The organism is Candidatus Villigracilis vicinus, from assembly GCF_016702885.1.
Taxonomy (GTDB): Bacteria; Chloroflexota; Anaerolineae; order Anaerolineales; family Villigracilaceae; genus Villigracilis; species Villigracilis vicinus.
Genome location: NZ_JADJDD010000027.1, coordinates 1 through 57,267 on the forward strand (window position 1 = coordinate 1; position 57,267 = coordinate 57,267).

Here is a 57,267-nt window from a genome sequence, read left to right on the forward strand (position 1 = left end):
TTACGCCTTATCATTTTTCTGGTTGGACGGCTTCGCCGTCCCCGCCCCAGCGCAGGTAACGCAAACCGTTAGACCCCTTCTTTGCAAAACTAAGTTTCAAAACCTGTCTGTTATTGGTGTAAAATAAATTCAGGCAATCCGCTTTTAACGAATAATGGAGTAAAAAGCCATGACACTTGACGAGAAAATCCAACGATACGCGCAGAAACTTCCGTACTCATTTCAGGAAGAATTGTTCGACTTTGTTCAGTATTTACTTGTGAAGGCTGAACAACAAGAAAAGAATGATTGGGCTTCTTTATCATTATCATCAGCAATGCGAGATATGGAAGATGAACCCATTTTGTATAGCATTTCAGATATTCGGGTGAGCTTTGCATGAAAAAATCAGGGCAGGTTGTTGTCTTTCGATTTCCTCAAACTGACCTTGAAGAAGGCAAATTACGCCCTGCTCTTTTATTGGGAAAGTTACCTGGCGAGTATGATGATTGGTTAATTTGCATGATTTCTTCGCAAACTCGCCAATATATTTCGGGGTTTGATGAAGTTATTGAAGATAGTTCTAAAGATTTCAAACAAAGCGGGTTAAAAGTTACAAGCGTAATTCGAGTTGGACGTTTAGCGGTTGTGTCGGGCGATATTCTTCTTGGCGCAATTGGTGAAATTTCAAGCGAACGCTTAAATCGTGTCAAGAATAATCTATCCAATTGGTTATCTGAAAAATAAAACGGGGTCTAACAAAGCGTGCACCTGACGCTGGGGATTCTGCGCACATCCCAAGCAGTTTTCAACGCCTTAGCATTTTTTCTGGCTGGACGGCTTCGCCGTCCCCGCCCCAGCGCAGGTAACGCAAACCGTTAGCCCGCCTTCGCATTATCAATAATTAATTCACCAATATAGGATAATGAACTGATGACCTCAAAGTTACACATCAAAGCCGTATTGCAAGCGTTGTTTGTAACTTTTTTATGGTCAACATCGTGGGTGCTTGTCAAGATTGGATTAAAAGCCAGTCTACCCGCAATTACTTTCGCAGGTTTGCGTTATTTCATTGCTTTCCTTTGCTTGATTCCATTTATTCTAATCAACCCGACTCACCGAAAAACATTACGCACCTTTTCTCGTGCCACATGGGGACAACTTGCTGTACTTGGAGTTGTGTTTTACACACTGACACAAGGAGCGCAGTTTGTGAGTCTTGCTTTTTTACCTGCGGCTACTTTGAGTTTACTGCTTAATTTTTCACCAATTTTTGTCGCATTGTCGAGCGGTTTTCTAAAAGACGAATCACCTTCAATAATTCAATGGATCGGTATCATCTTATCGGTAGTAGGTGCAATTGTTTATTTTTTTCCATTGAATATACCCACAGGGCAAGTTCTTGGTTTAACGATTGCGCTTATCGGCGTTTTGGCAAATTCAGGAGCATCCATATTGGGAAGACGAGTCAATCATCAAAGTGGCTTATCGCCCATTCTTGTTACGGCTACAAGTATGGGCATTGGTGGTTTACTGCTATTGATTATCGGAGCAACGACTCAAGGTTTTGGTAATCTTAACCTTATGCAGTGGCTAATCATAGGCTGGCTTGCGGTTGTCAATACGGCAGTTGCATTTACATTGTGGAACAGCACCTTGAAAACACTTACCGCTGTTGAGTCGAGCATCATAAATAGTACGATGTTGCCGCAGATTGCGATACTAGCGTGGCTGTTCTTAGATGAGCCTCTAAACCCAAGACAAATTCTTGGTATAGTTCTTGTCGGAGTTGGCACATTAATTGTTCAACTATGGCGGCATTTGCCAAGTGTTGTAAAATCTATGGCAGTCAAGCCTGAATAGAGCGGCGGGCTAACAAAGCGTGCACCTGACGCTGGGGAGTCTGCGCACATCTCAAGCATTTTCACACGCCTTATCATTTTTCTGGCTGGACGGCTTCGCTGTCCCCGCCCCAGCGCAGGTAACGCAAACCGTTAGCCTGCAAATCCAGGAGATACATGTCATCTTTTAAATTATTAAACGACTTGGCTGTGGACGAAGAAAAAAACTCTAGGACAGATGGGTTGGGTTTTCAAACCTACGCTCGTGTTCTTGGCAATGCCGCACTTGGGACAGAAGGACCCTTTACTATTGGTATTTTTGGAGAATGGGGTACTGGCAAAACAAGTCTTATGCACTTAATGCAATCCTACCTAAACACCGACAAGAATGTTATTACAGTCTGGTTTAATGCTTGGAGATATGAAAAAGAAGAACATCCAATTGTCCCGTTGTTGGCAACCATAATCAGGGAACTTCAACTAAATCGCACCTTTACACAAAGTCTAAACAATCAAGGGCGGGAATTTCTCAATGCATTAAGAGCAGTTGCTTATGGGTTTTCCGCAAAGTCTACGATTAAAGTTCCTGGACTTGCAGAAATTGAAGCATCTTTTGTTGCAAAAGAAATGGTTGAGAGAGCAGAAAGTTTGTCGAATGACCCTTTATTAGGAAGAAGTCTATATTATGAAGCGTTTGAACGCCTTTCTGCAATAAATATCGGGGGCAAGAAGAAGATTGTAGTATTTGTTGATGACCTTGACAGATGTTTTCCAGATTTAGCAATAAAACTTCTTGAAAGCATAAAACTTGTTTTATCTCAAGCAGGGTTTGTTTTTGTCATAGGTGTAGCCCGAACAGTGATCGAAGGATATTTACAGCATCGGTATCAAAAAGAGTACGGTCTCGAAAATTTTGAAGGAGAATTTTATCTCGACAAAATAGTTCAATTACCTTTCCATATTCCACCTCACCATGAAAGAGTAAATCAGTTTTGCGATAGTCTTCTGAAACAACTTGACCCCGCTGACACCAATGTGTTCGCATCTATCTTGCCTACAATTGCAAATACGACAGGTGGAAACCCAAGAGCAACAATTAGGTTTGTAAATAATTTATTGATAGACCGAGCGATTAACCATTCATTGGCAGAGACAGACGAAATGGAGTCAATACCAATTGAATATTTCGCCGTCACAAGAATTCTCCAACAGCAATGGTTTAACATATTTTCAATTATCATCACTTCGCCTGAAATTGCCCAAGAAGTATCAAGTTGGAGCAAGGAACAACTCTCTCAATATTCCCAATCAGAAAACAAAGACCGCTCTTTCTTGGCAACAAGATTACTATCAGACAGACTATTATCAGATTTGCTTTTGTCCACATACGGACAATCTTGGTTAAAGGACGAAAATATTCGTAACTCTACAATCGGATTCCTTAAGCACAGAACACAAGAAGCCGAAGCCTACAGAGAACACCAAGAAAGAAAATATGATATTTTTATTTCTTATCAACGCAAAGACAAAGAGCATGTTGATAAAATCGCAAGCGCATTAACTCAATCCAATATTTCAGTCTTTTACGATATGACTTCGTTGTTACCAGGCATGGATTGGGAAGTAGAAATAAAATCTGCTTTAACTAACTCAAAAGGTGTTTTATTTTGTTTCGGAAAAGACACGATGAAATTTGGTTATGTTCAAAAAGAAATAAAGGTAGCACTTGATTACGTTGAAAAATCACCTAAAGACTTCCGCTTGATCCCAATTCTCTTGCCTGGCGCAGACATTGAGACACTTCCCTTAGAGATAAAAACGTATCAATGGTTGGATATGCGAGATGGCGTTTCTTTAGAAAAGACCATGCAAATAGTTCGTGCTCTTTCAAAATGGTAACAAATGGCAAAAAGCAGGCTAACAAAGCGTGCACCTGACGCTGGGGATTCTGCGCACATCCCAAGCAGTTTTCTACGCCTTAGCATTTTTCTGGCTGGACGGCTTCGCCGTCCCCGCCCCAGCGCAGGTAACGCAAACCGTTGGGCTGTACTTGGCACAATTGGCGATTGACATTCAATCAAAGCATAGTTATACTGCAAGGAACAGAAAGGTATAACCAATGGCAACTACAGTTAAAACCGCTATCTCAATTCAAAAGTCTTTATTCGAGCAGGCTGAAAGTCTGGCGCAAGAATTAAATGTTTCCAGAAGCGAGTTGTTTGGGCTTGCTATTGAATCATTTGTCAAAAACCGTCAAAATCAGATGTTGTTGCAGGAAATCAATAAAGCATATTCTGATGAGCCAGATACCAACGATAAAGTTCGTCTCTCTAAAATGCGTAAACATCATCGCAAAGTTGTGAGGGATAAATGGTAATTAATCAAGGTGATATTTACTGGATAGAATTAGATGAACCAAAAGGTTCAGAGCCAGGATATAGTCATCCTCACGTTGTCGTTCAAAATAATGTTTTCAATGCCAGCAAAATTAATACCGTGATTGTTTGCGCATTATCTTCAGTTCTAAAACGGGCGGAAGCCCCTGGAAATGTACTCCTTGAAAAAGGTGAAGGAAATCTTTCAAAACAAAGCGTAGTTTTAGTTTCCCAAATTTTCACAGTAGATAAGACACAATTGGGAGAATATATTGGAACGATATCAGAGCGTCGAATAAAACAAATCATTAAGGGGATTTACTTGATGACAGAAATTCGTAATCTTGATTGAGCAGTTTTAGATAGGCAGGGAACCTTATAAAACAAAAACAGCCCAACAAAGCGTGCACCTGACGCTGGGGATTCTGCGGCAATCTCAAGCAGTTTCCTACGCCTTATCATTTTTCTGGCTGGACGGCTTCGCCGTCCCCGCCCCAGCGCAGGTAACGCAAACCGTTAGCCCACTGAATATATAAAATCATTATGCCGTTTGTTGAAGTGCTAAAAGAAGTTGACGCCACACTCTATCCCGACATTGTAGAAGCGGGCAGTATAAATGCCGCAATTTCAAAATGCTTATCTGATATTGGTAGCCGTCTTGTTGCAGGCGAATCGCCAGTAAATAAATTTATGCCATATGTAAGGGTTGTAGAAGGCTCACGTTCTTCACAAACACAGTTGAGTAGTGGACAACGATTATTCCTGACTAATTTTTGGTCAGAAGGGGTAATGTTTGGGAATGCCTCTTCAGACAACCTTGCGGATATTGCTAGCGCTATTCACGCCTGGATAGCGGAAAAATCGTCAATTGAAAAAATGTCTGTGCTATTCAAATTCTTTTCGCCCACTGAAGGCGGAAAAGCACATGAAGCAGGCAATTATGTGGAACTTCATTGGAAAAGCCTTCTCGAAACTTGGAAAATTAGCCAAAATCCTTTCAAAATTAGAAGCATCAAAGGATTGCATTCTTTTCTTTCCATGAATTTACTCCACAAAACACGGTTTATAAATGGATATTTCACTTACTTATTTCATGGCAACTATAAATTTTCGCCCATTCCACTTATCAAAGCGGCGATGAAAAGACCAGAGTTAAGGCAATTATTTCCATTCACAAGTTTGAATACTCTTTGTTTTAGCCGAACTACTGGTTACCCATTTACTATGGACTGTCCAAGCGTCGCATCACAGGGAAATGGCAAATACTGTGTGTTCGCCCCTTCTTCACGTGAAGTAATTGGAGAAGGTACAATTGATGAAGTTATAGAAATCGTTATTAAAAATTTACCACCAAACTGTGGCGCAGCAGTAAGTGGAACCGCTGATGATTTTGTGTCTTAAAATAAGCAAAGTATGTTTGCAAAACACGTGGGCTAACAAAGCGTGCACCTGACGCTGGGGATTCTGCGCAAATCTCAAGCAGTTTCCTACGCCTTTTCATTTTTCTGGTTGGACGGCTTCGCCGTCCCCGCCCCAGCGCAGGTAACGCAAACCGTTAGCCCGCTTCGAACAATCAAAACTGACTTTGATATAAAATGGTTTGACAAATCCAACCAATCAACCCGTGGATTTGCGAGGGAGACCTATGAATAACATTCTCGTCCCAAAAGCATTAGACGCCAACCGCAAAGGGCGGTTGACCTTTCTCCAAGCGGTCGGATTAATGGGCTGGGTATTGTTCGGCACGTTCCCTTTTTTAGCTGGAGTCGCTATGTTCGGCGCGTTCATTTACAGCCTGATTACCCATAAATTCAATGATATTGGAAGTATTATTTTGGGGGCTATTTTCAACGTTGGCTTCGCTGCAGGGCTTATGTGGATGGGATACCTAATTGGCGGAAGACTACTAATCGACATGCTTTTCGGTCAAGTACGCCAAATCGAAGGTGTTGGTATGAAATACAGCGGTTCGGGCGGCAGCGGCAGGGGAAAAGTGTATTATTATTCTGTTGGTCAAATGAACTTTCAAATCCCGTCCTACGGAACTTATAAATCTTTACACAATGCGAATGTTGTTCTCGCTTATTATCTTCCGCTTAGCAAAACACTGGTCAATCTTGAATCCACCTATTCAATTACTTCTTATGGCTCGCGTGGGTTTCAAAAGCTTGAAGAAGCAGAAAGAAATGCAAAAAAGAAATAAAACGATTGATCTGGCAATTGCTTCCGCTTTCAAAGCCAGCAAGCATAATTGGTTCTGTTCTGAAGCAAGCAAAGTTGCTAAAATAAAAAGCGGGCTAACAAAGCGTGCAGCAACTGTCTTGAAAGTCAAGAGCAAAACCCTCCTTTAAGGGAAAACCCAGTCCGCCTCAGGCGATGTCCGTCTGCCTGAACGGGGCTTTGTCTCGCATCATTGCATTCAAGATCGTTAGGAACTTCCGCATACACGCGGTCAACGCCACCTTCTTTACCTTCCCCCTCCTCAACAATTCCTGATACTGCGCCTGGATCAATGGATTGAAGCGCGTCGCCACCAGGGTCGACATATACAGTACGTTGCGCACTTCCACACGCCCTCCCTTGGTCTTGCGATAGCCACGTTTCTTGCCACTGTCCGCATTCATGGGTGCCAAGCCCACCAAGGCGGCGATCTTCTTGCGGTCCAGCTTTCCAAGCTCTGGTAGCTCAGCCAACAAGGTTGTTGCGGTAATCCGCCCGACTCCCTTGGCACTCGTCAGGATCTGCTCCTGTGCCTGCCACTCTTCATTCTCTTTCATGAACTGATCCAAGTCCTTTTCCAGCCGCTTGATCTCTTCCTTTAGGGTCTCGATCATCCGCTCCACCGAGCCGCGCATCTTGGGCGGAACTGTCCGCAGGCGGCTTTTTTCTGCTTTTAGCATCTCTTCCAGCTGTCGTCTCCTCACCAAAAGTGCGGATATATCTCGTCCCGCCTCACTTTTCGCCTCAAACCGCCTCGGTTTCATCTGCTTCCCGAACTCTGCCAGGTTGAACGCATCCAGCTTGTCAGTCTTGGCAAGGAGTCCGCTGGCGCGGGCGTATTGTCTCACTCGCGTTGGATTCACCACGGCGACAGGTAGCCCGGCTTCGTACAATCCCAGCACCACTGCCCGCTGATAGCCGCCGGTCGCTTCCACCACGATCAGCTCCGGGTTCAAGGCTTGTAACTTCTTGATCAGTTTCCCAATTCCTCCTTCATCATTCCCCACTTGACTAGCTTTCTTCTCCCCCAGCACTGCAACATCCAACTTGTCCTTGGCGACATCGATCCCGACGAACTTTCCGCTACTAGTTGTCATTCCGACCTCCGCTTTGTATAATGGAGTGGAGCCCACGCTAGTATTCGGTCTTTATGACCTTGCAACTGTTCGGGCTCCTGACGTACTGGACACGGCGATCCTGCTGCACGACGGTCTTACCTGACGACCTACCTGACATCGATCTGCCGTGTCCACCCTTAAAGATACTACCTGACGCTGGGGATTCTGCGCAAATCCCAAGCAGTTTTCTACGCCTTAGCATTTTTCTGGCTGGACGGCTTCGCCGTCCCCGCCCCAGCGCAGGTAACGCAAACCGTTGGGCAGTTCCTTACTCAAAAAATGGAGAAAAATTATGTCGGAAGAAAAAAATATCAAAATTGATTTCGGTGCAGAAATAAAAAAGTATTTTGACAATACTTCAATTCCTACAAATGGTTCACCTGAATTTGTGTTGCTCTGCGGCGCTGTCTGTAATGGTAAAACCACAATGCGTAAGCAACAATATTCCAAAGGCTATGTCCTTATTGACGCAGCCGAAATATTCTTAAGCCTTAGCAACGGCAAATATTATGATTTTGGAACAACTTTTGAAGTGCCGCTCAAATTAATAGGAAATCTCATTACTCGACAAGCCATAAGAGAAAGACGAAATATTGTCACAGAAATAATTGGCGCAACAAAGGAAGTAATGTTTCCAATTATTGACGCCATGAAATCTATCGGCTACAAAATTAATATGATTTATGTTGAATGTGAAATGGAAGAAGCTTGGAGAAGGAATGTTGAAAGAAGCAACGACAATATTTCTGCCTACTATACAGAATCGTATCACCAAAGCTGGATTTTAGAAGCAGTTCAAAAAGAAGGGCTTTAAAGCGTTCTTGCAAAACATGCCCAACAAAGCATGCACTGGACGCTAGGGATTTCTGTGACGTTTTCAAGCATTTTTCTACGCCTCAGCATTTTTCTGGCTAGACGGCTTCGCCGTCCCCGCCCCAGCGCAGGTACCCACAGGGCAAGCCGCAAACCGTTGGGCGCTTCGCGAAAACATATAAGGAAAATTATTTTGAGTAGATTTGGTTCTGACCCACTTACTTTTTTTAATTCTGTGTACCAGAATATTGCACCCTGGGATATTGGAGTACCTCAACCAGCAATGGCTGCTCTTATTGAAAAATACTCTCCCGCAAATCCAATTTTAGACCTTGGCTGCGGCTCTGGCGACCTTGCGATTTATTTAGCAAAATTGGGGCACCAAGTTGTTGGGGTCGATTTTGTTGAATCCGCTATCAAAAACGCACAAGACAAAGTTTCATCCCTTCCCAATGAGACAGCCCAATTATTAAGTTTTCAAGTGGCAGACGCCCTAAAGCCATCTTTACTTCAAGAAAATTTTGGAGCGGTTTTTGATTCTGGCTTTTATCATTTATTTAATCTCGAGCAATGCCAGCAATTAATTGATGAAGTTGCCTCAATCTTGAAGCCACATGGCTGTTATTATTTGCATGAGTTTGCAATCGAGTTCCCAATACCTAACGTACCTCGCCAAATTTCAATTAATGAATTACAAACACATTTTACGGTTGAAAAAGGATGGCGTATTAAAGAAATTCAAACGGTAGAATTCTTAAGTCGAGTCGCTCCTCCTGTGCCAGCAACCTGTGCTTGCATAGAGCGTCTTCCAATCTAAAACGGCCCAACAAAGCGTGCAACAACTGTCTTAAAAGTCAAGAGCAAAACCACCTTTATTTAAAGGAAAACCCAATCCGTCTTAGGTAGAAAGCGTCTGCCTGAACGGAGTTTTGTCTCGCATCATCGCGTTCAATATCGTTAGAAAATTGCGCATACACGCGGTCAGAGCCATCTTCTTCACCTTCCCCCTTCTGAACAATTCCTGATACTGTTGACTGGATCAACGGGCTATACCTCGTTTCCACCAAGGTAGACATGTATAACACGTTCCGCACTTCGACACGTCCACTCTGACGTATCTCACTTTTTGCCTCAAACCGCCTCGGTTGCACTTTCAAATAGGATAAAATTACTCCTAATGAAATCCCGCATTCTGGCACTTCTCAATATCCGTCCCGGCGAAGAGCGAAATGTCTTCCTTATGCTTACCCAGTATTTCTTCATGGGTGCAGCTATGCTCTTCGTTCAATCCGCTTCGTTGGCGCTATTCTTCACCGAATGGGATGCTACCGCGATGCCATATATTTACCTTGGCATCGCGGTCATTGTTTCCTCCATCACAGCCATATTCCTAAAGATCTCTGAACGCACCTCTCTGGCACGCTTTTTAATTCTGAGCGTGCTTTTTGTTTTACTTGGCAGCCTTGCCTTGCGCATTGGTCTGGCAGTAACGGCATCCAAGTGGCTGCTGTTGGCACTACCCATCTGGTCGCAGACGCTGGTCAATATCACTGTTACGGCGTTCTGGACACTGGCAGGGAATATTTTCGATATACGCCAAGGGAAACGCATCTTTGGTCTGATGAATGCCGGTTCATGGCTGGCCTATGTGGTCATGGGTCCCTTCACCACACCACTGGTAAATGCGCTCGGCACCGAAAATCTTTATCTTGTCATCGCCGGATGTTTACTGATTGCATTCTTACTACAACAGGTGGTCATCCGTGCCAACCCAGGCACCCAAACACTGCCTGAGGCTGCCGAAGGGCAAACACAGCAAAATTCCATTTTACAACTCTTCCGGGTGCGTTATATTGCCCTTATCTTTGCGCTCATTACCTTATGGCGTTTGTCGTATTTCATCCTTGATAATATCTTCTACGACCGTGCCACCTTGCAATACCCATCTGCAGATGCGATGGCAGGATTCATCGGCGGATTCTTCGGACTCGTTGGACTGCTTGGCTTCATCACCGATATTTTCCTGACGGGACGCATCATTTCACGCTTTGGTCTGCGTGCTGGTCTTCTGGCTACTCCTGTACTGACCATGCTCTGCATGGCGGCGATGGCTGCTACAGGCACGCTCGCACCCAATATGATCTCCCTATTATTCTGGCTGGCAGTTGCAGGGAAATTCACCAACGAAGGCTTGGGCTTCTCCCTCGACCAAACCGCTTCGAACGTTCTATACCAACCCATCCACGAACGAATCCGCACCCGCGCTCAGACCGTCACCGAGGGCATCATCCAGCCGCTTGCCATTGGGCTTGCAGGCGGATTACTCCTGTTATTCAACACCATCCTGAAATTCAACGCCATCCAACTTAGTTACATCTACCTTGTCGCTGCCGCCATCTGGATCATTATTTGCATCGCTCTGATTCGTGCCTACCCCAAGGCATTGACCGAAGCCCTGCACAAACGCAGATTCGGCGATAAAGGCATCCTGCTCACAGACAGCGCCAGTATTCAGATCGTTCGTAATGCATTAAAAAGCAATCACCTTACCGAAGTTCTGTATGGGCTCGACCTGCTGGAAAAAGGCGAAAGCGACACACTGCCCGACGACTTCACCGAGTTGGTACACTCTGCTTTTCCCGAAGTACGTGAGGACGTTATCAAACGCATTGAACGGCTCAATCTCACATCACTGCTGCCTGTCATTCAAATGCAATTAAAGGCTGAAACCAACCCAGCCGTCCGCGAAACTGCTGCCTGTACCATGATCGTGCTCGGCGCAGACTCCAACACTGCCTTAAATTTGCTCTCCCAGAAGGACGAAGCCACAAAACGCGGTGCAATGATCGGCTCACTACGCATCTTTACTACAGGCAAAAGATCAAACACCTATCAATATCTTAAAACGTTGGCTTCATCATCTGAAAACACAGACCGCATCGAAGCCTGTGAATTGGTTGCGATCGCTGCTAACTCCGCCTTATGGGAAATTCTCCTGCCGCTTCTACGTGATGAAGACCTATCTGTTCGAAAGTCAGCTTTGCGGGCTGCTGCAAAGATCCATAACCCTGCTTTGTATTATGCGGTTATTCCTGCATTAGGGTCGCCGCAAACGCGTAGCCTGGCATTTAATGCATTGACCACCAGCGGCAATGACGCCCTGCCTTCCATAATTGAAGCGCTCAAAAATGATGGATTGCACCGCCGTGTACACTTACGCTTGATCCGTGCTTGCTCGCATATCAAGAGTGATGAGGCGCTCCATGTCCTTGAAGAACTGATCCAACACCCGAACACCAGCATCCGTTCTCGAACCCTGCTGGCTTTGCATGATTGCCGGTACAAGCCCCGGGGAGAGTCTGATTCGCTGGTTAATGATCAGATCAAGGCGGAGTTTAGACGCGCAGCCTGGTTGCAGGCAACACTCCATGATCTGGAAAAATCATCGCAAACGGATGTTATTCAACGTGCCGTGCGTCATGATCTTGATGAAACGGTTGAGCGTCTATTCCTTTTGTTCGGGTTGATCTATGAAACGAATGCCGTCCAACGTGCTCAGAATGCTGTTCGAAGGCGCGACTCAAATAAAAGATCGTATGCCCTCGAAGTCCTCGATACGACCCTGGAAAAGACACACAAGATCCCATTCATTGCGTTGCTGGAGGAGTATCCGCCGAAAACGAAGTTGGAGAAAATGGGCAGCGATTTCAAACAGATTTTCCTACCGCCTGCGGGTCGAATACTTGATATCCTCGGAAACCCATTGGCACAACAAAACCCATGGCTGGTGGCAACCGCCATTGAATTCTCCGGCATCATGGGCATCACAGCCGAGAATGCGACCATGCAGTCACTGACCGAGTCAAGCGAGTCATTGGTAACACGGATGATCCGTCAGAAAAGAAAGGGAACAACTATGTTAAGCACTGTGGAAAGAGTGATCATATTAAAGTCGTTGAGTATGTTCGCAGAAACACCCGATGAAGCCCTGGCGGAATTGGCAGACCTGCTGCAAGAGGTTGTAACGCAGCCCGGTGAAGTGATCGTGCGCGAAGGAGAGACTGGCGACAGTTTGTACATTATCGTGGATGGAAAGGTGGAAGTCGTTGACGATAACCGCGTATTAAACCAGCTTGGTGCACGGGCAGTTTTCGGAGAACTCTCGCTTCTGGATTCATCGCCGCGCACCGCCACCATCCGTGCACTGGAAGAGACCTCACTCCTGCGTCTGGATCAAGCCCCATTCTACGAGATCATGAGCGACTATGTTGAAGTGGCAATGGGAACGATCCAAATGCTCACCCGTAACCTGCGCGCCCGCACCGGCGACGTACTGGAGTTAAGCAGAATGCTGGGGCAATAACCCTGACCGAGATCTGCATAATTTACCGGAACATTTTTTCAACACTTGTACGAATAGGATAAAACATGGAAAACAAACCCGCACTAGATCTAAAACTTGTAGAAGAATTTGTGGGCGTTGCTCACGGAAATTTCGCCCGCGTAAAAGAACTGCTTGAGCAGGAACCTGCCCTCGTCAATGCGACCTGGGATTGGGGCGGCGGGGATTTCGAGACCGCCCTCGGCGCAGCAGCCCACATGGGCAACAAGCCCATCGCCAACTTTCTGCTCGAACATGGTGCCCGGCTGGATATTTTTGCCGCCGCCATGCTTGGCAAATTGGCTGTGGTCAAAGCCGCACTGGAAGCTTACCCCGACGCGGTTAATACACCTGGTCCACACGGCATTCCTTTGTACGTCCACGCCGAAGCTGGCGGCGCTGATGCAAAAGCCGTTGTAGAATACCTTGATTCTTTATAGTACCAAAGGGTTCTTTTCAGGTTCAAATGCTTAGCTATAATCCGGGCATTCGTTTACCATCAGGAGAAAAAATGAAAAAGAGAAATCAAGCTACCATTGGAATGATTGCAGCAATTGTCTTGCTGGCATGTGCCTGCCCCGTTACGGGTTTGCCCGCCCTTGGCGGAGACGCAACCCCGACCCCAGACTTTTCTTTTGTTCCGCCCGCCACAGAAGAAGTGCCGACCCAAGCCGTTCAGGTTCCGTCTAACGTTCTTTATAGTGACGACTTCAGCGCACCAAGCGCTGAAATGGAAACCTACAGCGGAGAAGACGGCACTGCTGGCGTGGAAAATGGAACCTATGTCATCCGTTCCACAGGCGACCTCTGGCAATGGGGTAAATCCACTTCTCAATTCGCAGACACCGTTGTCGATGTGGATGTGACTATGACCGTCGGTCCGACCAACGACAACGCCGGTTTTGGTGTGGTTTGCCGTCTGACCGAGCGTGAAGATACCTCAGTTGATGGTTATATGATCGCGATCAGCGGCGATGGATATTACAGCATTCGTGATATCACCGCCAGCAACATGACCGCGCTGGTAGATTGGCAGTTCTCGGATGTGATCAATCAGGGTGCTAATGCTACCAATCACTTGAAAGTCACCTGCAGTGGCAACAACCTTTCCCTTGAAGTGAACGGCGAAGTAATCGCCACTGCCAGCGCCACCCCTGGCGACGATCTATCTGGTTCGATCGCATTCTCGGCGATCTCCTTTGAAACAGATCAACCGGTTGCCGAAGCGCACTTCGACAATCTGGTTATCAGCCAACCGTAAAGTCTTTGCACTAACAAAAAAGCGGACGCTTCAGCAGCGTCCGCTTTTTTGTTGTCACGAAGAGCGCATTTTCTGTCGCAAAAACGCCGCCTCAAAAATGCGGTCAAAAAAGCCCTTATATCCGGCTGCGTCGTACAAGATCATATAGTCCGCAGGACCATACTCTTTGGGAGGCAGCATAATGGCAGGGTTTGGATTGATCTCCAGAATAAATAACTCGCCTTGCTCGTTCATGCGGATATCGCAACGCCCATAACCGGAGATACCCATTGCCACGAACATACGTCGCCCTTCATCCTGAAGCCGTGCCCGCAAACCGGGTTCGGTCACTTCCTTAAAATCAAAGGGGATGTTGTAATCCCATTTGATATCCGTATGCCAGAATTCTTCGCCTTCCGGAAAGATCAACTCAGCAGGCGGGTAAACAAATGGCTGACTTAAATCTTTGGGATTATCCACCACCAACACGTTGAACTCCTTGCCGACGATAAATTCTTCCATACGTGCCGCGCCGAACTCATTGCAGACTCGTTTTACCTGAGTCAATACCTGCTCGAGAGTATCAGCCCTTGAATCCTTAAACATCCCCATGCTGCCATAGCTCTGGGGGTGTTTCACCATAATGGGAAAACGCAAGTTCTTAACAAGCTGTTCAGCTTCCTCCACACTATGCACACGATAACCCTTTGCAAAACCGACCCCATGCGCATCAGCAAGCGCCTGCATTTCTTCACGAGTGGGGTCAAAACAGCGCGAGTCTGCGCCAGTAAAAGATAAATTGAGCGCTTCCAAGGCTTCTACAACTTCATTGGCTTCATATCCAAGCTCTTCATCTTCTTCATCTTCAAATTCGTAACCTTCGCAAATATTTAAATAGACATCAAATTCCCCAGCCTCGGCAAGAGCACGGATCTTCTCTTCAACCGGCGCAGTCAAGGTAACCATCTTCCAATCGTAATCTTTTAAATAAGGAGCAGGATTAAATTCCTCGATAAATTCATCAGATAAAACACAGACGCGCATAAGGTCTCCAGATTTTTGAAGGATACGCAAACGACAGCCGCTTACAGCAGCTGTCTAATTGCATTTGCGATTATCCACCCATTTCCGATTCAGCAATTGATTTTTTAAGAAAAATAGAGCAGATTGCTCTGCTCTATTTGGTCTCCGTCACCTTGCGGATGCTGCGCGGCTGCTCTGTGTTGTACCCCTTGGCAAGGGTCAAATGATAAGCGAACAGTTGTGCTGGCAAAATGCTCACCAATGGAGAAAGCCATTCTGGTGTGTCAGCCGGGATCTGCAGTGGAACCTGCGCCAATGACAGCGCCTTTTTATCGTTCGAGATCACCACCAACTCTGCGGCAATATCAGAACGCAGACGCCTGAGCATCTCCAGCATCGAGTCCAAGACTTTGCCTTTCGCCGCCACTGCCAAAACAGGATATCCGCTCTCGACCATGGCAATCGGACCGTGCGCAAAATCAGCAGAGGAATATGGCTCGGCGATGATATAGGTCAACTCTTTCAATTTTAGTGCCCACTCGAACGCTGTTGCATAATTGAATCCGCGCCCCAACACAACGGTTTGGTCAATATAACGATAACGTTGTACGGCTTGGGCGACAACATCATTTTGTTTGAGCGTTTCGCGCATCCATGCTGAGACTTTACCGAGGTCATCCCACATTTTTTTGTTTCCACTCAGTGCTGCCGAAAGCATCGCAATGGACATCAACTCAGTGGTATAGGTCTTTGTAGCGGCAACCGCTTTCTCTGCTCCGGCTTGAAGCTCCAGTACAAAATCAGAATTCTGTGCCAACGGCGAATTCGGCTCATTCGTGATCGAGAGCGTCATGCAGCCTTGCCGCCGCCCTTCCTCCAGCACACTCACAATATCCGGTGACTTGCCTGATTGCGAAACACCGATCACCAAAGCATTCTTCAACGTCGGCGGCTTTTTGTAATAAGTGAACAAAGAAGGTGTCGCCAACGCAAGCGGAAGCCCGTTCATGGCGCCTAGCAAATAATTGGCATAGCGCCCAGCGTTATCTGATGTTCCACGAGCGGCAAGGAAAACATAATCAACACGGTGTCGCTGAATCTCTGCAGCGATTTTTTCTATATGCTTTCGTTGCGAAGATAACAAGCTTCTGATGCGCTCCGGTTGTTCATTGATCTCAGAGAACAAAGTCATGATGAAAAGACTCCGCGCTTCATTCCAAGCCGGGAATGGATACCGGCAAACGACCGGTCATTTCGCTGTGACCGAATACGGCTTTAGCCACTGCCCGCATGGACGGCTCCAAAATGCCGTATGTACACACATAGGTAGAAGACTGTGGAAACACCGCAAGGTCATACGGAAGGCGCATGGCAATAATGATGACAGGTTTCCGCATCTGTAACAACTGGCGGACGAACTCCGCCTGCTTTTCTTCAGCATAGGCATTGATCGTGCCCATTATGAGCACATCATACTCACGAACTTGTTCCAATACCTTGGAAGTGTCCTGTTCGCTCGGCGCATACGGCATCTTGAATTCATCCGTCTGTGCGTGATACGCGCGAATAGACTCAGCAAGTTTGGGTTGGATATATGAGGATGTATCTGCCGGGGTCAAGTCTTTTGGAACAGGGATAATGACGGCGATCCGTTTTTCAGCTTCGAGCCGGATGGGTAGATATTTCTTCTCATCGCGAACCAGTGTAATGGACTTCTCCGCGATCTCATTCGCTATTGCCATGTGTTCAGCACATTGAATGACGCTTAAGTCTGGCGAAGTGGCATTTTCAGTCAGCCAACCCTTCAGTTGCATAATCCGGTCTATTGAGGCTCGCAGATTCTCTTGTGAAAGTTCCCCATTTTGTGCGCCCTGCAAAAGCGACTCATAAGCTCGCATATGGTCTTGCGGATCAGTGGTCATGAGCAAAATATCTGCGCCTGCTTGGGCAGCACGCAGGGAGTCTTCACGCAGTAACTCTCCCTGACGGATGGCATGCATATCCATCGCATCGGTGATGACCACGCCGGTATAACCGAGGTCTTGGCGCAAAAGTCCGTTGATGATATTGGGAGAAAGGGTGGCAGGCGGCGCAGACTCGCCGTCGATGGAAAGAATGCCGAGGTGGGCTGTCATCACCAGTTTGGCATCTGCTTGCAGCGCAGAGCGGAACGGAGTCAACTCCACAGAGTGGAGTCGCTCACGCGAGTGCGGCACAGTTCCAAGTCCATGATGTGAATCGCTGGCGGTGTCACCATGACCAGGAAAATGCTTGACCGTCGCCGCCACTCCTTGAGATTGAATCCCTTCGATCATGGCAGCCGCCAGTTCACCCACCAGCTTTGGGTCTTCGCCAAACGAACGCACGCCCACAACGGGGTTGTTCGGGTTGATGTTAACATCGGCACAGGGCGCGTAATTGACATTGACACCGATCGCCGCCAACTCACGTCCAAGCACTTCGCCTGCTTTCCTTGCGAGTTCGAAGGAACGCGTTGCACCGAGCGCCATATTGCCGGGCAGGGGGGTGCCATCACCGAACGCCATGAGTTGACCACCTTCTTGGTCGGTTCCGATGAGCAAAAGCGGCAGACCCAATTCACGCGCGAGGTCTTGCAAAGATTGATTTAGTTTTTTGATCTGCGCAGGCGACTCTATATTAAATGGGCGAAAAAGCGTGACGCCGCTGGGATGATAGCTTTGAAATGCCTGAACGATCTCAGGGGAAAGACTTTCTTTGCCGCGAAACGCCAATAAAAGTTTTTGACCGATCTGATGTGCGAGATCCACATTAACCTTTCAAGCCAGAGACCACAACGCTTTCGAGAATGAAACGTTGGGCAAAGAAGAAGACGACGATGAGCGGAGCGGTGGTCAGCACGGCGGCGGTCATGATAGTGGGCCAGGGCTGAACCGTTTGATTGATGTTATACAGCGTGGACACATAGACCGGCAATGTGTAAAGGTCAACGGTCTGCAAATACATAAGCGGTGTGAGCAGGCTGTTCCACAGACCGACGAAGAGAAAAGTAGCAACGGTTGCCAATGGCGCTTTGACCAACGGGAGGATGATCTCCCACCAGATCTGAATGTGATTGGCACCATCTACGAAAGCAGATTCGTCCAACTCTTTTGGAATTTGAGACATGGACTGCCGCAGCAAAAAGATCATCGCGGCACCGCCCGCAAAATAGCCGGGAACGACCAGCGGATTGAACGTCCCAATCCAATTAAGTTTATTGAAGAAAACGTACTGGGGAACAATGAGAGCCTGCGAAGGGATCATCATGGTGGATAGCATCAGAAAGAACACGATGTTCTTTCCGGGCCAATCCACTCGGCTGAAGGCATACGCAACGGCAGCAATGGAAATCAAGGTCCCGACCAGCGCCAATGTGACATAAAAGACCGAGTTGAAGTATGAGCGCAAAAAATCTTGATTCTGGAAGATGGCGGTATAGGCTTCGATGGTCGGGCTGTCGGGGATCCACACCAGACCGGGCGAGTTGGTCTCTTCGACGGTTTTGAGTGAGGAGGAGATCATCCAAAACAGAGGAAAACTCATTAAGACCGTCGCCCCGGTCAGGAGGGCGTAGAGTGCAACACTTTTGAAAATGGGAAAATATTTTTTCATTGCACTCATCCTAATAAATATCGTAGGTCACCCAGCGGTCCTGCAAGTGGAACTGGAGCACCGTAACGATGAGAATAATGACAAGTACCACCCATGAAATAGCGGAGCCATATCCGATCTCAAAATGGCTGAAACTCTTCTGCCAGAGATAATAGACCATGGAGATCGTGGATGAAACGATGGGTTGGTTATCGCGATAAAGAACAAATATAGGCTCAAAGATCTGCAGGGAGCTGATCATGCCCACAACAAGATTATAAAAAATATAGGGGGTCAGGAGCGGAAAGGATATTTTCCAGAATCGCTGCCAGGGGGTAGCTCCGTCCACCTGGGCGGCTTCGTGCAATTCCTTTGGGATGTTGTTTAAACCCGCGAGAAAGATCAACATCATGGCGCCACAACCCCATACCATCAGCAAAATGACGGACATCTTCGTCCACAGAGGACTCTGTACCCAAAGCGGGACCCGGTTCTCAGCTGGGAAACCCGCTTCGATGACCTTCATCATCAGGTTATATTTCCCGGTATTCAAACCAAGAAAGAACGCAGCCGTTACTTCTTGAATATAAATCACACCGCGGTTGATGTAGTTGAACGGCGGGAACGCTGTGGAGATCATGCGAATAAGCTGATTAATAATGCCTGTACCTGTATTCAACATTAAACGCCAACATAAGAGAACAGCTGTATTGAAGCCAAGAATGACCGGCAAATAAAACGCCATGCGGAAGATGCGTTCTCCGCGCATTTTTTGGTTAAGTAACACTGCCAACAGCAGAGCCACACCGATCTGTAACGGCAGCCCGATCACTGTCAGATACAGTGTATTGAGGATGGAGGCCCGAAAGCTTTCATCTTCAAACAGAATGGTTTGGTAATTTTCCGCCCCCAGCCATTTGGTCGGCTCACCGGAGGCAATACGGTAATCAGTAAAGCTCCAATACAGGGAAAAGCCGAGGGGCACCACGACAAAAATGAGAAAACCGACGATCCATGGTGCGGCAAAAAAATAGCCCGCAAACGTACTTTCCTGAAATTTAGGAGATGCGCCGCGCGCTCTTGCAATAGCCTTGGCAAGATAGCCCAAGCCGTAACTACAAGCGATAATGAAAAAGACTGTAAACGCAGCAGTGACGAGAACATTTAGGTATGGATTTTGGGGCATGGCATCTCCCATAAGGAGCTCGGATGGGGATGTGATCCCCATCCGAGCTTATATTTCTTACGTAGTATAAATTATTGACCGAGCGCAGCGAGATATTCTTCCTGGATCTTCGCGTTGACTTCTTCAACAGTAAGCTCTTCGGTGATCAACTTGCCGAGCGCGTCCTGCATGATGGTGGAGAGCTTGGCAGCTTCCTTGATGCCGGCGAAGCCAACACCATACTGTGAAGCCAATTCCGCTTCGCGCTGGAGTTGGGCGGATTCGGTCACGTAGCCGTACTGCGAGTCGTTGCGGGCAGGGATCAGACCCATGGTCTCATTCCACTTGTTGTTGGCTTCCTTGCTGAAAGCCAGCTTGAGCCATTCGGCAGCAAGTGCCTTGTTCTGGCTGTATTCGGGTACGGCGAGCCAATCATTGAACGCGAGTACAACCGGCTTGCTGTTGGGGAAGTTCTCAGGATCGCCATAGAACGGTTCGATGGTGACATTTTCCCAGATCGGGCGGTCGAAAGCAGGAGCAGCCCAGCCGGAGTGCGCAAGACACACAGCGCCATTGCTCTTGCCGGTGGCATCGTCTACATCAATGACAGAACCCTGACCGGCGGGTAAAGCACCCACCGCATTCACAGCTTCACCGTAGGTCGCCTGACGCATATCAAGCAGGAACTGGGTGGCAGCCAAAGCTTCGGGGGAGTCGAAGTTGGGGGTGCCGTCGGCTTTGTAGAGTTCGCCGCCGAGCGAGTAATACACGAGCAGCCACCATTGCCAGTCAGCCATGGAGCCAGCGTCTACAGGGACGAGCGCCTGCTGAGACAAAGAATTGGTAGCCGGGTCGATCACAGAGGCGGTGGAGGCGAATTCCTTCCAATCCGCAAAGTTCTGCGGGGTGCCCTTGGTCCAGCCAGCGGTTTCCATCAAGTCGGTGCGGCAGAACACATAGCGCGGAGCGGTAAAGATCGGCAGACCACGGAGTGAGCCTTCATACTTGGCATTTTCGAGCGCAGGACCAAAGTTGGAGATTTCATCCCATGCGCCTTCGCCGAGGTATTCGTCCATGTTGGCAAGATTTTCGCCATACAGGGTGTTCATTTCGGAACCGAGGTTGATGATGTCGGGACCTTCGCCAGCGGCAAAGAAACCGCTGAAGGTGGTGTCCCAGCCAGACCAGGAGCCTTCGGTGATCTCAACGGTCACGCCAGGGTGTGCGGCTTCGAAAGCAGGGTTGATCTCTTCCTTCAACCAGGCAATGGTATCGGGAGTGTAATCGAGCAGGTAGATCTTGAGGGTGGTTGCTTCACCAGAAGCAGCTTCGGTGGCAGCAGGGGCTTCCGTAGCGGCGGCTTCAGTGGCAGCAGCAGGGGCTTCGGTGGCGGCAGGGGTGCCGCAGGCAGCCAGCACCATGCTAGCCAACACCAAAAGGGACAACAAAACGAACAGTTTCTTTTGCATCTTTCTTCTCCTTGTGTATTTTTGTTTCAAACAAATTTCCAGCTCAATGAAGTTGCGCGTCCATAGTTCGTGCTTCTCCATTCCGAACTAAACAGGATTTAACTCATCCTGCGAATTCGCTCGTTCACATCCTTTACAAATCGCTGCATAAACCCGCCGACAAAATCCGCAGGTGTCATACTCGCATCGTTCATCAACGGAGTCATATCGACGCCAAAAGAAATTCCCTGGGCATCATCTACGCCGTGTGATTCAAAATACGTCGCATTCGCACGGCGGCGGCCCATTGAAGCCAGGTCGTAGCGCTTACCGCCCACAATCTGTGAATCGAACACACCCAATAAAGCCGCTTGAAGGTTCTCATGTCGTGTCAGGTCCATCGTGAGCTTATCCGAGTCGACCATCCAATCCAACGCACGCCAGACTTCACAACCCACGACTCTCTCCGGGCGTTCAGCCGGGCTCAACCTTCTGAGCGCTTCGATCACCCTCAAAGCGACGCCCACGTGTGTATCGTGTTTGTCCGCAAAGTTATGGGTGTAAACCACTTTCGGCTTGGTTGCCCGTAGAATGGCAAGGAGATCTTCCACTGGCTCAGCTCGTGCAGCATCTTTTATGACCTTGCTGGGAATATCCAACATGATCTGCGCCGCAAACTCACCGACGATCGCCGCCTTACGCTGTTCCTTAAAGCGCACAAGCCGCATCTCGTCGTCGCTGTAATTCTCGTAAATACTATTACGGGGAGAACCCCGTCCGTCGGTTACAACCACGCCGGTAAACCATTTGTCCTTTTGCTGAAAGCACTCAATGATCGGCTGCGCCGCCATGATCTCAATATCGTCCTGATGTGCGGCAAGGCAAAGATGCGTTGTTCGGGCAAGCGCCTGCTCTTCGGGCTCGTTATCGGGGACATAAATTTCTGCTGTATCGAGATGAAACTTCATAAGTATTAACTCCGCTCCGTTAAGGGTTTACCCGCAACAGAACAAGGGATTTACACCACCGGCAAACTCGCCGCTGCAACAGACTGCCCCACCCGGCGGATCTTCTCGTCTGGCAGATGCAGTTCGATCTTCTTCAATAATTCAGGGAATTCGGTTTTGAATACTTTCTTTGCGCCTTCGATCAATAAGTCGCCGCCACGCCCCGAGGTGCAACGCCCCAGGATCAAAATGTGTTTGATGTCGTAAAACTCAGCATAATGAGCAATGCCATAACCAAGATAAATGCCCATGCTCTGCCAGATTTTGGTCGCGCCGTCTTCGCCGGCCTCCAACTTCTTCTGCACGAACTTCAGCTTCTCGGCATCAGTCACATCGACAGGGACTTCAATCCCCGCTTTCGGCGCCAACCGAAAAACACACTGCTGTGAAAAATACGAAGCGCCGCAACCTTTGTCGCCAGACCATTCTTCCACGGGTGCCGTGGGGCTATAGTCGATGGGCGCGAACGCCAACTCATTCAGCCAGCCCATGATGCGACCTTCCATATTTACATATCCCGCTGCTTCGCTTGAGCCAAGCGCAATACCCAAGATGCCGTTATCTTCGATCGACATCGAGCCAGCCAATGCGGTCACGTCGCCATCATTTATGACTTCCAACGGCACACCCATCTCATCACGGATGCGCATGAACATATTCTTAATGTCGCCAAATTTTTCGGCAGGAATACCACGGAACAACGAAGCCACCATCGGGCGGTTATCCACATAAATGCCTGCTGAGCTTCCGCCAATTGCGTCTACACGCGGCATTTTGCCCGCAGCAGTTCTCAGGGCTGTCATCACCTCACGATAATGGTAGTCGGGGTCGCTATTTTTACGCGGTTCCCAGATCACTTCTTCGCTATAGATCGCCTCGCCATTCACTACAGCGCTCACCTTGCGGTCTGATGCGCCCAGGTCAAAGCCAATGCGATAGCCAGCCAAATTGCGCCCAAGTAACTTCCCAGTCTCGCATGCGGCGGGCACTTCATCTGCCCCGCAGATCACAACTGAAAATTCCTTCTCGTATACCTGCGTGCCCATAAAATGAAAGTCGAATTTCTGCGCACCGTTCGCAGAGAACACACTTCGAACATGTTCACCCACCGCCTTCGGCGCACCGACATAAACAGTATGCCCGCCGCGCTGCCAGAGCAAAAATTTCACAATGCGCTCAATATACGAAAAATTGGATGCGAAATCAGGATGCCCTTCAGGATAAACCACGGTCTCGAAGCGCGAGATATCGCCCGCGCCTCTTTCCAAACCGAGTACTGCTCGCACCCCAACCAGCTGGGTGTTTAACTGAAAATTCTTGTCTGCCAATACCGCCGGACGAAAGTCTGCATCCAAGGGCGGCACGACTTTAGGTTCGATCAATTGCATAAATTAATTTTCCTGTGAAAATAAAAGGGAATAATCATCCAACAACAGAAACGCCGAAGCTCCGAGAATACAGGCGCGATAATCGAGCGTACCGAATTCGAGTTGCGTGCTTTCAGAAAGGCGCGCCAATGCCGCATTGCGCATGGATGTGTTCACTTCATCCATCCAGGCAGAGCCAAAACGGGTCATATCGCCGGTTAGAACGATCTTTTGAATATTAAGTGTGCCTATCAAATTTGCGAGCGAAACGCCAAGATATCGAGCTGCCTTCAAGACAGTCGCCTGCGCCTTTACATCCCCATTTTCAAAAGCAGATTGAGCCTGCTCCAATGTTTTCAATTTCAAACTACCGAGTACTGCACGCGCGCTGGAAATCGTTTCAAGACAGCCATATTTTCCACAGCGGCACAATTCGCCGCCCTCCTGCACCACCACATGACCGATCTCACCTGCGCCGCCGCCATCCCCTTGAAATAGCCGTCCGTTCACAAAGATGCCTGCACCAATACCATGCTTAACATTAACCACGATCAGGTTATCGTCGCTTGAATGATCACCACCGTACACATACTCTCCAATTGCAGTTGCCTGACTATCGTTCAACACAGAAACAGGCACTTTGTATTTTTTTTCCAATAATTGCCCGAGCGGCAGGTTTTGCCATTCCAAATTGACGGCATTCACCACCACCCCTTCGCGAGTGTTGACCAAGCCAGGCGTCCCCACCCCAATTCCAACAATGGGTGTGATCTTTTTCTTCATCAATTGATCAATGATCTGATAGACAAGGTCGAGAGCGGTCTTACCGTCGTCACCTGAGACGGGTACTTCCAACATCTCTTTGATCTCCCCGCGTAAATTCAAAATAGCACCAATAAATTTATCCTGCGCAAGGTTTAACCCGATCAAATATCGTGCATCCGCCACAACGCTCAACAAGATCGGCGTTTTCCCGCCGATCGATTCGCCTCTGCCAACTTCCTGCACCAAACCTTCTTCCAACAAACCATTAACCACATCTGAAACGGTCGTACGGGTCAGGTTGGTAACGCGCGCAACCTCTGCGCGGCTGATAGACTCGTTTGCAAAGATGGTATGCAAAACGAGGTCGCGATTATGCTGTTTGGTTTGCTGATGAGTAGCTTTTTTCATGGTATGAACCTAAATTGTCTACACGCAAAGCACGAAGGTCAACTGCACAACTTTGTAAATTCACTGTACTAACAAAGTCAGTATACAGATTTCACTACCAAGAGTCAAGCCCGAATCTCTTGACATTTTTTAGGGCATAATATAAAATAATTTAGGCATGACTAAATTTTACAAGGCAAGCTTCGTATGGATTTGATCCCTCTTAATCTTATTGGTATTCTGGCATTCACTGGCGCGGGGATATACGCAATTGGCGATGTGCTTTTACTCGCTGCAAAAGTTTCTTTAGGCGATTACCCAAAGCTCAAACCTTTTGCGCAATTACTTTCAGGCTCAGAGAAGATGCTCGTACTCTCCCCCATCCGCTTGATGTGGGGCGCATTGATCGGAGTCTTTATGACGCCATTGATCCTGCTCGGGTTCTGGCAAACATACCAGGGTTTGAGCAATGTAAATGTCTGGGTTGCACTGGCAGTTTTTGGTTTATTCGGGTGCGCCACAATCATCGGAACGTTCGTTCATGGTTCATTCTACTATTTGGGTGAATATATCCATGCCCTGAACGACGTCCACGAAGATTCGCAGGCGATCATTGCAGGGATGATCGAACGCCATAAAAAAGTTTTGATCGCTACGTATGCCCCCTTATTGAGCTTTATTGTCATCGCCTCTATTCTTTTTTCGATCCTGGTTGCATCGGGAAAGACCGCCTTCCCGGTCTGGATGACAGGCGTTACTCCACTAACGATGACATTCGTCTGGTTACTCGTCAAACGCATCCTTCCGAAATTCGTCCGCGAACGGACGGAAGGGGCAGGTTTCAATATCGCATACATGGCTTTCTTCGCCTGCACCACCCTCTCTCTTTGGAAATAACACATTGATGAAACAATCCACCTCTACTCAAGATTATCTCAAACGCATTTATGAATTGACCGAGTGCGGCAAACTCGCCAGCACCAATGACCTGGCACGCGAACTCAACATCAAACCAGCTTCCGTGACAGGCATGATCCAAAAACTGGCAGCCGAAAAGCCGGCTCTTGTCGAATACCAGAAGCATCAAGGTGTGACCCTTACAGCAGCGGGAAAACGAGCCGCACTCGAAGTCATTCGTCATCACCGCCTGCTTGAAACCTGGCTCGTACAAACTCTTGGGTATTCCTGGGACGAAGTCCACGAGGAGGCAGAGCGATTGGAACACTTCATTTCAGAAGATTTCGAACGACGCATTGCTGCCGCGCTCGGCAATCCGCTACGCGACCCGCATGGCGAATTGATCCCAACTGAAGATTTAAAGATGCCTGTGGACGAATCCACTTCCCTGTCATCGCTGCGACCCAATCACATCGCAACCATCCTGCGTGTCGCTTCGCAAGACCCGAAGCTGCTTCGTCATCTCGACAGCCTCGGGCTCACTCCAGGCACTCAACTTGAGGTCATAGACTACTCCACATTCGACAATAACCTGACCATAAAAATCGGCAAGCGATCCAATGTACTCGGGCTGAACATTACGACCAAGATATTTGTGGAGATCAACAAATAAGTCTGATTTTATAAATAGAAAGGTAATTCAAATGAAAGAAATGATCTTTAGAATTCTGGCTGCTCTGATCTTTTTTACCGGTGTAGGTATTTCAATTTATTTTCGCCGGAAAGCGGATCGCGAAACTGGGGAAACGCTCTCTCGCAAAGAGGATGGCATCCCTACAATGACCATCATTCGCATTAGCGGACTGGCTCTGTGGGTAAGCCCACTGGTTTTTCTCATCAACCCTCAATGGATGATATGGTCCAAAGCGTATATCCCTGATTGGATGCGGTGGTTTGGTGTCGGCATTGGCATCCTCGTGGTGTGTGGGATTTACTGGCTATTCACAAGCATAGGCAACGGCATCACCCCTGTCAGCACAACCAGAAAACAGCATAAACTCGTTACGAACGGAATTTACCGCTGGGTGCGGCATCCGCTATATACCATTGGGTCATCCTTATTTATCGCTTTTGGGATGATGGCTGACAACTGGTTCATTGCACTACTGGGCATTCTGGCATTCGTCGGAATGGCAATTCGTACCCCGAAAGAGGAAGCGAATCTCATCGAAAAATTTGGCGATGAATATCGCGAATACATGAAACGCACCGGAAAATTCTTACCCAAATTAGGGAACCGATAAGTTATGAATTCAAGCACATATTGGCTAATCGCACTTACCATCCTGATCATTACCATCTTTCTTCCACGGATCGGGTTGATCGCGATCTACCGCACATGGCGTGCCTCACAAGAACGCGAACAGGTAGAAGATGCGCTCAAACATCTTTTAGACCGCGAGAATCAAGGCAGACACGCAACACCTGAATCCATCGGCGGGACATTGGACCTGCCTCGCGACAAAGTGACCCGCCTTGTCGAACACATGGAAGCGCAAGGTTTACTCGAATCGCAAGGCAACGAACTGCATCTTACCGCCCAAGGTGAACGCTGGGCGTTGCATATCGTCCGCGCCCACCGTTTGTGGGAACGTTATCTCGCTGATGAAGCCCGCATGCCGCTCAGCAAGATCCATAGCGAAGCACAGAAGCGTGAACATACTCTAACCGAAGCACAGCTCAACGAGCTCGACGCCGCACTGGGTCACCCCACCCGCGACCCGCACGGAGACCCCATCCCCACCCGGGAGGGAAAACTAAATCGAGCAGAGGGCATGTCCATCACCGCATGGCGTGAAGATCATCCAGCCCGGATCGTTCATTTGGAGGATGAACCCGCCCTGGCGTATCAACAAATTTTGGCTACCGGGTTACGCCTCGGACAGGATATCCGCATCATCGAGCGAAATCAGAACCGCTATATTTTGAGCGATGGTGAAAGTGAATACCGTCTTGCACCCGCAGTGGCATCCAACATCTTCGTTTCAGCATTACCTGAAAGTGAAATGCTGAAACGCGAAGCCATCCCTCTGGCGGAACTGGCACATGATCAACGCGCTCAGATCGTCACCCTCGACGACTCGGTGCAAGGCTTCACGCGCCGCCGCTTTCTAGACTTGGGGCTGACTCCCGGCACGACGATCTACCCAGAGCTGACAAATTTCTTCGGAGAACCGCGCGCCTACCGCGTGCGTGGAACCATGATTGCCCTACGGAATGATCAGGCTTCCCAAATATGGGTGAAACCGATCTAATTGTTATTGTGAGAAAGGCTTTAGCCCGACGAAACAATGACAGAAATTGAGAGAAAAAAATGACAAATACAAAAATAAACCTTCCCACAGAACATTGTGAAACCTGCCCTGCCTTTACTCAGCTTGAACAAATGGGCATCAAAGTCGGTGATTTTGAGCGCGTCGTTGCATTGGCTGGCAACCCGAACACGGGTAAATCCACATTATTCAACGCCTTAACCGGGCTCAAACAACACACAGGCAACTGGCCCGGCAAGACCGTCACCCGTGCCGAAGGTGGATATCAGTTCAATAACATCAAATACAAACTAGTGGACCTGCCCGGAACCTACTCGCTTTTATCTGCCAGCCAGGATGAGGAAGTAGCGCGCGATTTCATTCTCTTTGGTCAACCCAGTTGCACCATTGTAGTGACCGATGCCACCGCACTCGAACGTAACTTAAACCTGGTCATGCAGGTCATGGAAATCACAGACAAAGTAGTTGTCGCTGTCAACTTAATGGATGAAGCCCACCGCAAAGGAATTGAAGTGGATACTCGCAGCCTGGCCCGCGATCTTGGCGTTCCTGCCATTCCCATCACAGCCCGCACGGGAGATGGCGTAGCAACATTGCTTTCCACCATTTCTGATGTGATCGAGGGCAATATCCTTGTAAAGCCACGCCGGGTGGAGGGTACGCTTGAATTTCAAAAAGCAGTCAACGAACTTGTACCCATGATCGAAAGCATGGCACCGGGCATCCCGAACGCCCGCTGGCTGGCGATCCGTTTGCTGGACGGCGACGCCCGCGTGCAAAACGCAATCACCAGCGGCGAGCTCGGAGATATTGTCTCCCGCCAAAGCCGCGCCGATGTTCAATTCAGCAAAAAGATGTCTGTGGAAGGGAGGCAATAAAGCATGGAAAACAATGTTACTCCCTACGACATCATCAACAAGGCAGAAGCCCTGCGCAACAATCTGTCCACCGGGTTCCGCGATGAGATCGTCAAATCCATTTACAGCGAAGCAGAGACCATTGCACAGCGTGCTGTAAAAACCGCCACCAATAAAAAATATGACCTCGACCAAAAAATAGACCGGCTCGTCACCTCACCTTGGACGGGCCTGCCTATCATGGTCATGCTGCTCGGCATCATCATCTGGCTGACCGTCTCCGGCGCGAACGTGGTTTCAGAAGCGATCGCCACCGTACTTTTTGGTCTGGGCGATATTGGAAGGAATTTCTTCAACTCGCTTGGGTTCATCCCTTGGTGGGTTACCGGCTTCATTTGGGATGGCGTCTATCTGGGTCTTGCCTGGGTCATCAGTGTCATGCTCCCACCGATGATGATCTTCTTCCCCGCATTCACCTTCCTTGAAGACCTCGGCTACCTGCCACGTGTTGCCTTTAACCTCGACTGGCTTTTCAAAAAGACCGGCGCCCACGGCAAACAATCGTTGACCATGGCAATGGGTTTCGGCTGCAATGCGGCTGGCGTGGTTGCGACTCGCGTGATCGACTCGCCGCGAGAGCGGCTGATCGCCATCCTGACCAATAACTTCGTTCCCTGCAACGGGCGCTTCCCGACCTTAATTATGCTTGCCACGGTCTTCGTAGCCTCATCCTTCCCCGCAGCGTTGACTTCCTTCGTCGCCGCTGGAACAGTTGTCGGCGTGGTTTTGATCGGCGTTGGGTTCACATTTCTGATGTCGTGGTTGCTATCGCGCACGGTGCTCAAAGGCGAAGCATCCGCATTTACGCTTGAATTACCGCCTTATCGAAAACCCAACGTTGGACGGATCCTTTATACATCCATTATTGACCGCACGATCTTTGTCCTTTGGCGTGCCATGCAGACCGCAGCACCTGCCGGTGCCATCATCTGGATACTGGCAAACATCCCGTATGGAGATGTCAACCTGGCCCGCGCCATAGCAGATTGGCTCAACCCGTTCGGCTTGCTGCTCGGACTCGATGGCGTGATCCTGCTGGCATATATCATCGCAATCCCAGCCAATGAGATCGTCGTCCCAACCATGATGATGGTTTACATGGGCGCAGGCATGATGATCAACGGACCTTCCTCAAACAGCGCGATCTTCGACCTGCTCGTTAATGGCAACGGCTGGACCATGTTAACTGCCATCAATCTAATGCTGTTTGCGCTGCTTCATAATCCGTGTGCAACGACCGTTATTACGATCTACAAAGAAACCAAATCATGGAAGTGGGCGACTGTAAGTGTGGTAATCACGCTCGGCACGGCATTTCTGGTGACCTTTCTCACCGCAAGCTTTGCAAGATTAATGGGCTGGGTGTGATCGGTGTAAACTAAAAAGAAAGTCATCTAAAGTAGTCAGTTAAAAAATAATTAAAATTCCGTCATTGTGAGTCGCGCCTTTTGCGGCAATGCGATCTCATGACTTGAGGGCAAGATTGCATTGCCGGGAAGTGCGCTCCCCTTGCAATGACGATGTTCTTTTTTAAATTTATTTCGATCGGCTACTTAGAAGAAAGTTTTTATCCCCTCTTTGTCTTATTGCGTCTTCACCGATAAAAAGCTAAAGTAATACTACAAGGAGAACACAATATGAAGCAACTGATTTGGACCGGTTTATTAATATTCGTAATAGGTACATGCATCATTGGGTGCGGACCGGCAACAATGGCGTCTTCCAGCTTTGCTGGTACATGGACAACAAATCTCGGGACGGTCAACTTTATTCAAAATGGAGATAAACTCACCGGGAACATAGCAGGGTATGGCGGCTTTTGGAATGAGACCTTTAGCGGGTCGATCAACGAAAACGGTGAAGCTTTTTTCGAAACGGAAGTATTGGGCAGTTTCACTCTCGTCGCTGAAGGCGAGAATAACTTTAAATCCACCTCAACTGAATTATCATTCTGCGGTGTTCGAGGCGAAAACATGGAACTCCCGGCAGGTTGCGGCTTTAGCGGAAAATGGAACTCCCGCTCTGAACTACGTGAAGATGAAGGCTACCTGCTCCTCACTCAAACCGGCGAAACTGTAACCGGCGACCTGTACAATATTATGGGCGAGAAATACGAAACCTTCACCGGCACTGTGGAATGGGGCAAGGGCTGGCGCGCGAATGGAACCACCAAGCAGCGCGGAAACCTCTCACTTTGGATCAATAGCTCCGAAACCGGCTTTGAACTTATGTATGGCGATAGCGGCAACCCACAGAAACTCTGCGCCGTTCGTGATGGGCTTGCCAGCGCATATCTTTTCAGCTACACCTGCGAATCGTAACGTACTAGACCCTGTCAAAGCTCATATTGACAGGGTCTTTTTTGAGGAGTAATATATGAACACTTGCTCATATATTCAACCATGAAACTCACCGAACTCAAAGCCATCAAACTTGCAGAACTTTTTAGCGCGCTCAGCGACGCCAGCCGCATCCGCATCATTGCCCAACTCATGGACGGGGAAATGAACGTCCGCGCACTTGCCGACGGACTTGGCATGACCGAATCCGCTGTCTCCCATCAACTGCGTGGATTGCGCCAGATGCACCTCGTCCGTGCTAGAAAATCGGGCAGGCAGGTCTTCTACTCCATCGACGACGACCATGTCTCACGCTTGTTCACGCTGGGCTACGATCACGTTCAACACGGATGACCATGCATACTCATTCTCATACACATTCCCATATTGGTGATCTCACCACACAAACGACCAAACGACTTACCCTCTCATTAATCCTCACCGCCGCTTTCGTAATTATTGAAGTAACTGCCGGTATCTTCGGCAACAGTCTCGCCCTACTGACAGATGCTGCGCACAACTTCACCGATGTCATCGCACTGGGATTAAGTTGGTATGCGCTGCGCATTGCCTTGAAACCCGCCCATGCCGGTAAGACTTTTGGCTATCATCGCGTAGGAATTCTCGTCGCCCTCGTCAACTCTACGACCTTGATCCTGATCGCATTCGGCATCTTCTTCGAAGCCTACCACCGCTTCATCACCCCACCCGAGGTTGATTCAGCCCTTCTGATCGGAGTGGGTACAGTGGCATTTATCATCAACCTTGTCACAGCGTTGATGGTCAAAGAAGGCAGCGAACACGACCTAAACATGCGCAGCGCATTCCTTCACCTGATGGGAGATGTCGTATCCACACTTGGAGCGGTCATTGCAGGCATCATCATCGCCTTCACAAATTGGAACTGGCTTGACCCGTTCGTCAGTGTGCTCATCGGCGCGTTCATTCTATATAACGCCTGGGGCATCCTCCGGCAGACTATCCACATCCTGCTCGAAAGCACTCCTGAAAACATCAACATGGATAGCATGGTTACAGACCTTTGCAATGTAAACGGTGTTTTAGGTGTTCACGACCTGCACGTCTGGAGCATCAGCGAAAATTTACGCATGCTTTCCGCCCATGTGGTTATTAATAATATTTCCATCGGTGAAGGTGTAACCATTCAACACAATATCAATGAACTACTTGCCCATCACTACAACATCCAGCATGCCACTTTACAAATGGAGTGTGAAGACTGCGACAAAGGATTACTCTACTGCGAGATCCGCGAGCATCAGCACGTTTAGGAATTTAAATGGACCAACTACAGACCGTCGAGATCCCGATCACCGGCATGGATTGCACAGAGTGCACTCAACATGTCCAAAAAGCCATTTCTGGCGTAAGCGGCGTGCAAAAAGTGGACGTTTTTCTGTCATCTGAAAAAGCCATCGTACAGTTGAACCCGTCCGTCACAAAAATGGATGAAATTCGTACTGCTGTAAAAAATGCCGGGTATTCTATCGCTTCAAAGGACGAAGAGGCAAAAACACCCAATGCCGCACTCACAGACTTTTCTCGGCGCATGTTCACGGCATTCGGGCTTGCCTTTGGTGCGGTCATCATTGTCGTTGTCCTCGGTGAATGGCTGGGGCTGCTGGAAGGGCTGACAAGACTCGTCCCCTTCCCTGTTGGAGTTACGCTCGTGTTACTTGGCGGCGCACCGATCTTTCTAAACGTCATTCGCGCCGCGTTCAATAGACAGATCATTGCACATACCCTCATGAGCATTGGCGCAGTCGCTGCGCTCCTTGTCGGTGAATGGACCACAGCGATGGTCGTCATCTTCTTTATGCACATCGGCGGCTACACCGAACGTCTCACTGCCGAAGGGGCGCGCCGCGCAGTGAAAGATTTAACAGCGCTGGCTCCGCAAACCGCACGCGTTGAAAAAGATAATGAAGAGAAAGAAATCCCCGTCTCAGAAGTTCAACTGAATGATATCGTCATCATCCGCCCAGGCGAAAAGATCCCTGTGGATGGAGAGGTCATCGCCGGTCACGCAGCAGTGGACCAATCATCAGTGACAGGAGAGTCAATGCCGGTGGAAGCAGGCATCGGGTCGCAGGTACGAGGCGCGACCATAGTAAAGCAGGGTACGCTCAAAGTACGTACCCAAGCCGTGGGAGCACAGTCCATGTTCGGGCGTGTCATCAAAATGGTCGAAGAAGCCGAAGCGCACCGTGCCGACGTGCAGCAGTTCGCCGACAAATTCAGCGCATATTACCTGCCGGTTGTGGCAGGCATCGCCGCACTCACGTTTTTATTCACACACGATCCGCTCGCCACCGCAGCGGTGTTGCTTGTTGCATGTTCATGCACTATTGCGCTTGCCACACCTATTGCCATGCTTGCCACCATTGGTTCCAACGCAAAGCGCGGCGTACTCATCAAAGGCGGCAAGTATCTCGAAATCCTCGCACGCGCCGATATTTTATTGATCGACAAGACCGGGACGTTGACACTGGGCAAGCCGGTCGTGACGGATATCATTGTATTGAATGCCATGGACGAACGAACGCTTCTTTCCTACGCCGCCTCTGCTGACCGTTACTCTGAGCATCTCTTTGCTGATGCCCTGCGCCGGGCTGCGAATGAACGCGATGTGAAATTAAGTGAAGTGACCAACTTCGAATCGATCACCGGCATGGGAGTGCGTGCGACAATTGACGGAATACGAGTCGCCGTTGGTCGCCCGATACTCACGGATGCATCTATGCCGCCGCAAGCAAAAGAACTTGAGGCACAAGGCAAAACAGTTCTGTTCGTTTCACTAAATAACACACTCGCAGGGCTCATCGCCGCCTCAGACACACTGCGAAGCGAAGTGCCAGAGGCATTGCAGGACGTAAAACGCCTAGGCATTAAAAAGATAGAATTATTGACCGGTGATAATGAACACACGGCGTCTTCTCTCGCGAATTCGTTAAACATTTCTTATCGCGCCAACCTGCTTCCCGAAGATAAGATCCGCATCGTCAAGGAATATCAGTCTTTGGGACATATCGTGGTTATGGCTGGCGATGGTATCAACGACGCGCCCGCGCTTGCCCAGGCTGATATTGGCATTGCCATGAAAGCAGGTTCCGACATCGCCATTGAAGCGGCACATATCACCCTGTTGCGCGAAGATTGGATGCTAATTCCGCAGGTCATTACCGCCGCCAAACGGACCATGCGGGTGGTGAAAGGCAACCTTGGCTTCACCGCCGCATATAACATCATCGGTTTACTGCTGGCTGCATTTGGTTTTCTCCCACCCATGCTTGCTGCTGCATTACAATCCATCCCAGATCTGGGAATTCTCGGCAACTCTGCGCGGTTGTTGAAAAACGAAAAATAAACTCGCCACGAAGAACACAGCGTCACAAAGAAGAACTGCGTGCTCTCTGTGGATAATTCTACTTATAGGACAATGCCCATGTCTCAAGCTGCTAAAGCACAAGAACTTTTATCTCTGCACAACAACGGCAAACTACTCATCCTTCCCAATGTCTGGAATCCAATCGGTGCGCGGATGTTGGAGAGAAAAGGATTCAGTGCAGTCGCCACTGCCAGTGCTGCCATCGCTGAATCCCTGGGGTACAGTGATGGAGAGCAGATCAAGCTGGAAACAATGCTGGAAATGATCACAAGGATCGTCCGCAGTGTGAACATCCCCGTCACCGCAGATTTTGAGGCGGGATATTCAGACTCGATCGAAGGTTTACAGGAAAATATTTCACGCCTGCTTGACACGGGTGCAGTCGGCTTGAATTTTGAAGATAGCTGGGATGATAGCGCTCACCTACGCACGATCCCTGAACAAGTGGAGCGCATCAAAGCCGTCCGTGAAGCAGCAGATCGAAAGGGTGTTCACCTTGTGATCAATGCCCGAGCCGATAGTTTCTTCGCGGAGGGCTTCTCCTCAGATGAAGAGCGCCTCGAAGATGTCATCACCCGCCTCAATGCTTATACAGCCGCAGGCGCTGATTCTGTCTACCCGGTTGGGCGCGGCGACAAAGAGACACTCACTATCCTGCGCAAACGGCTCTCTGCGCCCATCAATGTGCTTGCCACAGCGAAGACCGCCAGCTTGAAGCAACTTCAAGAACTTGGCATCAACCGCGTGAGTTTCGGTCCGTATATCTTCCGCTCGTTGCTGGCAAAAATGTCCGCAATGCAAGATGAGATAATGAACATGGGTGGTTACGAAATCGTCATGGACGGGATCTGGTCAGGCGGCGATGTGAAAAAATATTTGAAAGAAGGAAAAGAATAACAAAAAAGAGACGGCAAATGCCGTCTCTTTTTTGTTGCTATTGATTACGGGTTGGTCTGCTGATTCTGCCAGCGTCCACCCATCATACCGCCGCCACCATTCATCATCCCATGGCTGCCCGTCTGTCCCTGCGGACCGGCACCGGTGCAATCACCTGTACCCATGCCGCCCTGACCACTTCCATGAGACAACATCCGGTCTGCCTGCTCCTGCGTGATGACATTTGCCGTCACAGCTGCATTCACAGCTGCCGAACGGACTTCCGTCATAACTGCAGGAAATTCCTCAGCGGTTACACCAGCAGAGAGAGCGATATCATACATGGTCTCGCCAGCTGCGAGGCGGGTATTTATGTCATTCACGTTCATTTCAAGCTTTTTAGCGAACTCGATCACCATAAAGGTATGCATGGGACCTTCCCCATTGCGCATGGGACCTTGTCCATTATAAGGCGGCGTTACGTCCTGGGCGAACACTACACCCGCTCCAATACCCATGACTGCCACGGCTGCCAAAACTAATGCTACGATCAAAATTGTCTTTTTCATGACTAACTCCTTTTCTCTTTCGAACTTACAAACATTAGTTTACAACCCGCATATAAAGGATCTGTAAAGAAAAGGTAGAGGTCAGATGAAGAATTCCGCTCATCACAGAATAAAAAAGCCTGCCATGAAGGGATTTTTTCATGGCAGGCATGGGTTTCTTTCAAATTCCGGCGTTACTTAGGATGGTGGAAACCTCTGAAAGTAAGGTGGTGAGCGTTGGATGTTCCACCTCGAACTGTTCCACCGCGTCTTGCATTCGCTCAAGGATGGATGGGGTTTCGACTTCCGCTTTCTTCAGCAGGGACTGCACATCCTGCTCCAGATCTTGCAAAAGCTTGAGGCTGTCGGCATCCACTTTGTCCACTTTTTGGAGCTCGGCATGGACTTGTTCCAGAAGTACGTCGAGTTTGTCGGTCATGGGGTTGGCTCCTTTCGAGGGCTGGTTACACTTTCATTGTACATCCAAATTCCCTCACGCCTCCAGTGAAGAACGTCACCGAGTTGCGATTAAGAAAGGATTTCCTTCTCAGCCTGTTCGACCTCGGTGTAGATCCTCTTGACTTCCTCTTTCATTTCAAGGGAAACACCCGCGGTCTGCGGGATGAATTTGACCATATCCTTTGCCTGCCGCATCAGGTCGCGGATATCGGCAATGTAGGAGAAATCGTTCTTGCCGAGTCCCTCCGTCGGGACGGGCAGGGCTCGGGCTTGCTGGAGCAATTTACGGGCGCGGATGATGCGCTCTGCGGCAGGGATGAGTTTTGCCATGTTGTTTATTCTCTATTCTTTTTTGAAAAAGGTATTATTTTTCGATGCTAAAGCCATGCATCAAGACCGAGTTGACCACGCCCCAACGCCCCTGAATGGGCTTGAAGTCCTTATCGAATTGATACGTGATAATAGAGTTTTCAAGAGGGACAAAAGTGCGCAAGGCAAAATCAGGCGGATTATCATCTTCTGAAAAGATAGTGCCTTCAATTGTGAAAGCCCCTGCGTACAAGAGGGATTTGAAAGGCGTGACATAATTCACCCAGGCTTCTGCCATGATATCTTCAGTAATAGGGTCGTCGGATAGGATGGCGATGACCTTCACAAAAGAAGGTAAACGCCACTGTGTGAACGTGCGCGCCGGGGTGTTGATCTTCCCAAGTGGTTTGACGTATGCATCTTTGAGAATGAGAGCTCCGCCGGTGGGGTCATCCACTTCAGAGTCATATGCGGCGTAAAAGATGGATAATTCCGGGTCGTCCCAGGCTTCGATGAGATATTCATCAGTGACAATCGTAATGCGAATCGGGTTTCGCGGAGTTTCTGGCTCTTTTTTTCCAAAAAACATTTTGCCTCCTGTTTGGTTGAATAGGACAATTATAGCCCTGTGGGCAGGTTCCCCAATCGCCTAAATGGGGGATGTCTGCCGGGATGTACCAACAACCTTCCCCGCTATAATCATTGAAATTCATTTTATAAAGGAAAACATCATGGGACTCTTTGGGTTTGGCAAGAAAGCAAATAAGAATGTGCCAGTGCTTACAACAGACGAAGTGCGGGCAAGACTCTTGGGCTTGAACCGCGAGACGGCTCCGTACCAGATCATTGATGGTGCTGCCGAAAACGTGGATTTGATCGCCGAGTGGAAGATCGTGGACGCAAAATGGTTTCAACTGTTCGGGAAGGCGAACATCACCAAGGTCTTCCGCATTTTTATGAAGTTCGATGCGGAAAAGAACGAAGTGCGTGCCAAAGACGAGGAATATGAGGTCGAATGGCACTCTGGTGTGCCACGCCTTTCGATCTCGGTCTCGAAGTTCCAGGGGCAGATGACTTCCGTGGAGTTCGGCGCAGCATATGCCTTTACTGAGGAGTTGAAGCCGGGCGTGGTCTATAACTATCGCTTCAGCACGAATGAGATCAAGAAACCCATTCAAGAAGCAGTAGCTGCCAGCGGTTGGAATTACAAAGGTGTGGCATTCGGCAAGTTGTAAGAATTAATTTTATAGATCAAAGTAATTTAAGTTACAGTCACCTCACACGTGACTGTAACTTTTTTTTACATCATCAGTGTGGATAAAATCTTCTTCTGATACCAGACCCTGCCAGATAAAGTTTCGAAAAAGCCGTTGTGCCCGCCGTGAGGGTGGACGATGAGTTCGGTGGTGGGACTGAGTTTGAGGTCGTAGAAATCTTCGACGGGGATGATGGGGTCGTCTTGGGCGGTGATGAGAGTGGTCGGGACGTTGAGAGTTGTGAGCGCATCACCAAGGAGGGTGTACTGGCGGAAATAGTCACGCATGACCGGGTACTCGCTGTAATGCTGAAGCATCCATTCGGTCATGGCGGTGATAGTTTCTAATTTGAAGCCTTCATCGAAATCGTAAAGATGCGGGTAGAGACTTTGCTTTTTGAGCAGGGAACGAGACCAGCCGCGACGAAAGTGCTTTTGCAGCATGGGATGTTGATCGATGGCATACGTGGATTTTTCAGGGTCGAGGACGGGACTGATGCTGAAGATGTGCTTGAGGTTGGGAATGGGGTGTACCGCGCATTTGCGTGCGACCCGCAAGGCGAAGTTGCCGCCCATCGAAAAGCCGAGGAGGTGGAAAGGCTTACTGGTTTCGTACCCTGCCACGGCTTGGACGGAGGCGAAGACTTCATCCAATAAGATGGCGTAGAACAGACCGGTGTTGAGGTGATGCGTGTCGCCGTGGTCGCGGTAGTTGAGTCGAAAGACGGAGTAGCCGTGTTCGTAGAGGAATTTGCCGGTGCGCAAGACATACGCGGAGTTGACACTGCCCTCCCAGCCGTGCAAGAGCATGACCACGCCTTTTGCCTGCGCGTGTGGGGAGTAGAAGCCTTGCAAGGTGACGTTGGGAATGGGGTTGAGCAGCACTTCGCGCGCGGCGTTGAGCATGGGGTTGTTACGCTTGGTGCCGAGTTTATTGCTGGCAAGCATGGTTTGGACGAAAGCGTTGCGTAGATAGAAGGGCGGGTTGAAAGCTTGACTCATAAGGCGGGGATTCTATCGCTCTGCGGGCGGGGTTGTCAATTAGATAAAAAGAGGTGACAGGTCTGCGGGTATAATCGCAAAAAGTGATTTTATTCTTGAGTACTATAAGAATCATTCGCCAACCTAAATGGCAATCTAGCCCCCTCCGCCCCTAGCGGGGCACCTACCCTAAAGGGCACGCGTCCCCCGTCCAAAGAGCATGGACAGGGGAGGACAGAACTTTATGATTTTTAGAAAACTCAAAGTTATGTTCCAACTTAGAATTATGTCCTCCCCCAATTGTGCTCTCCAATTGGGGGAGGTGTCCGAAGGACGGAGGGGCAAAATGTCCTACACATCCACATCCAAGATCCGCAAGAATGCCAAAGAGTTGCGCAAGAATCTAACACCCGCCGAAGAAAAACTTTGGGTACATCTGCGCGGGCATCGCAACTTGTCCCGATGTTTTTCGGGATGGGCGATGTCCATTTTAGAAAGCAGCACGCCATCAGCAACTATATCGTCGATTTCTGCGCTCCAAGCCAGAAGCTGATCATTGAACTGGATGGTACTTCCTACGGTCGCAACATTTGGAAAAGGATGAATACGACAAAGAATGCACCGCCTTCTTGAACTCAAAAGGCTATAAAGTTTTGAGGTTTTGGAATAACGATGTAATGAACAATATAGAACGGGTCCTCACCGTAATTTGGGACGTTCTAAAACCAGCAGATGAATAACAAAAAAACCTCCTGTTTTAGTAAGGAGGTCTTTCTCTTTTTTCACTTACACACTTTCTCTAACACACCTGCCCCTTCGACCTCGCGGTCGCCTTCAACATACTTTCCACCACGGCAAAGTCTACGCGCTCGGGCTTCGAGTAGCGGATGCAGCCCTTGCCGTGCGAGATGCCCGTCCCTTTCAGTTGGTCGGCGTGGGCGTTCATCACGTCCGTGCGCAGGATGTAGAGGGCGATGAAATTCTTTTGGCTGGCAAAGCCCACTTCCGCAACGTTGTCCCTGCGGTAATTGGGCATGCCGTACTCCATGGTTTCTTTGAAGCCTTTGAGATGCTTGCGGCACAAGGCGCGAAGTTTCTTGAGGACGGCAAGGCGTTCTTGCGGCACTTCAAGCAGATACTCGGTCACGGTCTTGGCATCACTTTGCATGGATTTCCTCTATAACATAGGGGCGGACCCCCACCCAGCCTCCCCAAATACGACGGTACTTCTGTCGTATTTGGGGGAGGTACCGTTAGGCGGAGGGGGCTAACACTCACTATAGCCGCAGGCATAGCACTTGCGGCAGCCTTCTTCATTGATGACGGCAGCTTCACCGCATTCGGGGCAAATGTCACCGATCTTCATTTTAGGAGTGCTTTCAGCAGGCGCGTGGCTTCCGCCGTTCGATTTGACTTCCTCAACAGCAATCCCTTCTTTGGCGTTCAGGTAGCCTTCAAGCACCTGACCAATGCCGTCGGGCAGGGAGCGCACACGGTTAATACCAAAGCCCAATGAACGTCCGCCGCCGATGCCGATCAGCTGAACCACGACTTCGCGCAGTCTGTCCACGGGGGCGATGGGCGACGCCATGCGCAGAATGTACGAGATCAAACGTCCGATCGCCTCAGAGACAGCGGCAATTTCAGAGCCCGCCTTGGCAGTGTTAATGAACGCCTCAAAGGGCTGGTCGCCGCCATTTTCGTTGATGGTAATGAACGCCTTGCCTACGGGAGTGTCAATGCTGTGCGTGCGTCCAGTCAACGCCTTGGGGCGCGGCTTCTTGGTGCCGTGCCAAATGGTCGGCGCGGCAGAGGCTTGGGCGGCGGCAACAGGCGCAGGTGCAGCAAGAGCCGGTGCTTCCTTCTTTTCGGCAGTGGCTTTCGTCTCCAACACCACCTTGTCGCGTGAGCCGGTCACATAGACGGTGATGCCCTTGCAGCCAAGTTCCCAGGCAAGCTGATACGCGATCGCCACGTCACCTTCGGTGGCGCCTTCAGAAAAGTTGACGGTCTTCGAAAGTGAATTGTCCACAAAGGCTTGCAGCGCGCCTTGCATGCGTACATGCTCCTCGGCGGTCACATCACCCGAGACCACAAAGGTATCGCGGATGCGCTGAGGCAGTTCGGGGATATGCTGGCAGGTTCCCTGGCTCATCACTTGCTCCACGATCTCCTGACGCTTCTCTTCACCCAAACCAAGTTTCTTAAGCGCTTCATCGAAGCGCGGGCTGGCGTACGTTAATTTCAAGTCCTTGCCGTTATCGTTCACGTGGCGGATATATGCCAACGCGAAGACGGGTTCGCAGCCATAGCCTTCGCAGCCAGCCACAGTGGCGATGGTGCCGGTCGGCGCAACAGTGGTCTGCGCGGCATTGCGAATGCCATGCTCTTTGATGTTCTTGACCACCGCATCCCACTTAACCTCGGGTCTGCCCCAGTTATGCTCGTAGCTGACCAGTGATTTGGGCGCTTCCCATTTCATATCATCCATATCGTAAATGGAGCCCTGAATGGCAGGGAACGGTCCACGCTCCTGGGCAAGCTCAATGCTCGTCACCATGGAGTGATAGCGCACGAACTCCATTACCTGCGCACCGAATTCCTGACCCTCCTTCGAGCCGTAACGCACGCCCACATGGTACATCAGGTCGGCAAGCCCCATAATGCCAAGCCCGATACGGCGGGCGCGATGTGCGGCTTCTTTCAATTGCGGCACTGCAGGCACATATGCATTGGCTTCCACCACATCATCGAGGAAACGCGTAGCAGTCACAACCGATTTGCGCAGGGTTTCCCAATCCACGCTGCCATCGAGTCCACAATGCTCGTTGAGGTTCACCGAACCCAAACAGCAGTTCTCATACGGTCCAAGCCATTGCTCACCACATTGGTGTGCCACAACACCATTGGCGATCACGCTATGTGTCTGCATTTCAGTCAGGTCATACACATTGGCGAAGCCCGCATCTTCGATTGAAGCAATGGTGGTTTGGAAGTTCTCTGAATTTGAATTACGAGATTTTCCGCTGATGAATTCTTCAACCTTGCTTTGTTTGGAAGCATCGAGGAATCCAATCATTTCAGTAAACGCATCACGGTTCACCTTATCCAGCAGCAATTCGTAATCTGCATGGGTAAAGTATTCCTTCGATCCACCTTTTCCATCAGGCAAAGCACGGAAACCATCTGAACGGCGCTTGTGAATTCGGCTGACAATACCGAAGTTCTGAAGCAGCATTTGGACGTCCTGCAACAATTCAAGAGACGCGCTAGCCAGACGGATCGAACAGGATTTCTTGAAGGAAGAAACATTTACTGTCCCATCTGCAGTGAATAAACCCTGCAGGAAGCCGATCACCACTTCACGGGGAGCGCTCCAAATGGAAGCAGGCACACGTTTTTCATGAGCACGTGCATGTAAAACACCCAGCGACTCGAAGAACATATAAGGCAGCCTGCCATAGGTCAACTGGCGCACAGAGCCGTGTTCATGCAAATGCCCTGCTCCAAAATACGCCTGCATGGTTTCATGAACAACATTTAGCAATTCATCGCTTTCGTAGTTGAAGACCATACCCACCGGAGAATTGCTCGTTGGGCTAAGCCATCCATCCCCTACCAATGTGCCGAGAACAACACCCAACTCATGAGACCATTGGTTTGGTAATTTGGAGTACTGCTCTGTAAAATCTGAACGTGTGGTTGTATGACCGGAAGCATGGTCGCCGCCGTGTGCCATGACCGACATTTTTTGACGCATCACTTCCACATTGGGAAGTTCGTAATCTCGGCTCCAAACTCCTTCACCAGATTGCAAGAACAACTCATCGCCTTCTTTGAGATCACCCAATTCCACATACCCACGATCTGCTGTCAGGAATTTATGATCAGGTGTAGCAGTAACTGAATAGCCGTGTTTGGTAGTCATCCTCAAGACACGAGAATTTTCTCTTGTCATCCAGGCAGGTGAAGAAACGCGATAGGCAACGCCCAAATCCTCCCCAGCGTTGCCATGCCCACCCAGCGGCGCACGCAAATCAGTAGCCACCATAAAATTTGCGCCAGACTCGGCAAGTTCTTGAATGGTGAGCAAGCCCAGGTCGGTAGCCACACGAGTCGAGCCAATAAAACACGGGTTCGTCGCTTCAAGCGGATACAAATGCGGCACAGGGTTATGTCGGTTCGCCGCATCGAGGAACAACACACCCGGCTCGCCATTGTGATGCGCCTGTTTGACGATCTTATTGAACAACTCGCGCGCATTGACCTTCTTGTACACGTTGATCTTAATGCCCGCGGCTTCGGCTTGCTCGAGCGTGCCATTGAAGCCTTTCTGCTTCATTTCAACGATATCAGGGAAGCGCAGTTCCCATTCCTTGTCTTCCTTTACAGCCTGCATGAAGGCATCGGTAATGCCTACAGAAATATTGAAGTTGGTAATTGAGTTCTCGTTGATCTTACAGGTAATAAACTCTTCCACATCCGGGTGATCCACACGCAGCACCGCCATGTTCGCACCGCGGCGGGTTCCGCCCTGAGCGATCTCGCCAAAGGCGTGGTCATACACGCGCAAAAAGCCAACCGGACCGGTCGCCTGCCCGGCAGAGGTCAAGACCATGGTGCCATGCGGGCGCAAACGTGAGAAGGAGAATCCATTGCCGCCGCCTGTCTGCTGGATCAGGGCAGCGTCACGCAAAGTTTGAAAAATACCCGCGCTGTGCCGTCCCATATCGTCGGTAATGGGCAGGACGAAACACGCAGCGAGCTGCCCCAACGGCGTGCCAGCACCGGTAAAAGTTGGGGAGTTCGGAAAGAATTTCTTGCTCGAAAGCAGGTGGTAATACTCAACGGTGCGGGCTTGCACATCCGCGCCCCATTGTTCTTCGACCTTGGCAACATGATGCGCCACACGCCAGAACATCTCTTCCACGTTCTCGGCAGGCTTGCCATCGTCGCCGCGGCGCACATAGCGCTTCATCAACACCTGGCGGGCGTTATCCGTCAGGGTTGCACCGGGCAATCCCTTTTTCATGGGCGGCGTGGGCAGCAAACCGTTCTTGACTATTTTTGTTTCAGCAGATTTTGTTACCATATTGGATACTCCTGTAAAGTTTATTCATTATCGCGGGTCTTGCACCGCGTGATTCACTATTTATGTCATCCTGAGGGAGCGTGCTCTTCGCAACCGACACATGCACCGCGCTGCGGATGCAGTGCTGGTGAGGATCTCTACTCCCGCAAGAAATCTTGCTGGTCTAGGTAGAGATGCTTCGCTATCGCTCAGCATGACAGTAATCACAGATACAAAAAGACAAAGACACTCCCCCCTTGAGGGTCTTTGCCTAATTAATCTTCTAAAAGCTGGTCGATCTCTGTACGAATAGACTGGAGGTCGTCCAATCCCAGGTACACGATCGCATAGCGGACGTATGCGATCTGGTCCACTTCCTTCAGGGTTTCCATCACCAAGTCTCCCACCACACGTGAAGAGATCTCAGCTTTACCCAGTTTTTGTAATTTCACTTCCACCTGCCCGATCATGCGCTCAATATCTGCAGCCGAAACAGGTCGCTTCGCACAAGAAATACGGATGCCCCGCGCCATCTTTTCACGGTCAAATTCCTCGCGGTTGCCGTCCTGCTTGATGATGAGCGGGGTGGCAAGGATCGGGCGCTCGTAACTACTGAAGCGCTGGCGGCATTTCAGACACTCCCGCCGACGGCGAATCCCACCGTGGCTGTCGTGAGAGGTGTCCAGCACCTTCGAGTCATGATGTTTACAATACGGACAACGCATCCGAAATAGGCTCCATTATTAGAACAGATGACCTAGCCATATATGGGCGTAAAAGCTCTGCATCCCCGTATATATGCCTAATGTGTTCGGCATTTTAGCACCTAGCCGGATGATTGACAAGTGGCACTTTGGTTTTTGCAATCTTAAAATATTGACTCGATTCCCCATTAGACGATAGACAACAGACCATTGACCATGGATAAAAGCCCCGCTTCATCCATAATGTTGAGTTGTTTCTATACTCTCTAAACCAATAACAATGCTGAAAACTTTTCTTAAACAATGACCCCGAAGGGGTGTCATAATCTAAAACGATCTATAACACCCTTCGGGGTTTGAAATTCTATCCTCAAAATTTCTATAATCCTGTCATCCCTTCGGGATTATTCCATCCATGGTCTACCGTCCATCGTCAGATCTTGCTCAAGAACTCCATCACATGCGGGTTGAAATCTGCCGGGTGACATTGATGCGGCACATGTCCACAGATCGGAAAATGATGGGTCTTCACCAGGTTGGGCAGCATACCCGCCAGTTTCGGAAAAGAAGCAGGCGCAAGCGTTTGGTCGCGCCCGCCCCACAACAGCAAAGTCGGTTGGGTAATGCGTGAAGGGTCCATGTCCAGATGATGAAGCGTGCGCGGAATGTTGTAAATACCGGAAGAGGCGCGTTTGTAATCCAACGCCGTCTGGTAACGGATATGCTCGGGCAATACGTGCGTCTCACGATTACCAATATATCCACTGAAGCTGGTCACATCTACGAACAGGCGAAAGAGCCGGTAAGGTGTGCGCTCGATCAGTGTGGTATTGATCAATTGATGGCGGAACATCTTTTGCAAAATGGGCGGCAACTGCCCCATCGAATAGAACGGGTTGACGATCACCAGTGCTTTCACCCGGTCTGGGTTACGACGCGCATACAACATCGAAAGTCCGCCACCCAGGGAATGCCCCACCAACACCATCGGTGCTTTGATATGCAGAGAATCGATCCAAGCCGCGAAATCAGCATACGCATTTTCAACGGAATACTCATGCGCGCGCTCGGGCTTCTCACTCTCGCCATGTCCGAGCAGATCCAACGCATACCCGGCATAGCCAGCTGCCGCCACTTCAGGCATCAGGTCGTCCCAGTCATGCAGGGAAGCAGCCAGTCCATGAACCATCACGACCGGCAGTCCCACGCCCTGGTGTACATAATTCACTCTGCGTCCGTTTGGAAGCGTGATGCTGCGATATTCGATCTTATTCTTTGTTCTAACTTCCATTCTTATCTCACAAAGACGCCGCATGTATGGAGCGCGGCGCCTTAAAGTAATCATATTGTATTCAAATTAATGGCAGGTGAAATCTGAAACAATAATTTTGTAAGGACAGGTTCTTTACTCGCTGGCGATCTGCTTGCCGTAACGTTTTGCCAGCTCGCGCCTCAACACCTTGCCAATGAACGTGCGCGGGAATTCGTCCATAAAGATCACAAAACGCGGCACAAGGTGCGGCGGCAGGCGGCGTTTGCAATACCCGATCACAGATTCGGCACTGGGTTTTTCCCTGCCTGCGATCACAAAGGCAAAGGGACTGCCCGCCACAGCCACAACCGCCACTTCTTTCACCTGTGGGATCTCGTAAATGACCTCTTCCACATCGCGCGGGAAGGCAGGTTCCTTGCCGCCTTTTTCTGGATACCACATGTCGGCTTTGCGGGAAATGATTCGACAGAAACCGTCTTCGTCCATTTGGGCAACATCCCCGGTAAGCAGCCAGCCATCTTCGGTGATAACTTCTTTTGTTGCGGCATCGTTCTTCCAATACCCCAACATTACCTGCGGACCGCGAATGGCAAGCTCGCCGATCTGCCCATGTTCCATTTCTTTGCGCCCGGTCATCAGATCCACGATCACAGCTTCGGTGGATGGCAACGGGACTCCAATTGTTCCAAGGCGGCGGTTCTTGCCCAAGGGGTTGGCATGGGTGATCGGTGACGCCTCGGTCAGACCATAGCCTTCCACCAACTTACCCTTGGTGAGTTTTTCAAACGCTTCCTGCACTTCCACTGGCAAAGGCGCAGACCCGCTGATGCAGGCTTTTATCGTTCGAATGCCATACTTGCGCACACCAGGGAAGTTGTTAATGGCAACATACATGCTTGGCGATCCAGGAAAGATCGTCGGTTTATGCTTCTTGATGGATTTCAAAACGTCCAATGTCTTAAACTGTGGTTTGAGGATCAATGCCGCCCCAAGTGAAACAGGCACATTCAAGGCAGCGGTCATTCCATAGCTATGGAAGAAAGGCACAACGCACAAGAAACGTTCCTTGCCTTCATGGGCGCTCGGCAGCCAATGGCGCGTCTGCAATGTGTTGGCAACCAGATTGCGGTGCGAAAGCATAACCCCTTTGGAAAGCCCCGTGGTGCCGCCTGTGTAAATGATAGCCGCCATATCATCCGAGTGAACATCCACCCCCGGAGATTTTGTATCCTGTTGGGAAAGCCAGCGATTCCAATGCAAAGCATTACGGAAGTCCAAACCACGGTTACGCCAGCGTGAGATCAGATATTTCGGCAGGGACAGATATTGCCCAGGGTCGGTTAGAACTACATGCGGCACCCCTGCCCCATCTTGAATTTGCTTCGCCAACCCTGCCCACGTAGACATGGTCACCAGTACGCTGGCATCTGCCTCTTTGATCTGACGGATCAATTCCTCCGGCTCGGTCATCGGCGGGATCAACACCGCTGCACCGCCCGCTTTCAAAGTGCCATAGAACCCGATCACCATTTGTGGAATGTTCGGTAAAAGTAAAACCACGCGCGCACCCTTGCCAATTCCCTGCGCCAGAAGCGCATTGGCAAACCGGTTCACCTCATGATTCAAGGCACGATAGGTCATCTTTGAACCTTCAAAGAAGATCGCCGGTCTATCCGGGAAGCGCCGCACCGCCGAACGCAGGAGATGATGCGCAGGAATGCGCGGCACATCCACAGTATACGGCACGCCTTCTTCATAATGATTGAGCCAGGTACGTTCGCGCTTCAGGTCGTCGCGCTGGGCCTTTTGGATGACAAAGGCTTTGTCACGCCAGGTCTTTTTGGATTCGCCTTTTAGGAAATTCGCAATGGCACGGTCCACCGTCTCGCGCCTCTCGAGCATGACCATGTGACCGGATACGCCAATATCAATATCCTCTGCGCCGGGAATGGAGCCTGCTACCTTTTCGAACAGCGGGCGGTCAAAGACAATATCGCGATGCCCGCGAATAACGAGTGTAGGCACCACGAGCTGTGAGAATTTCTCCCAGCCACGCCAGATCGCCATATTGCGGTGATAGTACTCGCGCAGGGCATGTGGCGGAGCGTGCAGCCATCTCCGTGTAAGCGGACCAACGAGTCGCAGCACAGAAGCAGGCAGGTTCAGTCCCAGTCTGAAGAGCGGACTAAGTTTGAACTCTCCAGCAGTGGCAATGATGATAAGTTTTTCGATATGGTCAGGGTGGTTGAGGGCATAGTCGGTCACAACCGCGCCGCCGAAGGAATGTCCCACTAAAACAAAAGGCGGAGATACTTTCAACTGGGTCAGAGCAGTTTCGAGGTCCAGTTGGATGCGCGGCATGTCGTAGCCAGTAGAAGGCTTATCGGAAAGTCCATGCCCGCGCATATCCAATGCAATGACGCGATTATCCATCGCGAATTTTTGCATTTGGTAATGCCACTGTTCTGCCTTGCCGCCAAAACCATGAATGAAGACAATGGTACGCTGCGGGCTTGCCGGGGAAACATCAATGGCGGAAAGCCGCACGAGCGGGTCGGAAGAAATGCGTACTTCGTACCGGTAGAGATCGAAGTCTATGTCCATTTAAGAAGTTTACAGGAGACGGGGAAGATTGTCAATTTTTATTGTGAAATTAGGTATATAATGCCAAATTATGGGTTTTGAAAAAATTGTAGAAGCCATCATCAAGGAAGCGCAGGAGCGCGGCGATTTCGATAACCTGAAAGGCAAGGGGCAGCCCCTCGACTTGACGGCATATTTCGAAACGCCTGAAGATATGCGCATGGCTTATTCGGCATTAAAAAATGCGGGCATTGTCTCACCGGAAGTGGAGCTATTGCAGGAAATCGCTGCTCTTAAGGAACGGCTCACTGGCACTTATGAAGATGCCCAGCGCAGCCGTATCAAAAAGATGATCCGCGATAAAGAATTGCAGTTCAACCTGATGCTTGAGCGTCAAAAGCGGCAACGCCGTACGTAGTACCTTCGCTAAAACCTTCTTTGACAAATCTCCCCTGCCCTGCTATACTCTTTATCAGTTAAGTTGACTTTTCCTGCCAAATTCGGCAGTTTGTTTGAGAACAATCGTGTTTTACCGGCACCGATCTTCGCGAGCAAGTCAGCGAAGGTCTTTTTGTTTGTTTGAGGGAAAAGACTTTTGACATTTCAAAGTTTAGATCTGCAGGTTCTACTTGCAAAAAACCCCATAACACTTTCCTTGACTTTTACCGCATAGGCGGTTTACACCCAATTTGGGTACAAGTAAAAATTTGAAATTTGTGAGGTACACAGAAAAACTATATGAGTAGAAAAAATAAATTAAGAATTATCCCGCTCGGGGGCCTGGGCGAAGTGGGAAAAAACATGATGGCGTACGAGTACGGCAACGACATCATCGTGGTAGACGCTGGCATCATGTTCCCCAAAAATGACATGCTGGGCGTGGATTACATCATCCCAGACTATGAATATTTAAAGAAGCGCGCAAACCGCGTCCTGGGCTTATTCATCACCCACGGGCATGAAGACCATATCGGCGCGATCCAACACTTTATTGAAGATATCCCCGTGCCCGTCTACGCGACCCCGCTCACCCGCGGGCTGATCGAAGCCAAACTGCACCGCAACGGCGCACAGCACAAAGCCCAAATGAAGACCATCCAGGCAGGCGAGTCGACCAAGGTCGGTCCCTTCCTGCTTGAATACTTCCACGTCAACCACTCCATCCCAGATGGGGTTGGCATCGGCATCACCACCCCGGCAGGTCTCGTCGTTCACATGAGCGACTTCAAGTTCGACCAAACCCCGGTAGACGGCTGGCCCACCGATTTCGCCAAGCTCTCCGAATTCTCAAACCGCGGCGTGGACTTGCTCCTCTCCGACTCGACCAACGCCGAACGCCCCGGCTGGACTCCGTCCGAGTCTGTCATTGGTCCGGCATTCGATAAAGTTTTTAGTGAAGCCAACGGACGAATCATCATCGCCACCTTCGCCTCGCTGATCTCGCGAGTGCAACAGGTCGCTGACGCCGCCGCCAAGACCGGACGCAAGATGGCATTGGCTGGTCCGAGTATGGTAGACAATGTCAAGATCGCGCGCAAGATGAAATATCTTGAGATCCCCGATGACCTCATCGTGTCCATCGAACAGGCGCTGCAAATGCAGAACCACAAGGTGGTCATCATGTGTACCGGTTCGCAAGGTGAGCCTTCATCCATCGTTGGGCGTCTATCGGCTGGCACAAACCGTCAGTTCGACCTCAAAGACGGCGACACCATCGTCCTCTCCTCGCACCCGATTCCCGGCAATGAAGAGAGCATCAGCAAGACCATCAACCGTCTATTAAGAAGAGGCGCGAAAGTCATTCACGACGGCATCGCTCCCATTCACGTTTCGGGTCACGCCGCACAAGAAGAGCAAAAACTGCTCATCAACCTCGTACGCCCCAAGCACTTCATGCCCATTCACGGGGAACTGCGTCAGCTCATGCGGCACGCCGAACTGGCTCAACAACTCGGCATTGAACAAGAAAACATCATCGTCACCGAGAACGGTCAGGTGGTGGAACTGGTCGGCAAAAAGCTCATGCGCGGCGAACGCATCCCCGGCGATTACGTCTTCGTCACCGGCGAATCCATCGGCGACATCGACCACGATGTGATGAAGGAACGCAGTCAACTTGCCCGCAACGGCATCCTGCTGATCGACATCAGCATCGACAAGAAAACCGGTCGTTTGCTGCACGAGCCCGAAGTCATCACCCGCGGCTTCGTCTCACCAGAAGAAGCCACATCACTCATTCCAGAGGTCCGCAAACTCATCCTGCGCATGGTCCACAACGATGGCTTCGACGACGAAAAAGACATCATCAACGCGGTAAAGAGTTACCTGCATCAGCAAACCAAACGCAGACCGATGGTCTTCGTGACACTTAGTAAATCATAAACAAAAATGACCGTCGCAAGGCGGTCATTTTATTTGGCGGGCGATCTGCCGATCTACCTTGCCCATCGGGTACTCTTCCAACTCGCTCAACTTCACCCACTTCAAATTTTTATTTTTGGGGATTGAAACCTTTTCGCATTTGAATGGATGTACTGTCACCTTAAAATGACTATACGCATGTTCGACAACTTGCAACGCCTCTTTTTTCTTAACCTGAATCTGGGTTGCAGCTTTCAAAGCTTTGACCATCGCCTTAGCCGGGTCGCCATCTATTCTCGCGTTCGGGAACTCCCACATGCCCCCAGCAATCCCTCCGCCGGGCGTTGACTGAGCAGCACGCGCCCACGCTCCACGATCACCGCTGCCGCATGGACATAAGACGGCACCGCTTTCTTCGGCTTCAAGACCGGGCGCAATTCCTGTGTGCCGTTCTCACGGGATTTACACAAACTCATCAGCGGACACAGCAAACAACGCGGATTCTTCGGCAAGCAAATGGTCGCGCCCAGATCCATGAGTGCCTGGTTGTAATCGCCAGCCTGCCCTTTGGGCAAATTCTTTGCAGCCAGATCCCAGAGTATTTTTTCGCCTAGAGGCGAATCGGCAAATTCATCTACATCAAAGAGGCGGGAAAATACCCGCCGCAAATTCCCATCCAACGTGGCTTCATCCATGCCGAACGCCATCGAAGCGATCGCCCCGACGGTGTAGCGTCCAATTCCCGGCAGGCTGCGCAGGTCTTCCAGATCACGCGGCAATTCTCCGTTGAATTTCTCGGCAACCACCTTGGCAGCTTTGTGCAAATTTCTTGCACGGCTGTAATAGCCCAGCCCTTCCCAAGCGTTGAGAACATCCTGCTCATGTGCTGAAGCAAGTGCTTTGACGGTTGGAAATAACTGCATCCATTTTTCAAAATAGGGAATAACCGTATCCACCCGCGTTTGCTGAAGCATGATCTCCGAAACCCACACGGCGTACGGGTCGGGGTGGTCGCGCCAGGGGAGAATCCGCTTTTGGGTGTGGTACCAAGCCAGGAGCTGAGATGAGAGGCGGTTCATGGTCACCAATAAAAAGTTAGCAGGATCATTCAATCCGAACAAGGTTCTGCAAGAGGACGCTTTGGTACGACGCTTCACCAAATGAGATCACGCGTACATGCAGAAGGTCATTGTTGCCAGCACAAGCGAGGACTATGCTGTCTGCACCTTGGGGAAAATCCAGTAATTCCCGGGTTGGGAAGATCAGGTCCTGATGACCAGAGTTTATCAATACGAAACCAATTCGCGGAAAATCCTGAACAGCATAAGCTTGCCAAGGGTTTGCAGAAGAAAGCCCTTCGCCTCTCCAGTACATGCGCGGGAAAAGGATTCTGCCTTCCGAAAGGACTGCTTTGGGATGCTGCAGAAATACGCGAATCTCGTTTCCATCATATCCATCTGCTTCAAGTTTTGTGATCAGGTCATCCTGAGAAGCTGTATAACGCGGCGCAGCCAGTCCCTTTGCCAGCCAGGGTAGTGACCCAACAAATACAAATGCCAGGACAGGCAATAGATAATGCACGCGGAAATCGGCAAACTGAAGAGGACTGGCTTCCACAGTTTCAATTTGAGAAATGGGGTTCTTGTTTTTTGCGCCAAACAATAAGCTAACCGCGCCAAACAACTCAACGACACCTACCCCAAAGTAAAGATAAAAGACCCAGTCAACCGGCAGGTTGTAACGCCAACTTGAGAAACGGGCAATTCCATTGGAAAGGGCATACCCCACATTAAAGGCTAGCGGAATCAGGGAGAGCCAGCCCATACGCCGCCACGCCACACCAAATCCCAGTGCAGTGACCAGCAGGTAAACCAGAACCAGAAGGACGTTGTACCATTCCAGGTTACCATCCCAGGTCACCCAATACAAATTGACGGGTTCCTGCAATCCATTAAATGGCTTGATGAGAGGCAAAGCAAGCAATCCGCCGATCTCAGTATTGAGAAAATGCGAAGCGATAAAGTTCGTCACATACGCAGGGTTTTCAAGTGTGAAGGAAATAATGCGTTCTCGCACGCTGTCAGTTTCCGGGTTGAATTGGCTCAAGTCAAGATTGCCGGTAAATGCATATTGGCTATAAATAACTGCCACTTGATTAGGGTCGTCAAATGAAAATTGCCCGGAAACGGTATAGTTGTGGGTCAACCACGGCAAAACCACAAGCGTCATCGAGGCGGCAAAAACAATGCCAGCCTTGAGCCACTCACCCCATTTGAAGTTCATTACCAGCAATACCAGTACGAACAACACCGGTAAAGTCAGCATGGATTGGGTGCGAAACAAAAGGAAAACACCAAATGAGCCGCCTGCGATCAAGGTCGAGCGGAGATCGCGGCGCTCCAGCCACCAGAGCACGACCAGACAGATCAAGACGATACTAAACGCAGTCGGGAAATCCGTTGTGAAAATCCTGGAATTCGCCACACGGGTATTGGAGGCGATCCACAGTCCTGTATATTCTCGAAAAATGGCAAAGAGGGCAACTGTCACACCAGCGGCGGAAGAATGCAGTCTCTTTGCAAGGAAATACAAAGCAACCGGGAATAACGCCAGCACGAGCGATTGGGCGTAAATAATGGCAGGATAGTTCTGGTCAAAGAGCAGGTGCAGAACGGTCAGAAAAACTACGTATAACGGGCGTGGCGGAATGCCGCCAAAATAACCAGTTCCGATCAGCAGGCTTTGGGCAGAGAAATCATAAAACCCGGCATCGGAGTAAGGCAGAGGCAGGTTCGTGGGAGGAGTGATGGAGACGTAAAAGCTATTCTCAAGTGTATAAAGGGGAACACTTAGCCAGAGAACAGCGGCAACAAGGTATATCACAACCGGAAGAATTAAGTCTTCATATTGACTTAGGCGTGCCGTGTAATTTGTAAAAGACAATAACAAAGTGATAAGGCCAATTAAGAGGGCAAGCAAAAAATGCCAGCCTTGTATGGCAACCCCTGGTTCGCCCCAATAGGCAGTGTCAGGCTTGACACCGATCTGGGTGGTGGCAACGAACAAAAATACCGCCAACAAAATGCAAAGAGGCAGAATTGCCGCGAGATAAATGGGTTTACGGTCTGTCAATGCCTGCGGATGAAATCCATTTTTGAGGAGAAGGAGAACTATGGTCGCTTCGGCGGCAAGGAAGAAGAACAGCCAAAGCAACGGGCTCATCCGCTCGTAATATGGCAGGAAACGCTCCGGGTTGAGATAGCGCAAGAGGAACAAGAGCAGGCTAAAGGTCAAACCGAGAAGCGCAGAAGAATAAACGACCGATGTGGCATACAACCATTCGAAGCGAGAAGGGTTTCGGCGGGAATAAATACCCAATCCAATTCCAGAAACGAAGACCCCACCCATGATGCCAAGCAATGCAAGGCGCGCAAGAGAGAGCCCTTCAGATGGAACACGAAGGAGAGCCATAACGGCAAGTAGAGACTGAAATGCCGCGGCAAAGAAGAACCACGGCAGGAAGTTGAGGGATTTAGGTTTCATTGTTTCGTCACAAATGAACGCCGGTGCGTTCAAAGGCACCTGCGTTCATTTGTGCTTGCATATCGTTAGAATTGAAAACCAGTGCGAACCGGCACGACCTTATAGGAATAGTTCTTGACGTAGTTGAACAGGCGGTCTTGCAGCATACCCCATTCAGGAGAGGCAAGCACACGCCGGGCTTCGTGCGCATCAGTGGCGAGCAAGCCAACCTGAATTTGCGGGTAGGATCCGTAAAGGGTTGCCCATGCTTCGGCAGGCTGCAAACCAAGCCGCTGCACACCGGGCACGAATTCACCGATCACAAACTCAAAATATTCCTGATCGCGTTCTGCTGCGATATCCCAGGTCATGATCACTTTTACAGCCATACTACCCTTGTTGGTAATCGAGCACAACCACCTTCGTCTCCTGCGGCAGGGACGAGCGTGTGGCTTTCAAAGAAGGCAGGGATTCGATCTTGCCCAACCCCATTTCTTTGAGGAACTTGCTCAGTGGTTCAAGTTTGATCTTGGCGGCATCCGTGGAATAGTGCATGGGGATGACGATGTTCGGCTCGATGGTGCTGACCACTTCTGCGGCTTTGGCGGCATTGAGACTGTTCCCGCCTCCCACCGGAAGTAGCAAGACGTTGACCGTTCCCAGGGCTTCCACTTCACTTTGAGTGGGAACTTCCAACAGGTCGCCGAGATGTGCAACTGTGATGCCTTCGTAATCAAACACATATAAAGTGTTGCGAGACTTGTCTTTGGTCTTTTTGCCGCCGCCAGCCGTTTGCACAGCTGTAATAAAGACGCCGCCAATTTCGAATTCGCCCGCACCGTCAATAATATGCTCCGAGCCTTTGACCGCATCCATGTTATTGTGACCGGGCGCGTCGTGACTGACGGTGACAATATCCGCCTTTAGTTTGAGCGCGTCGTACCCAACTGCCTTGTGATCGAACGGGTCGGTGACGACGGTCGCATAGTTGCGTTCTGTCAGCCTAAAACAAGAATGTCCATACCAGGTTATTTCCATGTAACTAGTGCCTCCGAAGAGGCTATTATACCCGATGGGCACAAGTACCCTGGCGAAAAACGGGCAGGGTAACCACATCAAGATGGGCACACCAACCCGAATGTAGTATGCAAATTGTTATAATCGCTGCCATGTCCAAATCCAAAGTACTCCCCTATTTCGAAGCCTTGTTCGCCGTCCTTATTTGGGGCGGCACCTTTATTGCCACCAAGATCGCTCTACGTGAAGCCTCACCGGCCACCATTGTGTGGATCCGCTTCGGCATGGGGACGGTAATCCTTGGCATTGTAGTCACCATCAGAAAGCAGTTTGCCATTCCTGATAAAAGCGAGTGGTTGTACTTTGCCATGCTCGGCTTCCTTGGGGTAACATTCCATCAGATTCTACAAGCCACGGGTCTGCAAACTGCAAAAGCCACCACCACCGCCTGGATCGTAGCAACCACACCAGTCTTCATTGCCATTCTCGGCGGAATCGCACTCAAAGAAAAACTAAATGGACTTCAGATTCTCGGCATCGTGCTGGCTGCGTTCGGGGTTTTGCTCATCGTCAGTAAAGGGAATATCTCCGCCTTATTCACCGGCGAAGAAGGAACCTTCGGCGATCTGCTTGTCCTCATCAGTTCGGTAAACTGGGCGGTGTATACCATCCTATCGCGCCGGGAACTGGCGCGTCACCCCGCCGCACGGATGATGTTTTTCGTAATGCTATTGGGCTGGATCTTTGTCAACATTTGGATCTTCGGTTTTGGTCCGGGCATCAGCGAAGTTGCCAATTTGAGTTCCTCTGGCTGGGGCGCGATTCTCATCCTTGGCATATTCGGTTCAGGGTTGGCATACATTGCATTTTATGATGCCTTGCAGGAAATTCCCGCCTCCCAACTTGGGGCGTTCTTCAATGTCGAGCCGCTTGTTACTACTGTCCTTGCCTCCTTCATGATCAACGAGAAGATCACAGCCATCACGCTCATTGGCGGCGCAATTATTATCTTTGGAATTTGGCTGGTAAACAAAAAATGATGAGCCCAGAAGGATGAATTATGAAAGCAAGAACCACCCCGAATGCAAGCATTGAGAAAACAGAAAAAGGGTATTTGATGAAGATTCCCGCCGGAGATTCATCTGCCTATCGTTTTGCACAGATCGACGATTACTTTGGTCTGCCCCGTAAAAAGTTTCCGCATCACTCACTGACTTTGAGCCTGCGTGCACGGGTCTCGAGCCTCGCCATCCCTGGAACTTGGGGGTTTGGTGTGTGGAATGACCCCTTTGGCATGTCACTTGGCTTTGGGGCAAACCGTTTTCGTCTACCGATTCTGCCAAACGCAGCCTGGTTCTTTGGAGCTTCACAGGAAAATTATTTGTCATTTAGCGACAAACCCGCACAGGGTTTCCTCGCACAAAGTTTTTGCTCGCCAAAGTTTCATCCATCATTGATTCCTGCCGGGTTGGTACTGCCTTTTTCACCAAAGACCACCCGCCATATGCTAAGCAAGGTCGTCCTCGAGGACTCGTCCGTTCTCGAGGTGGATGTCACTCAATGGCATGTCTACAAGCTGGAGTGGAGTTCGAACCGGGTGGTTTGGTACGTAGATGAAGCCCCAGTGTTCGAGTCTCCCATAAGTCCGCATCCACCCCTGGGCTTGGTTATC

At 49.8% G+C, this 57,267-nt stretch carries 58 protein-coding genes (1 of these 58 only partly in view); 33 read left to right on the forward strand and 25 right to left on the reverse strand.

All coding sequences use genetic code 11. From position 1 onward, the window contains the following. Window positions 1-169 precede the first annotated feature (169 nt). The 9 genes from IPG80_RS19520 to IPG80_RS19560 all read left to right on the forward strand — a co-directional run bounded on the left by IPG80_RS19520 (window position 170) and on the right by IPG80_RS19560 (window position 6,546). The gene (locus IPG80_RS19520) at window positions 170-382 is read left to right on the forward strand and encodes a hypothetical protein (RefSeq protein WP_345110656.1); all 213 of its coding nucleotides are present in this window, start codon (window positions 170-172) and stop codon (window positions 380-382) included. Then, complete coding sequence (locus tag IPG80_RS19525) at window positions 379-726, forward strand: type II toxin-antitoxin system PemK/MazF family toxin (protein ID WP_345110658.1); 348 nt, start codon at window positions 379-381, stop codon at window positions 724-726. The genes IPG80_RS19520 and IPG80_RS19525 overlap by 4 nt, the downstream gene beginning before the upstream one ends. Before the next feature lie 186 nt (window positions 727-912). Then, window positions 913-1,842, forward strand: coding sequence for a DMT family transporter (locus IPG80_RS19530; protein WP_345110662.1), 930 nt, complete (start codon window positions 913-915; stop codon window positions 1,840-1,842). Window positions 1,843-1,997: 155 nt separating this feature from the next. Further along, window positions 1,998-3,719, forward strand: a complete 1,722-nt coding sequence (locus tag IPG80_RS19535; protein WP_345110666.1) for a P-loop NTPase fold protein — start codon at window positions 1,998-2,000, stop codon at window positions 3,717-3,719. Between the two features lie 220 nt (window positions 3,720-3,939). Then, window positions 3,940-4,197, forward strand: coding sequence for a CopG family transcriptional regulator (locus IPG80_RS19540; RefSeq protein ID WP_345110668.1), 258 nt, complete (start codon window positions 3,940-3,942; stop codon window positions 4,195-4,197). Then, a complete protein-coding gene (locus IPG80_RS19545) occupies window positions 4,191-4,547 on the forward strand; it encodes a type II toxin-antitoxin system PemK/MazF family toxin (protein WP_345110671.1) in 357 nt (118 codons plus the stop codon). The genes IPG80_RS19540 and IPG80_RS19545 overlap by 7 nt, the downstream gene beginning before the upstream one ends. Before the next feature lie 191 nt (window positions 4,548-4,738). Next, the gene (locus IPG80_RS19550; RefSeq protein WP_345110675.1) at window positions 4,739-5,596 is read left to right on the forward strand and encodes a DUF6193 family natural product biosynthesis protein; all 858 of its coding nucleotides are present in this window, start codon (window positions 4,739-4,741) and stop codon (window positions 5,594-5,596) included. A gap of 244 nt (window positions 5,597-5,840) precedes the next feature. Beyond that, a complete protein-coding gene (locus IPG80_RS19555; protein WP_345110678.1) occupies window positions 5,841-6,398 on the forward strand; it encodes a hypothetical protein in 558 nt (185 codons plus the stop codon). Continuing rightward, on the forward strand, window positions 6,382-6,546 hold the full coding sequence (locus IPG80_RS19560) for a hypothetical protein (RefSeq protein WP_345110681.1): 165 nt from the start codon (window positions 6,382-6,384) through the stop codon (window positions 6,544-6,546). The genes IPG80_RS19555 and IPG80_RS19560 overlap by 17 nt, the downstream gene beginning before the upstream one ends. Window positions 6,547-6,564: 18 nt before the next feature. Here the strand turns inward: IPG80_RS19560 and IPG80_RS19565 are convergent, their stop codons facing one another. Continuing rightward, complete coding sequence (locus IPG80_RS19565; RefSeq protein WP_345110684.1) at window positions 6,565-7,512, reverse strand: IS110 family transposase; 948 nt, start codon at window positions 7,510-7,512, stop codon at window positions 6,565-6,567. A 313-nt stretch (window positions 7,513-7,825) separates the two neighbouring features. Between IPG80_RS19565 and IPG80_RS19570 the strand changes: the two genes are divergently transcribed. The 5 genes from IPG80_RS19570 (at window position 7,826) to IPG80_RS19590 (ending at window position 13,988) form a co-directional block, all read left to right on the forward strand. After that, window positions 7,826-8,347 carry a zeta toxin family protein gene (locus IPG80_RS19570; protein WP_345110687.1) on the forward strand — a complete coding sequence of 174 codons (522 nt, stop codon included), beginning with the start codon at window positions 7,826-7,828 and terminating at the stop codon, window positions 8,345-8,347. A 192-nt stretch (window positions 8,348-8,539) separates the two neighbouring features. Continuing rightward, a complete protein-coding gene (locus IPG80_RS19575) occupies window positions 8,540-9,163 on the forward strand; it encodes a class I SAM-dependent methyltransferase (RefSeq protein WP_345110690.1) in 624 nt (207 codons plus the stop codon). Window positions 9,164-9,523: 360 nt separating this feature from the next. Further along, entirely contained in the window at window positions 9,524-12,709 is a 3,186-nt protein-coding gene (locus IPG80_RS19580; protein ID WP_345110693.1) for an Npt1/Npt2 family nucleotide transporter, read from the forward strand. Between the two features lie 65 nt (window positions 12,710-12,774). Beyond that, window positions 12,775-13,167 (forward strand): ankyrin repeat domain-containing protein, encoded by a 393-nt coding sequence (locus IPG80_RS19585; protein WP_345110696.1) that lies wholly within the window; start codon window positions 12,775-12,777, stop codon window positions 13,165-13,167. A gap of 71 nt (window positions 13,168-13,238) precedes the next feature. After that, on the forward strand, window positions 13,239-13,988 hold the full coding sequence (locus tag IPG80_RS19590) for a hypothetical protein (protein ID WP_345110698.1): 750 nt from the start codon (window positions 13,239-13,241) through the stop codon (window positions 13,986-13,988). 54 nt (window positions 13,989-14,042) lie between these two features. Here the strand turns inward: IPG80_RS19590 and IPG80_RS19595 are convergent, their stop codons facing one another. The 9 genes from IPG80_RS19595 to IPG80_RS19635 all read right to left on the reverse strand — a co-directional run bounded on the left by IPG80_RS19595 (window position 14,043) and on the right by IPG80_RS19635 (window position 24,762). Beyond that, window positions 14,043-15,011 carry a hypothetical protein gene (locus tag IPG80_RS19595; RefSeq protein WP_345110700.1) on the reverse strand — a complete coding sequence of 323 codons (969 nt, stop codon included), beginning with the start codon at window positions 15,009-15,011 and terminating at the stop codon, window positions 14,043-14,045. 133 nt (window positions 15,012-15,144) lie between these two features. Then, window positions 15,145-16,182 carry an SIS domain-containing protein gene (locus IPG80_RS19600; protein ID WP_345110703.1) on the reverse strand — a complete coding sequence of 346 codons (1,038 nt, stop codon included), beginning with the start codon at window positions 16,180-16,182 and terminating at the stop codon, window positions 15,145-15,147. Between the two features lie 19 nt (window positions 16,183-16,201). After that, window positions 16,202-17,779, reverse strand: coding sequence for a glycoside hydrolase family 3 N-terminal domain-containing protein (locus IPG80_RS19605; protein WP_345110706.1), 1,578 nt, complete (start codon window positions 17,777-17,779; stop codon window positions 16,202-16,204). A gap of 1 nt (window position 17,780) precedes the next feature. Further along, window positions 17,781-18,623, reverse strand: coding sequence for a carbohydrate ABC transporter permease (locus tag IPG80_RS19610; RefSeq protein ID WP_345110708.1), 843 nt, complete (start codon window positions 18,621-18,623; stop codon window positions 17,781-17,783). 10 nt (window positions 18,624-18,633) lie between these two features. Next, entirely contained in the window at window positions 18,634-19,788 is a 1,155-nt protein-coding gene (locus IPG80_RS19615) for a sugar ABC transporter permease (protein ID WP_345110711.1), read from the reverse strand. Window positions 19,789-19,859: 71 nt separating this feature from the next. Beyond that, a complete protein-coding gene (locus IPG80_RS19620) occupies window positions 19,860-21,236 on the reverse strand; it encodes an extracellular solute-binding protein (protein WP_345110714.1) in 1,377 nt (458 codons plus the stop codon). Between the two features lie 98 nt (window positions 21,237-21,334). After that, entirely contained in the window at window positions 21,335-22,183 is an 849-nt protein-coding gene (locus IPG80_RS19625) for a PIG-L family deacetylase (RefSeq protein ID WP_345110717.1), read from the reverse strand. A gap of 50 nt (window positions 22,184-22,233) precedes the next feature. After that, window positions 22,234-23,610: an ROK family protein gene (locus IPG80_RS19630; RefSeq protein ID WP_345110720.1), complete on the reverse strand. Its 1,377-nt coding sequence runs from the start codon at window positions 23,608-23,610 to the stop codon at window positions 22,234-22,236. Window positions 23,611-23,613: 3 nt separating this feature from the next. Further along, window positions 23,614-24,762: an ROK family transcriptional regulator gene (locus IPG80_RS19635; RefSeq protein WP_345110723.1), complete on the reverse strand. Its 1,149-nt coding sequence runs from the start codon at window positions 24,760-24,762 to the stop codon at window positions 23,614-23,616. 186 nt (window positions 24,763-24,948) lie between these two features. Between IPG80_RS19635 and IPG80_RS19640 the strand changes: the two genes are divergently transcribed. The 11 genes from IPG80_RS19640 (at window position 24,949) to IPG80_RS19690 (ending at window position 35,533) form a co-directional block, all read left to right on the forward strand. Then, window positions 24,949-25,638: a DUF6796 family protein gene (locus tag IPG80_RS19640; protein ID WP_345110726.1), complete on the forward strand. Its 690-nt coding sequence runs from the start codon at window positions 24,949-24,951 to the stop codon at window positions 25,636-25,638. 7 nt (window positions 25,639-25,645) lie between these two features. After that, window positions 25,646-26,311 carry a metal-dependent transcriptional regulator gene (locus IPG80_RS19645; protein WP_345110729.1) on the forward strand — a complete coding sequence of 222 codons (666 nt, stop codon included), beginning with the start codon at window positions 25,646-25,648 and terminating at the stop codon, window positions 26,309-26,311. Between the two features lie 31 nt (window positions 26,312-26,342). Continuing rightward, entirely contained in the window at window positions 26,343-26,942 is a 600-nt protein-coding gene (locus IPG80_RS19650) for an isoprenylcysteine carboxylmethyltransferase family protein (RefSeq protein ID WP_345110732.1), read from the forward strand. A gap of 3 nt (window positions 26,943-26,945) precedes the next feature. Further along, entirely contained in the window at window positions 26,946-27,953 is a 1,008-nt protein-coding gene (locus IPG80_RS19655) for a FeoA domain-containing protein (RefSeq protein ID WP_345110735.1), read from the forward strand. A 59-nt stretch (window positions 27,954-28,012) separates the two neighbouring features. Next, entirely contained in the window at window positions 28,013-28,849 is an 837-nt protein-coding gene (locus IPG80_RS19660) for a FeoB small GTPase domain-containing protein (protein WP_345110738.1), read from the forward strand. Between the two features lie 3 nt (window positions 28,850-28,852). Next, window positions 28,853-30,256, forward strand: a complete 1,404-nt coding sequence (locus IPG80_RS19665) for a nucleoside recognition domain-containing protein (protein WP_345110741.1) — start codon at window positions 28,853-28,855, stop codon at window positions 30,254-30,256. A gap of 269 nt (window positions 30,257-30,525) precedes the next feature. Then, entirely contained in the window at window positions 30,526-31,209 is a 684-nt protein-coding gene (locus IPG80_RS19670) for a hypothetical protein (RefSeq protein ID WP_345110744.1), read from the forward strand. Between the two features lie 81 nt (window positions 31,210-31,290). Continuing rightward, window positions 31,291-31,581, forward strand: coding sequence for a metalloregulator ArsR/SmtB family transcription factor (locus tag IPG80_RS19675; RefSeq protein ID WP_345110746.1), 291 nt, complete (start codon window positions 31,291-31,293; stop codon window positions 31,579-31,581). Between the two features lie 2 nt (window positions 31,582-31,583). Next, window positions 31,584-32,519: a cation diffusion facilitator family transporter gene (locus IPG80_RS19680; RefSeq protein ID WP_345110749.1), complete on the forward strand. Its 936-nt coding sequence runs from the start codon at window positions 31,584-31,586 to the stop codon at window positions 32,517-32,519. A gap of 8 nt (window positions 32,520-32,527) precedes the next feature. Continuing rightward, a complete protein-coding gene (locus IPG80_RS19685; protein WP_345110751.1) occupies window positions 32,528-34,615 on the forward strand; it encodes a cation-translocating P-type ATPase in 2,088 nt (695 codons plus the stop codon). 78 nt (window positions 34,616-34,693) lie between these two features. Further along, complete coding sequence (locus tag IPG80_RS19690; protein WP_345110754.1) at window positions 34,694-35,533, forward strand: isocitrate lyase/phosphoenolpyruvate mutase family protein; 840 nt, start codon at window positions 34,694-34,696, stop codon at window positions 35,531-35,533. 44 nt (window positions 35,534-35,577) lie between these two features. On the opposite strand, the gene IPG80_RS19695 is transcribed toward IPG80_RS19690, so the two are convergent. The 4 genes from IPG80_RS19695 to IPG80_RS19710 form a co-directional block, all read right to left on the reverse strand. Continuing rightward, a complete protein-coding gene (locus tag IPG80_RS19695) occupies window positions 35,578-36,081 on the reverse strand; it encodes a hypothetical protein (RefSeq protein WP_345110757.1) in 504 nt (167 codons plus the stop codon). A gap of 160 nt (window positions 36,082-36,241) precedes the next feature. Then, window positions 36,242-36,499 carry a DUF4404 family protein gene (locus IPG80_RS19700; protein WP_345110760.1) on the reverse strand — a complete coding sequence of 86 codons (258 nt, stop codon included), beginning with the start codon at window positions 36,497-36,499 and terminating at the stop codon, window positions 36,242-36,244. Window positions 36,500-36,588: 89 nt separating this feature from the next. Next, window positions 36,589-36,849, reverse strand: coding sequence for a hypothetical protein (locus tag IPG80_RS19705; protein ID WP_345110762.1), 261 nt, complete (start codon window positions 36,847-36,849; stop codon window positions 36,589-36,591). 34 nt (window positions 36,850-36,883) lie between these two features. Next, complete coding sequence (locus IPG80_RS19710; protein ID WP_345110764.1) at window positions 36,884-37,417, reverse strand: hypothetical protein; 534 nt, start codon at window positions 37,415-37,417, stop codon at window positions 36,884-36,886. A gap of 142 nt (window positions 37,418-37,559) precedes the next feature. Between IPG80_RS19710 and IPG80_RS19715 the strand changes: the two genes are divergently transcribed. After that, window positions 37,560-38,063 carry a hypothetical protein gene (locus IPG80_RS19715; RefSeq protein ID WP_345110767.1) on the forward strand — a complete coding sequence of 168 codons (504 nt, stop codon included), beginning with the start codon at window positions 37,560-37,562 and terminating at the stop codon, window positions 38,061-38,063. 65 nt (window positions 38,064-38,128) lie between these two features. Here IPG80_RS19715 and IPG80_RS19720 read toward each other — a convergent pair whose 3' ends face one another. Beyond that, window positions 38,129-39,085 (reverse strand): alpha/beta fold hydrolase, encoded by a 957-nt coding sequence (locus tag IPG80_RS19720; RefSeq protein ID WP_345110770.1) that lies wholly within the window; start codon window positions 39,083-39,085, stop codon window positions 38,129-38,131. A gap of 325 nt (window positions 39,086-39,410) precedes the next feature. On the opposite strand from IPG80_RS19720, the gene IPG80_RS19725 reads away from it, so the two are divergent. From IPG80_RS19725 to IPG80_RS19735, 3 genes are read left to right on the forward strand one after another with little or no spacing between them, the layout of a single operon-like run. Next, complete coding sequence (locus IPG80_RS19725; RefSeq protein ID WP_345111099.1) at window positions 39,411-39,617, forward strand: DUF559 domain-containing protein; 207 nt, start codon at window positions 39,411-39,413, stop codon at window positions 39,615-39,617. After that, window positions 39,584-39,697, forward strand: a complete 114-nt coding sequence (locus IPG80_RS19730) for a hypothetical protein (RefSeq protein ID WP_345111096.1) — start codon at window positions 39,584-39,586, stop codon at window positions 39,695-39,697. Before IPG80_RS19725 ends, IPG80_RS19730 begins: the two co-directional genes overlap by 34 nt. After that, window positions 39,694-39,804, forward strand: a complete 111-nt coding sequence (locus IPG80_RS19735; protein WP_345110773.1) for a DUF559 domain-containing protein — start codon at window positions 39,694-39,696, stop codon at window positions 39,802-39,804. Before IPG80_RS19730 ends, IPG80_RS19735 begins: the two co-directional genes overlap by 4 nt. Window positions 39,805-39,863: 59 nt before the next feature. On the opposite strand, the gene IPG80_RS19740 is transcribed toward IPG80_RS19735, so the two are convergent. From IPG80_RS19740 to IPG80_RS19760, 5 genes are all read right to left on the reverse strand, one after another. Further along, window positions 39,864-40,232, reverse strand: a complete 369-nt coding sequence (locus IPG80_RS19740) for a DUF1801 domain-containing protein (RefSeq protein WP_345110776.1) — start codon at window positions 40,230-40,232, stop codon at window positions 39,864-39,866. A 99-nt stretch (window positions 40,233-40,331) separates the two neighbouring features. After that, a complete protein-coding gene (locus tag IPG80_RS19745) occupies window positions 40,332-44,156 on the reverse strand; it encodes an LAGLIDADG family homing endonuclease (RefSeq protein WP_345110779.1) in 3,825 nt (1,274 codons plus the stop codon). Window positions 44,157-44,410: 254 nt separating this feature from the next. Beyond that, window positions 44,411-44,860 (reverse strand): transcriptional regulator NrdR, encoded by a 450-nt coding sequence (gene nrdR, locus IPG80_RS19750; RefSeq protein ID WP_345110782.1) that lies wholly within the window; start codon window positions 44,858-44,860, stop codon window positions 44,411-44,413. A 412-nt stretch (window positions 44,861-45,272) separates the two neighbouring features. Further along, entirely contained in the window at window positions 45,273-46,130 is an 858-nt protein-coding gene (locus IPG80_RS19755) for an alpha/beta hydrolase (protein WP_345110785.1), read from the reverse strand. 114 nt (window positions 46,131-46,244) lie between these two features. Beyond that, window positions 46,245-48,716: an alpha/beta fold hydrolase gene (locus IPG80_RS19760; protein WP_345110788.1), complete on the reverse strand. Its 2,472-nt coding sequence runs from the start codon at window positions 48,714-48,716 to the stop codon at window positions 46,245-46,247. Between the two features lie 70 nt (window positions 48,717-48,786). Between IPG80_RS19760 and IPG80_RS19765 the strand changes: the two genes are divergently transcribed. After that, on the forward strand, window positions 48,787-49,113 hold the full coding sequence (locus IPG80_RS19765) for a DUF1992 domain-containing protein (protein ID WP_345110791.1): 327 nt from the start codon (window positions 48,787-48,789) through the stop codon (window positions 49,111-49,113). A gap of 320 nt (window positions 49,114-49,433) precedes the next feature. Continuing rightward, window positions 49,434-51,077 carry a ribonuclease J gene (locus IPG80_RS19770; protein ID WP_345110794.1) on the forward strand — a complete coding sequence of 548 codons (1,644 nt, stop codon included), beginning with the start codon at window positions 49,434-49,436 and terminating at the stop codon, window positions 51,075-51,077. Between the two features lie 24 nt (window positions 51,078-51,101). Here the strand turns inward: IPG80_RS19770 and IPG80_RS19775 are convergent, their stop codons facing one another. From IPG80_RS19775 to IPG80_RS19795, 5 genes are all read right to left on the reverse strand, one after another. Further along, window positions 51,102-51,374 carry an NUDIX domain-containing protein gene (locus IPG80_RS19775; protein ID WP_345110797.1) on the reverse strand — a complete coding sequence of 91 codons (273 nt, stop codon included), beginning with the start codon at window positions 51,372-51,374 and terminating at the stop codon, window positions 51,102-51,104. Continuing rightward, window positions 51,347-52,135 (reverse strand): A/G-specific adenine glycosylase, encoded by a 789-nt coding sequence (gene mutY, locus IPG80_RS19780; RefSeq protein ID WP_345110800.1) that lies wholly within the window; start codon window positions 52,133-52,135, stop codon window positions 51,347-51,349. Before mutY ends, IPG80_RS19775 begins: the two co-directional genes overlap by 28 nt. Window positions 52,136-52,160: 25 nt before the next feature. Then, on the reverse strand, window positions 52,161-54,599 hold the full coding sequence (locus IPG80_RS19785) for a glycosyltransferase family 39 protein (RefSeq protein ID WP_345110803.1): 2,439 nt from the start codon (window positions 54,597-54,599) through the stop codon (window positions 52,161-52,163). 65 nt (window positions 54,600-54,664) lie between these two features. Continuing rightward, entirely contained in the window at window positions 54,665-54,967 is a 303-nt protein-coding gene (locus IPG80_RS19790; RefSeq protein ID WP_345110806.1) for a hypothetical protein, read from the reverse strand. A gap of 1 nt (window position 54,968) precedes the next feature. Continuing rightward, window positions 54,969-55,616, reverse strand: coding sequence for an MBL fold metallo-hydrolase (locus tag IPG80_RS19795; protein WP_345110809.1), 648 nt, complete (start codon window positions 55,614-55,616; stop codon window positions 54,969-54,971). Between the two features lie 131 nt (window positions 55,617-55,747). Here IPG80_RS19795 and IPG80_RS19800 point away from each other — a divergent pair, with 131 nt between their 5' ends. Together IPG80_RS19800 and IPG80_RS19805 are read left to right on the forward strand one after the other, a co-directional pair. Further along, window positions 55,748-56,635 (forward strand): EamA family transporter, encoded by an 888-nt coding sequence (locus tag IPG80_RS19800; protein ID WP_345110812.1) that lies wholly within the window; start codon window positions 55,748-55,750, stop codon window positions 56,633-56,635. Window positions 56,636-56,655: 20 nt separating this feature from the next. Further along, window positions 56,656-57,267, forward strand: partial view of a family 16 glycosylhydrolase gene (locus tag IPG80_RS19805; RefSeq protein WP_345110815.1) — the 5' portion only. The gene runs 114 nt beyond the window's last position; 612 of the gene's 726 nt are visible here — the first part of the coding sequence; it begins with the start codon at window positions 56,656-56,658; its stop codon lies off the right edge, out of view.

Bases quoted from the DNA above. Each gene is read 5' to 3' on its own strand.
- nrdR (WP_345110782.1), bottom strand. From the start codon at position 44,860: ATGCGTTGTCCGTATTGTAAACATCATGACTCGAAGGTGCTGGACACC.
- IPG80_RS19755 (WP_345110785.1), bottom strand. From the start codon at position 46,130: ATGGAAGTTAGAACAAAGAATAAGATCGAATATCGCAGCATCACGCTT.
- IPG80_RS19640 (WP_345110726.1), top strand. From the start codon at position 24,949: ATGGATTTGATCCCTCTTAATCTTATTGGTATTCTGGCATTCACTGGC.
- IPG80_RS19615 (WP_345110711.1), bottom strand. From the start codon at position 19,788: ATGCCCCAAAATCCATACCTAAATGTTCTCGTCACTGCTGCGTTTACA.
- IPG80_RS19795 (WP_345110809.1), bottom strand. From the start codon at position 55,616: ATGGAAATAACCTGGTATGGACATTCTTGTTTTAGGCTGACAGAACGC.
- IPG80_RS19665 (WP_345110741.1), top strand. From the start codon at position 28,853: ATGGAAAACAATGTTACTCCCTACGACATCATCAACAAGGCAGAAGCC.
- IPG80_RS19565 (WP_345110684.1), bottom strand. From the start codon at position 7,512: ATGACAACTAGTAGCGGAAAGTTCGTCGGGATCGATGTCGCCAAGGAC.
- IPG80_RS19520 (WP_345110656.1), top strand. From the start codon at position 170: ATGACACTTGACGAGAAAATCCAACGATACGCGCAGAAACTTCCGTAC.
- IPG80_RS19580 (WP_345110693.1), top strand. From the start codon at position 9,524: ATGAAATCCCGCATTCTGGCACTTCTCAATATCCGTCCCGGCGAAGAG.
- IPG80_RS19530 (WP_345110662.1), top strand. From the start codon at position 913: ATGACCTCAAAGTTACACATCAAAGCCGTATTGCAAGCGTTGTTTGTA.
- IPG80_RS19760 (WP_345110788.1), bottom strand. From the start codon at position 48,716: ATGGACATAGACTTCGATCTCTACCGGTACGAAGTACGCATTTCTTCC.
- IPG80_RS19585 (WP_345110696.1), top strand. From the start codon at position 12,775: ATGGAAAACAAACCCGCACTAGATCTAAAACTTGTAGAAGAATTTGTG.
- IPG80_RS19745 (WP_345110779.1), bottom strand. From the start codon at position 44,156: ATGGTAACAAAATCTGCTGAAACAAAAATAGTCAAGAACGGTTTGCTG.
- IPG80_RS19630 (WP_345110720.1), bottom strand. From the start codon at position 23,610: ATGCAATTGATCGAACCTAAAGTCGTGCCGCCCTTGGATGCAGACTTT.
- IPG80_RS19720 (WP_345110770.1), bottom strand. From the start codon at position 39,085: ATGAGTCAAGCTTTCAACCCGCCCTTCTATCTACGCAACGCTTTCGTC.
- IPG80_RS19635 (WP_345110723.1), bottom strand. From the start codon at position 24,762: ATGAAAAAAGCTACTCATCAGCAAACCAAACAGCATAATCGCGACCTC.
- IPG80_RS19800 (WP_345110812.1), top strand. From the start codon at position 55,748: ATGTCCAAATCCAAAGTACTCCCCTATTTCGAAGCCTTGTTCGCCGTC.
- IPG80_RS19625 (WP_345110717.1), bottom strand. From the start codon at position 22,183: ATGAAGTTTCATCTCGATACAGCAGAAATTTATGTCCCCGATAACGAG.
- IPG80_RS19600 (WP_345110703.1), bottom strand. From the start codon at position 16,182: ATGACTTTGTTCTCTGAGATCAATGAACAACCGGAGCGCATCAGAAGC.
- IPG80_RS19710 (WP_345110764.1), bottom strand. From the start codon at position 37,417: ATGTTTTTTGGAAAAAAAGAGCCAGAAACTCCGCGAAACCCGATTCGC.
- IPG80_RS19650 (WP_345110732.1), top strand. From the start codon at position 26,343: ATGAAAGAAATGATCTTTAGAATTCTGGCTGCTCTGATCTTTTTTACC.
- IPG80_RS19675 (WP_345110746.1), top strand. From the start codon at position 31,291: ATGAAACTCACCGAACTCAAAGCCATCAAACTTGCAGAACTTTTTAGC.
- IPG80_RS19715 (WP_345110767.1), top strand. From the start codon at position 37,560: ATGGGACTCTTTGGGTTTGGCAAGAAAGCAAATAAGAATGTGCCAGTG.
- IPG80_RS19765 (WP_345110791.1), top strand. From the start codon at position 48,787: ATGGGTTTTGAAAAAATTGTAGAAGCCATCATCAAGGAAGCGCAGGAG.
- IPG80_RS19705 (WP_345110762.1), bottom strand. From the start codon at position 36,849: ATGGCAAAACTCATCCCTGCCGCAGAGCGCATCATCCGCGCCCGTAAA.
- IPG80_RS19535 (WP_345110666.1), top strand. From the start codon at position 1,998: ATGTCATCTTTTAAATTATTAAACGACTTGGCTGTGGACGAAGAAAAA.
- IPG80_RS19770 (WP_345110794.1), top strand. From the start codon at position 49,434: ATGAGTAGAAAAAATAAATTAAGAATTATCCCGCTCGGGGGCCTGGGC.
- IPG80_RS19545 (WP_345110671.1), top strand. From the start codon at position 4,191: ATGGTAATTAATCAAGGTGATATTTACTGGATAGAATTAGATGAACCA.
- IPG80_RS19645 (WP_345110729.1), top strand. From the start codon at position 25,646: ATGAAACAATCCACCTCTACTCAAGATTATCTCAAACGCATTTATGAA.
- IPG80_RS19700 (WP_345110760.1), bottom strand. From the start codon at position 36,499: ATGACCGACAAACTCGACGTACTTCTGGAACAAGTCCATGCCGAGCTC.
- IPG80_RS19670 (WP_345110744.1), top strand. From the start codon at position 30,526: ATGAAGCAACTGATTTGGACCGGTTTATTAATATTCGTAATAGGTACA.
- IPG80_RS19560 (WP_345110681.1), top strand. From the start codon at position 6,382: ATGCAAAAAAGAAATAAAACGATTGATCTGGCAATTGCTTCCGCTTTC.
- IPG80_RS19540 (WP_345110668.1), top strand. From the start codon at position 3,940: ATGGCAACTACAGTTAAAACCGCTATCTCAATTCAAAAGTCTTTATTC.
- IPG80_RS19525 (WP_345110658.1), top strand. From the start codon at position 379: ATGAAAAAATCAGGGCAGGTTGTTGTCTTTCGATTTCCTCAAACTGAC.
- IPG80_RS19785 (WP_345110803.1), bottom strand. From the start codon at position 54,599: ATGAAACCTAAATCCCTCAACTTCCTGCCGTGGTTCTTCTTTGCCGCG.
- IPG80_RS19695 (WP_345110757.1), bottom strand. From the start codon at position 36,081: ATGAAAAAGACAATTTTGATCGTAGCATTAGTTTTGGCAGCCGTGGCA.
- IPG80_RS19550 (WP_345110675.1), top strand. From the start codon at position 4,739: ATGCCGTTTGTTGAAGTGCTAAAAGAAGTTGACGCCACACTCTATCCC.
- IPG80_RS19690 (WP_345110754.1), top strand. From the start codon at position 34,694: ATGTCTCAAGCTGCTAAAGCACAAGAACTTTTATCTCTGCACAACAAC.
- mutY (WP_345110800.1), bottom strand. From the start codon at position 52,135: ATGAACCGCCTCTCATCTCAGCTCCTGGCTTGGTACCACACCCAAAAG.
- IPG80_RS19685 (WP_345110751.1), top strand. From the start codon at position 32,528: ATGGACCAACTACAGACCGTCGAGATCCCGATCACCGGCATGGATTGC.
- IPG80_RS19590 (WP_345110698.1), top strand. From the start codon at position 13,239: ATGAAAAAGAGAAATCAAGCTACCATTGGAATGATTGCAGCAATTGTC.
- IPG80_RS19660 (WP_345110738.1), top strand. From the start codon at position 28,013: ATGACAAATACAAAAATAAACCTTCCCACAGAACATTGTGAAACCTGC.
- IPG80_RS19570 (WP_345110687.1), top strand. From the start codon at position 7,826: ATGTCGGAAGAAAAAAATATCAAAATTGATTTCGGTGCAGAAATAAAA.
- IPG80_RS19555 (WP_345110678.1), top strand. From the start codon at position 5,841: ATGAATAACATTCTCGTCCCAAAAGCATTAGACGCCAACCGCAAAGGG.
- IPG80_RS19595 (WP_345110700.1), bottom strand. From the start codon at position 15,011: ATGCGCGTCTGTGTTTTATCTGATGAATTTATCGAGGAATTTAATCCT.
- IPG80_RS19655 (WP_345110735.1), top strand. From the start codon at position 26,946: ATGAATTCAAGCACATATTGGCTAATCGCACTTACCATCCTGATCATT.
- IPG80_RS19680 (WP_345110749.1), top strand. From the start codon at position 31,584: ATGCATACTCATTCTCATACACATTCCCATATTGGTGATCTCACCACA.
- IPG80_RS19775 (WP_345110797.1), bottom strand. From the start codon at position 51,374: ATGTGGGAGTTCCCGAACGCGAGAATAGATGGCGACCCGGCTAAGGCG.
- IPG80_RS19610 (WP_345110708.1), bottom strand. From the start codon at position 18,623: ATGAAAAAATATTTTCCCATTTTCAAAAGTGTTGCACTCTACGCCCTC.
- IPG80_RS19790 (WP_345110806.1), bottom strand. From the start codon at position 54,967: ATGGCTGTAAAAGTGATCATGACCTGGGATATCGCAGCAGAACGCGAT.
- IPG80_RS19620 (WP_345110714.1), bottom strand. From the start codon at position 21,236: ATGCAAAAGAAACTGTTCGTTTTGTTGTCCCTTTTGGTGTTGGCTAGC.
- IPG80_RS19740 (WP_345110776.1), bottom strand. From the start codon at position 40,232: ATGCAAAGTGATGCCAAGACCGTGACCGAGTATCTGCTTGAAGTGCCG.
- IPG80_RS19725 (WP_345111099.1), top strand. From the start codon at position 39,411: ATGTCCTACACATCCACATCCAAGATCCGCAAGAATGCCAAAGAGTTG.